General features: G+C 48.0%; 43 protein-coding genes. 17 read left to right on the top strand and 26 right to left on the bottom strand.

Translation table 11 applies throughout. The annotated features are described in order from the left end of the window. Nucleotides 1-284: 284 nt before the first annotated feature. From AC6ESP_RS27840 to AC6ESP_RS27810, 7 genes are all read right to left on the bottom strand, one after another. The gene (locus AC6ESP_RS27840) at nucleotides 285-845 is read right to left on the bottom strand and encodes a class I SAM-dependent methyltransferase (RefSeq protein ID WP_497100019.1); all 561 of its coding nucleotides are present in this window, start codon (nucleotides 843-845) and stop codon (nucleotides 285-287) included. A 44-nt stretch (nucleotides 846-889) separates the two neighbouring features. Further along, nucleotides 890-1,633, bottom strand: a complete 744-nt coding sequence (locus tag AC6ESP_RS27835; RefSeq protein WP_497100018.1) for a uracil-DNA glycosylase family protein — start codon at nucleotides 1,631-1,633, stop codon at nucleotides 890-892. A gap of 3 nt (nucleotides 1,634-1,636) precedes the next feature. Then, complete coding sequence (locus AC6ESP_RS27830) at nucleotides 1,637-1,972, bottom strand: MGMT family protein (RefSeq protein WP_497100017.1); 336 nt, start codon at nucleotides 1,970-1,972, stop codon at nucleotides 1,637-1,639. 177 nt (nucleotides 1,973-2,149) lie between these two features. Next, nucleotides 2,150-3,166 (bottom strand): NADP-dependent oxidoreductase, encoded by a 1,017-nt coding sequence (locus AC6ESP_RS27825; RefSeq protein WP_497100016.1) that lies wholly within the window; start codon nucleotides 3,164-3,166, stop codon nucleotides 2,150-2,152. 87 nt (nucleotides 3,167-3,253) lie between these two features. After that, on the bottom strand, nucleotides 3,254-3,796 hold the full coding sequence (locus AC6ESP_RS27820; protein ID WP_497100014.1) for a DUF402 domain-containing protein: 543 nt from the start codon (nucleotides 3,794-3,796) through the stop codon (nucleotides 3,254-3,256). Nucleotides 3,797-3,881: 85 nt separating this feature from the next. Next, nucleotides 3,882-4,718 carry a YitT family protein gene (locus tag AC6ESP_RS27815; protein WP_497100013.1) on the bottom strand — a complete coding sequence of 279 codons (837 nt, stop codon included), beginning with the start codon at nucleotides 4,716-4,718 and terminating at the stop codon, nucleotides 3,882-3,884. Nucleotides 4,719-4,805: 87 nt separating this feature from the next. Beyond that, nucleotides 4,806-5,123, bottom strand: a complete 318-nt coding sequence (locus AC6ESP_RS27810; protein WP_497100012.1) for an ArsR/SmtB family transcription factor — start codon at nucleotides 5,121-5,123, stop codon at nucleotides 4,806-4,808. 262 nt (nucleotides 5,124-5,385) lie between these two features. On the opposite strand from AC6ESP_RS27810, the gene AC6ESP_RS27805 reads away from it, so the two are divergent. Both AC6ESP_RS27805 and AC6ESP_RS27800 read left to right on the top strand, forming a co-directional pair. Beyond that, nucleotides 5,386-5,880 carry a glutathione peroxidase gene (locus AC6ESP_RS27805; RefSeq protein ID WP_497100011.1) on the top strand — a complete coding sequence of 165 codons (495 nt, stop codon included), beginning with the start codon at nucleotides 5,386-5,388 and terminating at the stop codon, nucleotides 5,878-5,880. A 62-nt stretch (nucleotides 5,881-5,942) separates the two neighbouring features. After that, nucleotides 5,943-6,347, top strand: a complete 405-nt coding sequence (locus AC6ESP_RS27800; protein WP_497100010.1) for a rhodanese-like domain-containing protein — start codon at nucleotides 5,943-5,945, stop codon at nucleotides 6,345-6,347. 424 nt (nucleotides 6,348-6,771) lie between these two features. Here the strand turns inward: AC6ESP_RS27800 and rlmN are convergent, their stop codons facing one another. Continuing rightward, nucleotides 6,772-7,869: a dual-specificity RNA methyltransferase RlmN gene (rlmN, locus tag AC6ESP_RS27795; protein ID WP_497100009.1), complete on the bottom strand. Its 1,098-nt coding sequence runs from the start codon at nucleotides 7,867-7,869 to the stop codon at nucleotides 6,772-6,774. Between the two features lie 275 nt (nucleotides 7,870-8,144). Beyond that, a complete protein-coding gene (locus tag AC6ESP_RS27790) occupies nucleotides 8,145-8,501 on the bottom strand; it encodes a nucleotide excision repair endonuclease (protein WP_497100008.1) in 357 nt (118 codons plus the stop codon). 320 nt (nucleotides 8,502-8,821) lie between these two features. On the opposite strand from AC6ESP_RS27790, the gene AC6ESP_RS27785 reads away from it, so the two are divergent. From AC6ESP_RS27785 to AC6ESP_RS27770, 4 genes are all read left to right on the top strand, one after another. After that, entirely contained in the window at nucleotides 8,822-9,244 is a 423-nt protein-coding gene (locus AC6ESP_RS27785; protein ID WP_497100007.1) for a hypothetical protein, read from the top strand. 117 nt (nucleotides 9,245-9,361) lie between these two features. Beyond that, entirely contained in the window at nucleotides 9,362-9,640 is a 279-nt protein-coding gene (locus AC6ESP_RS27780; protein ID WP_497100006.1) for a hypothetical protein, read from the top strand. A gap of 9 nt (nucleotides 9,641-9,649) precedes the next feature. Beyond that, on the top strand, nucleotides 9,650-10,201 hold the full coding sequence (locus AC6ESP_RS27775) for an extracellular solute-binding protein (protein WP_497100005.1): 552 nt from the start codon (nucleotides 9,650-9,652) through the stop codon (nucleotides 10,199-10,201). A 217-nt stretch (nucleotides 10,202-10,418) separates the two neighbouring features. Then, nucleotides 10,419-11,633, top strand: coding sequence for an MFS transporter (locus AC6ESP_RS27770; protein WP_497100021.1), 1,215 nt, complete (start codon nucleotides 10,419-10,421; stop codon nucleotides 11,631-11,633). 87 nt (nucleotides 11,634-11,720) lie between these two features. Here the strand turns inward: AC6ESP_RS27770 and AC6ESP_RS27765 are convergent, their stop codons facing one another. Further along, on the bottom strand, nucleotides 11,721-12,179 hold the full coding sequence (locus AC6ESP_RS27765; protein WP_497100004.1) for a 2-thiouracil desulfurase family protein: 459 nt from the start codon (nucleotides 12,177-12,179) through the stop codon (nucleotides 11,721-11,723). Nucleotides 12,180-12,274: 95 nt separating this feature from the next. After that, nucleotides 12,275-14,068, bottom strand: coding sequence for an adenine deaminase (gene ade / locus AC6ESP_RS27760; RefSeq protein ID WP_497100003.1), 1,794 nt, complete (start codon nucleotides 14,066-14,068; stop codon nucleotides 12,275-12,277). A 253-nt stretch (nucleotides 14,069-14,321) separates the two neighbouring features. On the opposite strand from ade (AC6ESP_RS27760), the gene AC6ESP_RS27755 reads away from it, so the two are divergent. Both AC6ESP_RS27755 and AC6ESP_RS27750 read left to right on the top strand, forming a co-directional pair. After that, on the top strand, nucleotides 14,322-15,314 hold the full coding sequence (locus AC6ESP_RS27755) for an iron-hydroxamate ABC transporter substrate-binding protein (RefSeq protein WP_497100002.1): 993 nt from the start codon (nucleotides 14,322-14,324) through the stop codon (nucleotides 15,312-15,314). Between the two features lie 228 nt (nucleotides 15,315-15,542). Next, complete coding sequence (locus tag AC6ESP_RS27750; protein WP_497100001.1) at nucleotides 15,543-16,487, top strand: sigma-70 family RNA polymerase sigma factor; 945 nt, start codon at nucleotides 15,543-15,545, stop codon at nucleotides 16,485-16,487. A 64-nt stretch (nucleotides 16,488-16,551) separates the two neighbouring features. Here AC6ESP_RS27750 and AC6ESP_RS27745 read toward each other — a convergent pair whose 3' ends face one another. Then, the gene (locus tag AC6ESP_RS27745; RefSeq protein WP_497100000.1) at nucleotides 16,552-18,111 is read right to left on the bottom strand and encodes a PTS sugar transporter; all 1,560 of its coding nucleotides are present in this window, start codon (nucleotides 18,109-18,111) and stop codon (nucleotides 16,552-16,554) included. Nucleotides 18,112-18,310: 199 nt separating this feature from the next. Here AC6ESP_RS27745 and AC6ESP_RS27740 point away from each other — a divergent pair, with 199 nt between their 5' ends. Further along, the gene (locus tag AC6ESP_RS27740) at nucleotides 18,311-19,174 is read left to right on the top strand and encodes a metallophosphoesterase (protein WP_497099999.1); all 864 of its coding nucleotides are present in this window, start codon (nucleotides 18,311-18,313) and stop codon (nucleotides 19,172-19,174) included. Between the two features lie 76 nt (nucleotides 19,175-19,250). Here AC6ESP_RS27740 and AC6ESP_RS27735 read toward each other — a convergent pair whose 3' ends face one another. From AC6ESP_RS27735 to AC6ESP_RS27715, 5 genes are all read right to left on the bottom strand, one after another. Next, entirely contained in the window at nucleotides 19,251-19,595 is a 345-nt protein-coding gene (locus tag AC6ESP_RS27735; RefSeq protein ID WP_497099998.1) for a zinc ribbon domain-containing protein YjdM, read from the bottom strand. An 87-nt stretch (nucleotides 19,596-19,682) separates the two neighbouring features. Further along, a complete protein-coding gene (locus AC6ESP_RS27730) occupies nucleotides 19,683-20,066 on the bottom strand; it encodes a MerR family transcriptional regulator (RefSeq protein WP_497099997.1) in 384 nt (127 codons plus the stop codon). A 19-nt stretch (nucleotides 20,067-20,085) separates the two neighbouring features. Further along, nucleotides 20,086-21,531, bottom strand: a complete 1,446-nt coding sequence (locus tag AC6ESP_RS27725; RefSeq protein WP_497099996.1) for an alpha/beta hydrolase family protein — start codon at nucleotides 21,529-21,531, stop codon at nucleotides 20,086-20,088. 952 nt (nucleotides 21,532-22,483) lie between these two features. Next, nucleotides 22,484-23,161, bottom strand: coding sequence for a TetR/AcrR family transcriptional regulator (locus tag AC6ESP_RS27720; protein WP_497099995.1), 678 nt, complete (start codon nucleotides 23,159-23,161; stop codon nucleotides 22,484-22,486). Between the two features lie 176 nt (nucleotides 23,162-23,337). Beyond that, the gene (locus tag AC6ESP_RS27715) at nucleotides 23,338-25,056 is read right to left on the bottom strand and encodes an adenine deaminase (protein ID WP_497100020.1); all 1,719 of its coding nucleotides are present in this window, start codon (nucleotides 25,054-25,056) and stop codon (nucleotides 23,338-23,340) included. A gap of 79 nt (nucleotides 25,057-25,135) precedes the next feature. Between AC6ESP_RS27715 and AC6ESP_RS27710 the strand changes: the two genes are divergently transcribed. Continuing rightward, complete coding sequence (locus AC6ESP_RS27710) at nucleotides 25,136-26,413, top strand: Zn-dependent hydrolase (protein WP_497099994.1); 1,278 nt, start codon at nucleotides 25,136-25,138, stop codon at nucleotides 26,411-26,413. A gap of 150 nt (nucleotides 26,414-26,563) precedes the next feature. Here AC6ESP_RS27710 and AC6ESP_RS27705 read toward each other — a convergent pair whose 3' ends face one another. The 5 genes from AC6ESP_RS27705 to ade (AC6ESP_RS27685) form a co-directional block, all read right to left on the bottom strand. Further along, nucleotides 26,564-27,298 (bottom strand): amino acid ABC transporter ATP-binding protein, encoded by a 735-nt coding sequence (locus AC6ESP_RS27705; RefSeq protein ID WP_497099993.1) that lies wholly within the window; start codon nucleotides 27,296-27,298, stop codon nucleotides 26,564-26,566. Nucleotides 27,299-27,335: 37 nt separating this feature from the next. Next, nucleotides 27,336-28,046 (bottom strand): amino acid ABC transporter permease, encoded by a 711-nt coding sequence (locus AC6ESP_RS27700; protein WP_497099992.1) that lies wholly within the window; start codon nucleotides 28,044-28,046, stop codon nucleotides 27,336-27,338. Nucleotides 28,047-28,082: 36 nt separating this feature from the next. Continuing rightward, entirely contained in the window at nucleotides 28,083-28,787 is a 705-nt protein-coding gene (locus AC6ESP_RS27695) for an amino acid ABC transporter permease (RefSeq protein ID WP_497099991.1), read from the bottom strand. Between the two features lie 11 nt (nucleotides 28,788-28,798). Then, the gene (locus AC6ESP_RS27690) at nucleotides 28,799-29,590 is read right to left on the bottom strand and encodes a transporter substrate-binding domain-containing protein (RefSeq protein WP_497099990.1); all 792 of its coding nucleotides are present in this window, start codon (nucleotides 29,588-29,590) and stop codon (nucleotides 28,799-28,801) included. Between the two features lie 63 nt (nucleotides 29,591-29,653). After that, nucleotides 29,654-31,426, bottom strand: a complete 1,773-nt coding sequence (ade, locus tag AC6ESP_RS27685) for an adenine deaminase (RefSeq protein WP_497099989.1) — start codon at nucleotides 31,424-31,426, stop codon at nucleotides 29,654-29,656. Nucleotides 31,427-31,959: 533 nt separating this feature from the next. On the opposite strand from ade (AC6ESP_RS27685), the gene AC6ESP_RS27680 reads away from it, so the two are divergent. Beyond that, complete coding sequence (locus AC6ESP_RS27680; RefSeq protein WP_497099988.1) at nucleotides 31,960-32,598, top strand: TetR/AcrR family transcriptional regulator; 639 nt, start codon at nucleotides 31,960-31,962, stop codon at nucleotides 32,596-32,598. A gap of 78 nt (nucleotides 32,599-32,676) precedes the next feature. Here the strand turns inward: AC6ESP_RS27680 and AC6ESP_RS27675 are convergent, their stop codons facing one another. Then, nucleotides 32,677-33,597, bottom strand: coding sequence for a LacI family DNA-binding transcriptional regulator (locus AC6ESP_RS27675; RefSeq protein ID WP_497099986.1), 921 nt, complete (start codon nucleotides 33,595-33,597; stop codon nucleotides 32,677-32,679). 174 nt (nucleotides 33,598-33,771) lie between these two features. On the opposite strand from AC6ESP_RS27675, the gene AC6ESP_RS27670 reads away from it, so the two are divergent. Genes AC6ESP_RS27670 through AC6ESP_RS27650 form a run of 5 tightly spaced genes read left to right on the top strand, consistent with a single transcriptional unit; the run spans nucleotide 33,772 to nucleotide 39,989 of the window. Then, on the top strand, nucleotides 33,772-35,124 hold the full coding sequence (locus tag AC6ESP_RS27670; protein ID WP_497099985.1) for an alpha/beta hydrolase: 1,353 nt from the start codon (nucleotides 33,772-33,774) through the stop codon (nucleotides 35,122-35,124). Next, a complete protein-coding gene (locus AC6ESP_RS27665) occupies nucleotides 35,121-36,452 on the top strand; it encodes an alpha/beta hydrolase (RefSeq protein ID WP_497099984.1) in 1,332 nt (443 codons plus the stop codon). The genes AC6ESP_RS27670 and AC6ESP_RS27665 overlap by 4 nt, the downstream gene beginning before the upstream one ends. A gap of 22 nt (nucleotides 36,453-36,474) precedes the next feature. Then, nucleotides 36,475-37,827 (top strand): sugar ABC transporter substrate-binding protein, encoded by a 1,353-nt coding sequence (locus AC6ESP_RS27660; RefSeq protein WP_497099983.1) that lies wholly within the window; start codon nucleotides 36,475-36,477, stop codon nucleotides 37,825-37,827. A 6-nt stretch (nucleotides 37,828-37,833) separates the two neighbouring features. Next, nucleotides 37,834-39,150, top strand: coding sequence for a carbohydrate ABC transporter permease (locus tag AC6ESP_RS27655; RefSeq protein ID WP_497099982.1), 1,317 nt, complete (start codon nucleotides 37,834-37,836; stop codon nucleotides 39,148-39,150). Further along, nucleotides 39,147-39,989, top strand: coding sequence for a sugar ABC transporter permease (locus AC6ESP_RS27650; RefSeq protein ID WP_497099981.1), 843 nt, complete (start codon nucleotides 39,147-39,149; stop codon nucleotides 39,987-39,989). Before AC6ESP_RS27655 ends, AC6ESP_RS27650 begins: the two co-directional genes overlap by 4 nt. Before the next feature lie 205 nt (nucleotides 39,990-40,194). Here the strand turns inward: AC6ESP_RS27650 and AC6ESP_RS27645 are convergent, their stop codons facing one another. The 3 genes from AC6ESP_RS27645 to pruA all read right to left on the bottom strand — a co-directional run bounded on the left by AC6ESP_RS27645 (nucleotide 40,195) and on the right by pruA (nucleotide 44,627). After that, nucleotides 40,195-41,292 (bottom strand): MBL fold metallo-hydrolase, encoded by a 1,098-nt coding sequence (locus AC6ESP_RS27645; protein ID WP_497099980.1) that lies wholly within the window; start codon nucleotides 41,290-41,292, stop codon nucleotides 40,195-40,197. Nucleotides 41,293-41,511: 219 nt separating this feature from the next. Then, nucleotides 41,512-42,915: an NAD-dependent malic enzyme gene (locus tag AC6ESP_RS27640; RefSeq protein WP_497099979.1), complete on the bottom strand. Its 1,404-nt coding sequence runs from the start codon at nucleotides 42,913-42,915 to the stop codon at nucleotides 41,512-41,514. 143 nt (nucleotides 42,916-43,058) lie between these two features. Continuing rightward, a complete protein-coding gene (gene pruA / locus AC6ESP_RS27635; protein ID WP_497099978.1) occupies nucleotides 43,059-44,627 on the bottom strand; it encodes an L-glutamate gamma-semialdehyde dehydrogenase in 1,569 nt (522 codons plus the stop codon). A 313-nt stretch (nucleotides 44,628-44,940) separates the two neighbouring features. On the opposite strand from pruA, the gene AC6ESP_RS27630 reads away from it, so the two are divergent. Beyond that, on the top strand, nucleotides 44,941-46,704 hold the full coding sequence (locus AC6ESP_RS27630; protein WP_497099977.1) for a sigma-54 interaction domain-containing protein: 1,764 nt from the start codon (nucleotides 44,941-44,943) through the stop codon (nucleotides 46,702-46,704). The last annotated feature ends 545 nt before the right edge of the window (nucleotides 46,705-47,249 follow it).

Here is a 47,249-nt window from a genome sequence, read left to right as displayed (position 1 = left end):
AAGCGAATTCACGGAACTTTAGGGTACGTATCGCCTGTTCAGTTTGAGTCCATGTATTACAAAAGGGGAAGCTAAATGATTGATGTTGTCCACTTTCTTGACAGAGGTCCAGAAATGCAGTCTGGAGGTGGTTATCCTGCTACATTCGCTCATTCTGCTGTACGAAATGCAGTGTTCCGTCACGCGCTATCAGCTAACTCATACTCAACTCATTTCTCAAAGATATCGCGCTAATGACCTCTCCTCAAAATATCTGGACAGATTGTCTCATCTATCTAGGCTAATTAAGCTGCCGAGCCAGCGTGATAGATATATATCTTGGTCCGATACATATCCTTGCAGGTGACCACACGCTCAGGCTCCCAGCCAGGCAGTGCGAAGCACACACTAATGACTCGCACTCCCGGCGCCAGCTGCTCTCTCAGAATAGGACTCAGCCGCTTCATGGCTCCTGGATAAAGATAGCAGACAACAGCATCGGCATGCTCGTATCGATACTGGTACAAATCACCGCGCAGGAAAACCGCTTTGCTCCTGCTCCCTTGGCTTGGGCTGAGCTTCCCTGCGGCTCGGGAGAACCATAGCGGCAGAGAGGCATTCTCGATTCCAATGATGCTCCAGCCTGCACAGTTTCTCGCAATTTGCAGCGCTAGCGTCCCCCAGCCTGAGCCCGCCTCGATCAGATTCCCAGCCTTCTGCGGCAGCCGACTAATCTCAGCTGTAACGGCTTGCCTTACAGGAGCAGATGAAGGCATTGGAGAAATCCCGTTCCTCCAGCTCCGATAGACAATGGTTAGCACAGCTAGCAGCACCATAGCTGCCAGCCCATTCAATAGTATAACCACGCATCTCTCCCCTTGCTGTTTCCCAATCTCGAGCTCTCTGCTTATTATTCAAAAGCCCGCTTCAGCAGCTGCGCCATGTTGGCATAGTTGTCGCTGAATTGCTTATGCCGATGCCCATTCGCCCCTGATGGATGAGGAAATCCCCATAAGCAGCGCTCACTATCCACTTGTCCTTCCTGTACCAGCAGGCGAAGAATACTCTCGACGGTTTTGCCCAGCGGAATGATGAACGGTTTGTCCAGCAATGTCAGCTCTTCTTGAATGAAAGACAACGCAGGCTCACGCAGCAGCGGGCTTGTGGATAATGCGGGCACCGTCCCCGTGTAGTTCTTCTTCGAGACGAATACAGGATAGCGCAGCAGCGAGGTCGTATGCAGCAATTGGCGCTGCTCATGAAACAGCTCGCTGCTAGAAGCTATGCCGAGATAATGATGCAGCTCCAGCTCCTGAAGCATCTGAATCAAATGACGCCTCATTGGACCTGCGAATCCAGCCGCTTCCTTCGTCATTCTGCAGACTTCCTCATCCGGCAGACCCTGCCGCAGCCCTTCTCGCGCGGTCTGGAATGCTTCTCGCATCTGCGTCCATCCCGGCGTGATGCCTACAATGACAACCTTCGCTGAGCGGTTCACATATTCATTATGCGGTGCATAATACATCTCAATCTTGTCATGCCGCTCCATCACAAAAGACTCCACCATCAAATCCGCTTTCTCTAGCGGCCGATCAATAGGGAGATTGAGCATCGCTGGCTTATATTTCATCCAATTGTCTGACAGCAGCTTCATCGTCTATCCGCCATCCTCATTAGTAGGCTCATATCGGTACGTCTCTAACTCAATTCGTCCGTTCCTATCCACTTCTACACCCTCATCCTCGAGATAAAGCGTCTGCTTCATGCGGGACTCATCACTCTGAATCGCAATCTCGCCCTTGGCGTTGACAACCCTATGCCACGGCAGTTGATGAATATGGCTGAGTGAATGCAGGATGCGTACAACCTGCCTCGCCCCTCTTGGGCTTCCGGCTAGTGCTGCTACTTGCCCATACGTCATCACATATCCCTCAGGAATACTCTTAATGATCGCTATTACTTTTTGCGTATAAGGCTTAAGCGTTTGATCCATTGCTGTTGGTCCTCCCCTCATAGCCGGGTCTACCCCATGCTGTAAGATTTCCTTTAGGATACCATAAGCAGCAGTCTTTCTATAAAAAAATGTCTGTTACCAGAGCAAGGGGGTTGTCCTAGCCGGTCATCTGACCTCCAGGAACAACCCCCTTTTCTCACATGTGAACCTTATGCCTTACGTCTCCGTAATCTTCACTAGCATCTTGCCCGTATTCTTCCCTTGGAACAAGGCAATGAAGGCGGCAGGAACCTGATCGAAGCCTTCAACAATCGTTTCCTCATATTTCAGCTTGCCCTCAGCCAGCCACTGCCGAAGCGCCTGCATGCCTTCGCCAAGACGAAAGTTATAATCGCTTAGCACGAAGCCTTTAATGAGAGAGCGCGTCTTGATCAGCTTCGTATGAATACGCGGGCCAATATCACCATCCGTGCTGTTATAGGAAGAAATCGCGCCGCAGAGCGGAATGCGGGCATAATCATTCAATAGCTCCATGACCGTATCCGAGATCGAGCCTCCCACATTGTCGAAGTAGACATCTACTCCATTCGGACAAGCCTGCTCAAGCGCTTCGCTTAGTGAAGCAGCTGTTTTATAATTAATCGCCGCATCGAACCCTAGCTCATCAGTCAGCAATTTCACTTTCTCGTCGGAACCTGCTAACCCTACAACACGTGCACCTTGGATCTTCGCGATCTGTCCTACCACCATGCCTACTGCGCCTGCTGCACCAGAGACGACAACGGTCTCGCCAGCCTTTGGCTGTCCAATATCAAGCAAGCCGAAATAAGCGGTAAGACCGGTTAAGCCCATAATGCTCAAATAGGCGGATAGAGGCACATTCGTATCATCGACTGCGCGAACCGCGGCAGCATCCACAACATTGTACAGCCTCCAGCCCAGCATGCCAGTCACCTTATCCCCAGCCTTGAAGGCATCGGATTTGGAGGCAACAATCTCACCCACGACACCGCCAGTGAGCGCTTCACCTAGCTGGAACGGAGGAATATACGATTTACTGTCATTCATTCTGCCTCGCATGTAAGGGTCGACTGACAGATACATCGTTCGAACGACAACTTGGCCTTCCGCCGGCTCTGCCACGGGCACTTCTCTACATTCAAAATTCGCTTCGGTCGGCATGCCTACCGGGCGTGATACCAATGCAATCTGCTTGTTCATTAGCTTATTCATAACTTGCCTCATTTCTAGTTGTTGGTACACTGTTCCTATTTGGCTATTTATAAACTATCCAGATCACCTGACAAACAGGCTCTTTCGTTATCTCTTCTGAACGATTGGCCATTGCTGCTTCACTGCCTCGACATAAGGATTCAGCTTGCCGTCGAACGGGAACTGCTGCTGCTCTACGATGCTGCGGAATCGTTCTAATTCCATTCTTGCCTGATGGATTAGCTGCTCCGGATAGTGATACCGGACGGCATTGACCTCGAACTCATCCTCATCAACGACTCGCCATATGCCTTCTTTATTCCGAATGTAATCCAGATCCAGATCAACGAAGGTCAGCTTGCCATCAACAAGCTGCGAAGGCTGGGCAATATTGCAATAATAGTCTTCAACCTCACCATCGACTAGGTTAATGCTAACGGTGAACCAGTCCTTCAAGGAGAAAAACTCGATGGATCGGTTATTAACCGTGAACACTTTCCCCTTTGTGTAATGATGCAATTGACGGCCGTATTCGCCTGTCACAATAATGTAGGAATCGGTCTGCTCCAGAAGTGTCGTCTCCCATTCATAATGGGGCACGCTGCCGTATTTCAAAGCCTGAATCTGAATGGTTCTGTTCGTGTTCATCATGAATCGCATTCCTCATTCCGTTATCTTAATAAGCCGAGCCTCCCTGCTCCACACCGGCAGGGCTGTGGAATAGGGAGGCTCCTATTTACTTCGAGATATCGATAAAGCCTTCCCCGAATACATCGCGCACGTCATGAATCGTTATGAAAGCATCTTTATCATGAGCCTTCACGATTTTTTTGAGCATACTAAGCTCTTGCTTGCTGATGACAATATACAGAATCTCCTGCGGTGTTTTCGTATAGTAGCCATGACCGTAATAGACGGTAACGCCTCTGTCCATCAGCACATTCACTTGCTCAGCGATTTTGCTCTGCTCCTTGGAGATGATCGTTACCGCCTTCTTCGGGTTGACCCCTTCAATAATGAAGTCCATTACTTTCGTTGCGACATACAGCATGATAATGGTCAGCATCAGCGCCTCAGACCCGATAATGAAATACGAAGAGAACGCAACGAGCAAGTCACAGAACAACAACGCGTAGCTGATGTTCCAGTCCCAATATTTGTTCATGAACTTAGCTATAATGGTCGAGCCTGCCGTCGTTCCACCAACTCGAATGATGAGTCCGATGCCTACACCGGCAAACACGCCGCCGAAGATTGCATTCACGAACAGCTCATCCGAAGCGATACGCCAGCTTTCCGTCAGATGCAGGAACAGCGAGTTGAATAGAACAGCAATGATCGTGTAGATAGTCGTATTCTTATCTAGAAACTTATAACCCACGATTAATAGGATCACATTAATAATTAAGTTAACCAGGCCGGGAGACCACTCCATTAAATAATACAAAATGATGGTGATTCCCGTTACGCCGCCTTCACCCAATTCATTGGGAATGACGAACAGATTGACAGCGAGCGCGAACAGCATCGCTCCTATCATGATTGTGAAGATATCCATTACTCTTTTTTTCATCATAGTGCCTTTCTTCAGCCAATGTTCTATGCCTATGTCTTCACCTAGCACGACGAAATATATTGTCTCACATGGCCAAAGAATTCGCTACATCAAAAGAAGCTGATCATCCGTCTCCATAATCATTCGAACGATACCGGGGAAGCAGCCCTCCAGATCATCCTTGCGAATGGAATAATAATGCTGCTTGCCTTCGATACGCAGACCAATAACGCCTGCTTCTCTTAAGATTTTGACATGATGGGATAACGTGGATTTGGCTATATCATATTCAAGCGCCGAGCAGTTCTTTTCTCCCGTTCTAGCTAAGCATACGGCAATTCTCAACCGGATTGGATCACTTATAGCATGCAGCACGGTAATGAGCCGCAGTTCGGATACAGCTGGTTGTTTATAGGTTCTCATGACGATAAGTGTACCACTTCAGCTTACAAGGATCAATGTTCGATATTTATCGAACTAATAATTGCTGCGAGAGCAACCTAGAGCAGGCACCTGTGGAGAAGACCTACTGAAAGCGTTGGATAGTCACAGCTGGTCAGGGGTTGTTTGCTTAGCTTAGAGGTACTTCAGCCGCATTGACAATAGCATGATTATTCGTTATATTTAGTTTTGTGAAATTAAATTGTATCAAATTAATTTAATGCTATTAAGGAGGCTAATAACAATGTCTGTATACAACTATAGTGTCGCAACAACGGATTCTGGTGAACAAGCAATGGCCGATTACAAAGGAAATGTGCTGCTGATCGTCAACACGGCAAGCGGCTGCGGTCTGACTCCGCAATACGAGGGTCTTCAGAGACTGTATGATACGTATAAAGAGGACGGATTTGTCGTATTAGGCTTCCCAAGCAATCAATTCGCTGGACAAGAGCCTGGAACAGATGAAGAAATCAAAAGCTTCTGTTCGCTTAATTACCAGGTGTCCTTCCCGATCTTCTCCAAAGGCGATGTGAAAGGCGAGAACGCCAGCCCGTTGTTCCAATATCTCGTTGAGAATGTTCCAGCTCCTTACTATACAGGGGATATTGAATGGAATTTCGTCAAATTCCTAGTGGATGGCGAAGGAAATGTCCTTAAGCAATACTCCGCACGTACCGAGCCAGCTGCGATAGAAGCCGATATCCAAGAGCTGCTAGGCAAAAAACAAAGCGTATAATAATGGGATAAACGATTACCATAATGATGGCAACAGCGATAGGGACAGGAGGCTACAACAGCATGGCTAGAACTTTTCAGGATATGGTAACAGAAGCACGCGAGCACGTACAAGGGGTCACTTCATTGGAAGCCCGGGAGCAAATCAATGCTAACCCGGATACGCTAGTTATCGACGTACAGGATGCAGTAGATGCCGGTGCATGTGGACTCATTCCTAGCAGCATCAATATCTCGCTGGGCATGCTGCCGATTCGGGCAGATCTGAACGTACCCGAGCAGCTGCGCGAACCAAGTCTCGCTGATCGCAGCCGTTCCGTCCTGATCACGTGCGGAGCTGGTGGACAAGCAGCCCTGGGCGCTTACATCCTGCACCAAATGGGCTTCGAGAACGTGGCTTATATCGATGGAGGCACGGCTGCCTGGAAAGAAGCCGGCTTCGAGGTTATAGAGCAGCCTTTGGATTAAGCAACAACTTCCCATACCCCGAGAGCCTTATGTCTCCACTTCATTAGAAGTGAGGATTCAAGGCTCTTATTCTTTCTTAGACAACGTTTAGTCCATTCCATCCAGCACCTATTTCTCTAGGGCTAACTCGTTAACGAAATTACTTTCGCTGCTGGTGAACCTCGCCTGCGCTATTGCCGACCTCACACTCGCTGCTTCAGCCAATAACGAAACCCTGTGCGTTACTCGCGAAGCTCCTTTCGCTAATAACGAAATTCGTTGCGCTATCTCCACTCATCCGCACGTTCACGGACCCAATAGCGAAATTACTTTCGCTACTGGTGAACCTCGCCTGCGCTATTGACCTTCTAATGCATGGTGCATCAGCAACAACCATAGAACATAAAAATAACGGAGCAGGGACTAACCCCGCTCCGCCTTTTATTTAACCAACTTCAAGACTATCCTGCTTCACTTTGCTTCCTTTGTCCGATTTAATCTGCTTGCTTCGCAGCTGGCCACAGGCTGCATCAATATCCGAGCCATGCTCCATACGGATACTGCAGCTGATGCCTTGCTTCTTAAGCGTATCGTAGAACGCACGAACAGATTCCTGCTCTGTACGCTGATACTGGCTGTGCTCATCGACCGGATTGTAAGGGATCAAGTTGACGTTCGCTAGCTGACGGCGGTCGCCGACAAGCTCAGCAAGCTCGAGTGCATGCTCCTTGCTGTCATTAACATCCTTCAGCAGAATATATTCGAGCGTGATTCTGCGATTCGTTTTGCTGAGATAATAATCGATCGACTCCATTAATTTCTCAATTGGAATGCCCCGATTGATCTTCATAATACGCGTACGCAGCTCATTGTTAGGCGCATGCAGAGAGACAGCCAGATTCACTTGCAGATCGGAATCGGCGAATTCTACGATTTTGTTAGCGATCCCGCTCGTCGATACGGTAATATGTCTAGCGCCTATCGCCAGCCCTTTATGATCCTTGACGACACGGATGAAGTCAGATATATTCGTATAATTATCGAATGGCTCACCAATTCCCATAACTACAATGTGGCTGACTCTCTCCTCTTTTCCTGCTGCATCGAGATGGAGCTGTACCTTCATAATCTGACCTACGATCTCGCCGCTGGTCAAATCACGGCTCTTCGCCAGCAGTCCGCTCGCGCAGAAGCTGCAGCCGATGTTGCAGCCCACTTGGGTCGTTACGCATACCGATAGACCGAACTTATGACGCATGAGTACCGTCTCGATCAGATTGCCATCCTCAAGCTTGAACAGGAACTTAACCGTACCATCAGCCGATTCCTGCTTCGTGTGCTCGGTTAGCGTCTGAATCGCATAATGCTCGGATAGAACCTGGATACAATCCTTGTTCACATCGACCATATCATCAAATTCCGTTACCCGTTTTCTATATAGATAGTCCCAGACTTGAGTCGCCCGGAATTTCTTGTGTCCATGCTCAGACAGCCAAGCTGTCAGTTGATCAAGCGTCAATCCATAGATGGATGGTTTATTCATACTGTTGTCCTCTTTTCGAAGCCCTCTTGCTCAGCCTATTAATCTGTTTATTATTGTCCCAAACCTTGTTCATTCAAACAAGCCAGCCTCAGCGCTCCACGTATTTCTGCTTCATCTAATATAAATCCTTTTAGAGGTGTAAGCAACCACTGGTTGCTGGTACTCCTCATTCACTTGAACCTGCATAATACTCTTATCCTGTACAGATGCCAAAAAGGAGCCATAAGCTCGTCCGAGTGGACGTATGCTTATGGCTCCTTTTCCCAGCCTGTTGTTTACTTGTACAGCACTTTTTCTACATTGTATTTGGCCTTCAGCTTATTCACAATATAGGTTTCGTAGATTTCTCTATCTACAGCATCCTCAACCAGACAGATCTCAATCTTGGTCACTTCATCTCTGTGGTCCTTAATAACAGATACGGTGTCTTCAAAATGCTTCTTGATTCTTGGTCTCAGTTTACGCGCTTTGCCCACGAACAACAGCTCGCCACTCTTATTGTAGAACATAAAAATGCCGCCCTTATCACGCGGAATCAAGATAAAATCCGTGAAGCCATAAATATGGCTCAGTACAGGGTTGCTCTGCTTCGTAATCGTCACATCTGGCTGTGGAATCGTTATATTTATCATCTAGCTCACTTCCTCATTCTATATAGGAATAAATACTATCACAGATTAGCATTTAAGACCATTCACATCCGAGCTTAACCATAATTCCTGTAACAAGCAAGTCCCATTCTACTCTCTCACAGGGTTGACAGCTGAATGAAAGCGCTATATATTATATTCTAAATTACATATCTGTATTAAATTAACAAGTGAGGAGCGTAATCGCATTCCTCATTTTAAATCTTCATTCTTGCAAGCGTTTGCAAAAATGAAAATTACACCGTTATGTTCGCTATGCAGGCACAGTGATACAAGACCGAATTAGAGGAGGAATAGTCTCCATGATTACACAAGCGAAATCCCGAACAATGATTATATTGGCCATAGTACTTGCTGTTTCTTTATTAGGCGCTTGTACGAAAGAAGACAATTCGGGTGAACTAGAAGGAACAATGGATGGCCCTTTGAAGGTGATGTATTGGCAGGACAGTGTTTTTTTCCAAAGATACGGCAATTTATTTATGAACAAATATCCAAATGTAGAGCTGGAGGTCGTTAGCACACAATGGCTGTTTAACCAGCCTAGAGCTAGTCGCAATCAAGCTTTCCAGCAATATATAGAGGAACGCAAGCCGGATGTCATTATTCTAGATGAGTTCAATTATGCAAGCGCGGTAGAGGAGGGGTTGTTATACCCTTTGGATTCCATCATCCAAAAAGATGAGTTCGATCTCGATGGAATAATGCCCTTCGTGACAGAGTGACTGAAAAAACAAGGGTCTGGAGGCTTCTATGCCTTGGCTCCAGCTTTTTATTGAAATGCCCTATATTATAATATTGATTTGTTCGAGAAATACAATATTGAATTGCCGCGAGATCGTATGACGTGGCCAGAGTTGCTTGCACTAGCCAAACAATTCCCTACGGAAGGCTCTGATAATGAACGTATGTACGGTCTTGCAGCCAGCTCCATCTTTACTTACACCAAACCAAGCGATGCCGTTGTTCGAATGATGCTTACTTATGCTGAAACATTAGGGCTCTCTTATATTGGTGCTGATGCGAATAGCGTTGCGATTGACTCTCCGAACTGGCGCAGTATCTATGAGGAAGTAGTCAGCGCCTACCAATCTAATGTCTTACATATTCCTACTAGCTGAGAGGATAATATGTTTCTTAGCGGCCGGGCTGCTCTTGCCTTGGAAAGCTCCTCCTACTTAACTATGATTGCGCAGTCAGAAGGAAACAGTAGCTCTCCTCTTAACTGGGGGATTGTGACTGCGCCTATTAACCCTCAGGATCCCGATGCTTCTACAAGTACGCATCTAACTGATATTTTCGGCGTATATACGGGTTCAGCTAACAAGAAGCTGGCTTGGGAATTTGTGAAATATGTAAATTCTGATGAAGTCGCCAAATCCTTATCACGTACTATTGATGGGACTCTCTCCGTTCGTCCTGCCTTTAAGGTTGAGAGCAATGGTACGCCGCTCAACGCATTCTACGAATTGTCCAATGGAATTAGCCTCTATAGTCGATATGAGAAAATGCCCGAAAACTTCAGTCTGTTATTCGAATCTATTGCAGCTAGAGAAACGGATGCCCTTCTTGCCAATGAGCAAACGATCGACGAAGCACTCCAGAATATTTATTCACAAGGCAACGAGCAGTTAAAGCTGGCGCATGAGCGAGAAGCACTGAAGAAGAAGGAAGAGAAGTAATTGCCGCACAAAAAGAGATCGTTTCTTACGCGAGTGCCTCGCGCTGGAACGATCTCTTCTCGTAACCCCGAACACCGCCACAGTCCGCTCACCACAATTTTTTTCCTTGCTTATCGAAGCCATACATTAAATAATAAGGAATAGGTCTTATGGATCGTACCCGGGAATCCGAGCGATTACGTTGAATATGCAAGTCAGAAAGGTTGAACGAAGCATCATGAATCATACGCAGAGCATCACCAGGAACAAGGCTGCCAAAGAGCCTTTTCCAATCGCTATCCTCTCTCTTACCGTTGGCGCCTTCGCCATAGGAATGACGGAGTTCGTTATTATGGGTCTCCTGCCCAACGTTGCAGAGGATCTGAATGTGAGCATTTCCTCAGCCGGACAGCTCATTACGATGTATGCCCTCGGGGTAGCTGTCGGCGCACCTATCCTAACACTCCTAACCCACAAGGTTCCGCAAAAAATGCTGCTATGCCTGCTAATGGTATTATTCATTCTCGGCAATGCACTTTCTGTATTCGCACCTACCTATGGTGTGCTGATGGCCGCGCGCGTCATTACGGCGTTAACTCACGGAACCTTCTTCGGTGTCGGAGCCGTTATTGCCTCTAATCTGGTAAGACCAGACAAGCGGGCTGGAGCTGTGTCCATTATGATGGCCGGCCTAACCATTGCCAATATTATTGGAGTGCCTCTTGGTACCTTCATCGGTCAAAACTTCGGCTGGCGAGCTTCGTTCGCTGCCATTGCGGTGATGGGAATCGCAGCATTGATCGGGGTATTTATTTTCATCCCTAGAATCATTCAAGATAAGCCAGCAAGCATTATGCAGCAGATCAGTGCTCTCATCCATCCTAAGCTCATGCTATTCCTGCTCATTGGAGCACTTGGGAACGCCGGACTATTCGCCGTATTCACGTATATTGCACCGCTGCTGCAGGACATAACCGGCTATACCGAGCATAGTGTCACTTGGATTCTTGTATTGTTCGGCTGTGGTGTAACAATCGGCAATATCGTCGGCGGTAAGCTGGCCGACTGGAAGCTCATGCCCTCTATATTGGGACTGTACTTCTTCATCTGTGTCATTCTTACCATCTTCACCTTTACGGTGCATAGCCCGATTGCATCTGTCATTACGATCTTCCTATGGGGCGCTGCATCGTTTGCCGTCATGCCGGGACTGCAAGTCCGAATTATGAGTCTCGCACAGGCCGCGCCGGCGCTTGCCTCTACTTCCTCGCATTCCGCCGGAAACCTCGGCAATGCGGTTGGAGCTTTCATCGGCGGATGGGTTATAACACATCTGACCTTGAATGCTCTGCCTTGGGTCGGCGCTATTCTGGTCGGACTAGCACTGCTCCTAGGAGCGGCTGCTTATATCACAGAACGCAAGAAGGCGGCAGCCCTTGTATTCAGTAAGTAAGCAGGCCATTAGATAACTACGTAAGTTCATACAACAAAGCCCCAGTCCCTGTCCTATGATGGCACAGTGGCTGGGGCTTGTTTATGGCTATAAGAATACATCATGTAGATTATTCTCAGAAATGACTGTGTATCCCTCTCGTCTCAACAGCGCGGTCGTGACACCTTCACCCGCCATGCGATGATTCCCGAAGCTGCCATCATAGATCATCTGACTGCCGCAGGAAGGGCTGTTTTCCTTCAGTACAATGGTAGTGGCGCCTACTTGTCTTGCTATCTCTAGCGTCTGATAGGCACCGCTTATATACATCTCTGTCACATCGTTACCCGACTTCTCGATCACACTCGCCTTGCCCGCTAGTACATCTTCCCCGTTGCCGCCAACAATCTCGGCTGGCTCGCGTGGAGTAGAGAATCCCCCGAGCAGCTCCGGGCATAGCATCATCGCTTGGCCTTCCTGCACAAGCTCACGAAGCTTGGCCTGCAAGCTATGTGTAGCATTATATCTGCAGGCTAAGCCCGCTAAGCATGAACTCACTATTATCATTCTATGACATCCTTTGTATACGGCGTAGACTATTGCTCCTTCCATCATATCGCCATGCTTGAATCCTGTCCAAGCATGGATGCAATGCTAAGAAGCTACTCTACTTCCACATCCAATAGCTTGAACGCCGTCACATCAACAAGTCCGCGATTGGATATCCGGATCTCTGGAATAACCGGCAGCGCAATTAAGGAGAACGTCATGAATGGCGCGTTCAATGGACAGCCAATCTGCCTCCACGCTTCCTCAAGCTGTGCAACCTCATCAACGACAGCAGCAAGTGACTTCTCAGACATAAGGCCTGCTATAGTCATCGGTACTTGCGCCAACACTTTGCCATTGTCAACGACGATCATTCCTCCGCCTATCCGGGCAAGCTCGTTGGCTGCGAATGCCATCTCCTCCTCATTAATCCCCATCACGAGCAGATTATGGCTGTCATGCGCCACCGTAGAAGCAACAGCCCCGCGCTTTAATTGGAAGCCCTTCGTGAAGGCTAATGAGATTTGGCCTGTTGCATGATGCCTTTCAATACAGGCTAGACGAATCACATCCTGCTTAGCATCTGGCTGAATGATGCCTTGCTCAACCGCAAGCTCAGCGGTCAGCTTCTCTGTTCTTGCGCTATTCTCGATAGCGCCAATGACGTTCACCTTCGTCTTCTCGCCGCCGCGTACGCTTGCCAGCTTGAAATCCGCCGCTGTCAGCTCCCGCTTCAGATGAATCGAATTCCGGATATGCTCCGGATAGACGAAGCTCGGGAATTGGACGACCAGCTCGCCTTGATTGAACACCACTTGTCCGTCTGTAATAACCGTAGAAGGCACGACCTGAGCCAGATCATCAATCAGCAGTAGATCTGCGCATTTGCCTGGTGCGATACTGCCGAGGTCCTGCTCCAGCTTGAAATAACGCGCCACATTAATCGTTGCCATCTGAATCGCTGTAACAGGATCAACGCCTTCTTCAATCGCACGGCGTACGACATGATTGAGATGTCCGAGCTCCACCAGCGTCTGGGGATTAACGTCATCCGTCACGAGTGAGATGTTGGAGGTATTCACCTTATCCTCTGTTACCACCTTGATGACTTCCTTCACATCATGCCAAGCTGAGCCCTCGCGTATCATCAGATGCATACCCAGCCGCACCTTCTCAAGCCCCTGCTCACGGGTTATCGTCTCATGGTCGGATGTCACACCAGACGCCAGATAAGCTTGCAGCATACGATTATCGTCACTCGGGAAATGTCCCGTAACGGTCTTGCCCCACTTGATCGTCTCCTCAATTTCTCCGCACATCTTCGGATCACCGAACACAACGCCAGGGAAGTTCATAACCTCGCCTAGTCCAACAACATGATCCCACTTCATACCTTCTCTTATATCATCTACCTCGAGACTAGCGCCCCCATCCTCCAACCCATCCGTTGCCGGCACACAGGAAGGGAATGTCGTGAATACTTTGAGCGGGAGCTGCTGTCCTTCCTCATGCATCAATCGTACGCCCTCCGTGCCGAATACATTCGCTATTTCATGAGGGTCCATGAATATGCCAGTCGTGCCCTTGGCAAGAGCTGCCTTCGCGAATTCAGTGACCGACAGCATCGTGCTCTCCACATGCATGTGACCGTCCAATAAACCTGGAGCTATGTATTTGCCGACCGCATCTATTACAACTGTGTCTGGTCCAATCGTATGCTCCGCGTTCCCTACATAAGCGATCCGACCAGCAGCAACAGCTACATCCATATGCTCAACCAGCTCCCCAGAATACACATTAACCAATGTGCCATTCTTAATAACTAGCTCTGCGTAAGCTTCTCCCATTGCAACCTTCGATAGTAATCTACTAACCTCAACTAACCTGTTTCTATTCGCAACCGTCATCTGTGTCGTACTCCTTCACCCATACCCAAATGGTTAAATTAACTTATCTACTAGGTATAGAATATCATTTTTTGATCAAATTAATTCGGGTGAATTGGTGCAGATCAGGTCTAGCAAGTCTTCATGGATATGACTCTTCGCTTGAGAATGAACGCTTTCCCCATAAATAGAGGTTGATAATGAAAATGATAATTGTTATCATGTTAAGGTCATCTAGACGCAGACGAAAAGTACATTATCCTTAGGGGGAACTATGGTGTTCGGAAATAAGAAATCTTTGATCGTGATGGCTAGTATGCTCGTAATCTCGACTTGCCTCGCCGCTTGTGGAAGCCATTCAAATAACGGAGCGTCCAATGCGCCGAGCCCTGCAAGCACAGAAGCTCCAGCAGCAGCAACAGAGGCTCCAACTGAACGTACACTAACAGATGGTTTGGGTCATGAGGTAACTATTCCTGCGAAACCACAGCGTATTATTGCTTCCTATCTTGAAGATCATCTGGTCGCTCTAGGCGTGAAGCCAGTAGCTCAGTGGTCCATTCCAAGCGGAGTGCAAGACTATCTGCAAGGCAGCCTGGAAGGCATTCCAACCAGCTCATGGGATTTGCCATTCGAGCAAGTGACAAGCTTCAGTCCCGATCTGATCATCGTGGATTCCGCAGATACGGTTAGCGGTGATAAATACGATCAGTATGCTAAGATTGCTCCTACCTATGCGATCGGCGATGCGCAGAACAATGACTGGAGACAGGAATTGCTGAAGATTGGAGAAATTCTAGGTAAGAGTGAAGAAGCCCAGACCGTGCTTGATACTTATGAAGCAAAGGCAGCTGACGCCAAGACGAAGCTAGCAGAATCTGTTGGCGAACAATCTGCAGCAGCGATCTGGCTCGTTCAGAAGCAATTCTTCATGGTAAGCCAAGATCTATCGACTGGCGCAGTCTTGTACAACGATCTGGGCCTACAGGCTCCAGAGGTCGTCAAAGAGATCTCCGTTTCAGGAGAGGGCAACTGGCTCCCTATCTCCTTAGAAAAGCTTGCTCAGCTTGATGCAGACCATATCTTCTTGATCAACAGCGATATTGATTCCGGCAGTGAGGCTCTTCAAGATGCAATATGGAATAATATACCTGCTGTGAAGAATGGTAATCTGTACGAATATCCTGCGAACACAAGCTGGCTGTACACAGGCACTATTGCTAATACACAAATGATCGACAATGTTCTGGAAAGTCTGGTTAAATAATAACGATACGATCAGGTTAAAACCCCTCTTGGCTATGTAGAACGATTACTCTACTGCTGCTAAGAGGGGTTTTTGCTATACTCGATCGGTCCCCACGAACAGATTCCATGGCTGGAAGACATTGTGCTACTATGAAGGGACAGAGCTATTAATCTTATTCCTGACACCGTATGATTTCTTCCCCCTTTAACGTCTTATAGAAGAAAAATTACAGTAGGAGGACACTGCATGTCTGAGCCGTTAGACCCCATTGTAACCGACACCCGAGCGCTTCAGCAGAAATTCGAAGAAATGATCGCACCCCATCGGCAATCTCTGTGGAAATACTGTACGTATTTGACCGGCTCCCCTTGGGACGGCGATGATTTGTTCCAAGATACGTTGTTAAAAGCTTTCGCGACGATGGCGCAATTATGGCACCCCCTCGCCATCAAATCCTATCTATTCCGGATTGCTACGAACACCCGCGTGGATCATCTTCGGAAGCAAAAGCTCCCGCTGCATACCTACACCCAGCAAGAATGGCAAGCACAGGATGAGCAGCAGGCTGATCCCTATCAGATTATAGAAGCGATCGATGTCTTGGTGCAGCACCTAGCACCTAGGCAAATCGCGATCCTCCTGCTCATGGAGGTGTTCGGCTTCACAGCATCCGAAGTGGCGGGTATGGTGCACATGACCGAAGGCTCCGTATATGCCGTACTGCACCGTTCGAGGGCATATATTCATAAGCTCCGCAGCGCACCGCTCGATCAAGTCCCAGCAGCAAGACATGAAGATCCTGATAATGCTCTGCTCCATCAGCTGCTGGAGGTCATCAGAAGCGGAGATGCAGATACGATGATTCATATGCTGGGAGATACGGTCTATAATAATGCCACACCGGGGTTTCAAGAATTCTCGAAGAAGCAGATGCTCGAGGGCTCGCTCAAGCACAGAGGCCCAGCTCTACAGGTCTCCCTACAGCCATTATGGGGGACGCTTGTATTCGTCGTGCTGGCTGAATCAGAGCAGGGGCAAGTCCTTCATGATATCCGCCTATTCGAATTCGACCAGGGACAGATCGTATACCACCGCGGCTACTACTTCTGCAAGGAGTTCCTGCTGGAGGCTGGGCAAAGCTTAGGCATCCCTGTTCAGCTGCAGAAGGACCCAGGGATTGATTGGCGATAACGCATAGCAAATAGACAAAAAGGGCTTTCGCCATTGCGAAAGCCCCCTACCTACTAGCCTATATTTATTGACTCTTCTTCTTAACTATCCTGTTCGCCACCAGCGTAATGATGAACGCAAGCAGCAAGGCGACCAGCATGGAGATGGAGAAGCCTACCCAGTTATTAGACAGGAACGGCCCCATAAAGGAAGGCACATAAGCGGTACCGCGAACGTTGAACAAGCCAACCAGTCCCCCACCTACACCAGAAGCAAGGATCGCACCTGCAAACACCATTTTGTTAGAGAACATGAACGGATATGATGCCTCAACAAAAGTGCCGAAGCCCATATTAATCAGAAAGCCTGGTGTAGCGACGGCAGCCTCGCCTTTATCCCTTGGAGCAATAATGTTCGCTAGAGTGATACCCGCAGATACCATAACCAGACCAACCATATCTACAGCTCCTAAGAAGCTGTTACCCGTTTTCTCCATTTCAAGCAATACAATGGGCAGAATAGCCGCATGATAGACACCGCCAAGAATGGCAGGCCAGATTAAGAGACCCGCAATAATACCAGCTACAATAGGATTGAATGCTATAGCTTCATTAATCAGATATTTAATGAACTCGCCTGCCTGAAGCGCAAACGGAGCAATCAAGTAGTACATGATGAGTCCGGAGATCAGACCAGCGAACCCGCCAGCCACAATATTGACGGTCGTCATGGGAAAACGCCACTGTACACATTTGACGAACAACAATTGCACAAGCAGTCCCGCTCCGATACCACCGATAATACCGCCGATGATTCCTCCCTCGATAGACAGCACACCAGCAATAACACCCGCTACAATCGATATTTCATCCATATCGGATACTTGCTTAGCCGCAATAACGGCTAGAACGACGGGCAAAGCCTTCAACATAACGTCGAATACTTCACTTAACCCCTTGAAAGCAGGAATCTGGCTGATCGCGAGCACGATTGCCATGGCGATGAAGCCAGGAAGTGAAGACTGCATGATACCCTTCAGATTAATTCTCTTCCACGGGCTGCTTGGTCCCGGCAGTTGAGTGGATTGGGAGTCCCCTAGAACAGGAAGATACTTAATCCCCCAATACTTGCATAGTGAAGCTATAAAAGATACGGCCCTTGTCCGGTTCGTCGTTCCCGTCGTCCCCGATGTAGCGATGACATTCGCTCCTTTGGAGCTTATAAGCGCCATAGAGGTTCCACCTGTCCCAACGACAGGAATGCCTTTCTCTGCGGCTGCCAGAATGGCAAGCTTATTGGCATGATTGGGGTCAGCGCTCATCACAATAAGACCATCGATATGACCCATCTTAATCTGATTAGAAATTTCCGCATCGGATTGTGCCGCCGCTTGGTTCGTGTCCTTCAGCGATCCCTCGAATGTTCTGGTGATATGCTGCTGCTCTGCATCCCATACATATAATGAGGCTGCCGTTGTCTCTTTGGCTGCATCCATCGATTCCGCTGCCGCAATGAATTGCAAGCTGCCAATTTCTACACCTGCACTGCTGCTCTGTCTAACGATTTCAGCAATGAGCTTATCGGGATCTTTCCCTCCCAGATTGAATAAGTTACCGCCGCTGCTGCCTAGAATTGCTATACGCATGATTTATTGCTCCTTATGTCGAAACTTCTGACTTTACTCCATTACCGCACTGCCCTATTATACGGATGAAAACGCATATGAACAAGCCTTGAAGTGCGATTTGGCTTACATTGTCATTTCGCTGTAACACATCGGCCCTATCATTCGTTTATAGTTATTGTATATACTCGCTATCATTCTAACCTTTACCGGAGGTCATATGTTACCTAATTCACCACCTATCAGCCGACGGAAGTTTTTGAAAAGAACGCTGCAATCTATCGTAGGAATCGCTGGTGCAGCCAGTCTATCCGGTGTCTATTCACGCTGGATTGAGCCTTACTGGATCGACGTCAACCATGTGCCTATTACACTCGCGAAGCTTCCTTCATCCTTCAACCAATTACGGATTGTTCATATAAGTGATTTGCACGTAGGCTTTCATACCAAGCAAGACTTACTAATCGAGTTCGTGGCACAGGTTCAGCAGGCACAGCCAGATGTGATTTGTTTTACAGGGGATTTGCTGGATCACTCCACAGCCTATATCTCAGATGCTGTCGATATATTGTCCAGGCTGCAGGCACCACTCGGGCGATACGCCGTTCTGGGCAACCATGATGCGTATGGCAATCACCGAGTCGTTACGGAGGGTTTAACAGAGGCAGGCTTCCAAGTTCTTCATAACAAGCATGCGGTGCTTAAAAAGGGGAATGCACGGCTCTATTTGGCCGGAGTAGATGATCCGTGGATTGGACAACCCGATATTGGACAAGCGCTGCAGGGTATCCCTGAGGATGCCTGTACCATTCTGCTGGCGCATGAGCCGGATTTCGCAGATGAATACAGCCAGCTGCCAGTAGACCTGCAACTATCAGGGCATACCCATGGCGGGCAGGTTCGAGTGCCTTTTATTGGAGCAGTGTATACGCCTCCCTACGGAGGCAAATATATAAGCGGCTTATATCGCGTTCCAGACAGCCAGCTGCAGGTGTATACAACACGCGGCATAGGGATGACCCGCTTGCCTATACGATTCAATTGCCGGCCAGAGCTGACCGTAATCACTTTGAACTCCCTATAACAGCAAGAGGGGAAGCCGCTGCTCACCCTAGCATCTGCTTCCCCTCAGCTTATGAAAGATCCCGTGCTGAATCCGGTTAGATCTTTTTCACAAATTCAGACTTGAGCTTCATCGCTCCGAAACCATCGATTTTGCAATCAATATCATGGTCTCCATCAACAAGACGGATGTTCTTCACCCGTGTGCCAATCTTGAGGACGGATGAGCTTCCTTTTACCTTCAAATCCTTGATCACCGTCACCGTGTCGCCATCGCTTAGAATATTCCCATTCGAATCCTTCACCATTCTCGTATCCTCGTTAGGCTCAGCGTCTGATTCCAAGCTCCATTCATGACTGCATTCCGGGCATACGAACAGATTCCCGTCTTCATAAGTATATTCGGAATGACATTCCGGGCAGTTAGGGTATGTAGAAGACATATGATATACTCCATTTCTTATAGCTTATTTCGAGCAGCCTACTAAGTATAGGGGATATGTCCTTTATTTTCAAAACAAACAGGCACTCTATGCTTGAAATGAATCTAGATAGCTGTTGATCTCCTCAGTAGGAGTCTCCAGCAAGCTCGTCAGCACGGCTTGGATGGCATGGAGCGACTGAACGCGTTCTTCAATCTCTGCAATCTTGTTCCGCACGAGCTCCTTGAGGCCCTCCGTCTCCATCTCCCGCCCGAGCAGATGCAGCACTTCTTGAATCTCCTTAAGCGAATAGCCCAGAGACTTGGCATCCTTGATGAACTTGATCTTGACCAAATAATCGTCCGTATAGATACGATATCCATTCGCCACCCGCTCAGGAGCAGGCAGAACGCCGCTATCCTCATAATAACGAATCGTCGCCATGCTAAGCCCCGTGCGCTTCGCCAGCTCCCCTCGCGTCATTCCTTCCATACCTGCCCCGCCTCTCTTCCTATCTCTTGATCGTATATTTCTCGTCGAACTTCACTTCCGGATAATCCACCGACGGACCATCCAATAGCTGCTGCGGCTCCCCTTCTAAATATTGATCGAAGAAAGCTCGAACGTACGATCTCGTAATATCAACATTATGCAGGGGGTCCAATTCTGCGGAGAATAGCTGCGGTGACAGCAGCGCGATCTCTGTGAAGCTCTGATGGATGAAATGATCGACAATCAAATAATACGTATCGCTCTTGCTTGCCATCATAGCAGAATCAAGATCAGGAGCAAATTCCTCATAGAATACCTTGTCCTTCTTCGTATTCAAGGGATCAAGGCTGGCGGCAGTACCAGCGGTCATCATATACATAAAAGGCTGCGTCAGGCCGGTATGGGCTACTTCTCCCCAGAACCCGCCTTCCAAGCTAACACCCGCGTTGAAGCGTTCGTCCAGCGCCATCGCCTCCGCCGTTGTCGCTCCTCCGTAGGAGTGTCCGAATATGCCGATATGCTCCAGATCGAATTTCCCTTCGAACATCCCATTAGGGTCTGCCTCATTCCCTGCTGTCAGAGTGTCGAGTACGAAGCTTGCATCTGCTGCGCGAACGCCGACGCCTTCGACGTTGTACTCATACAGCTCTGTCGAGGTGTCGAATGCAGGGTCTGGCCTATAGAAGATATCGCGGCCATCAGGGAACGTTACCTTAGCCGATGTATAAGGATGATCCATACCTACTACAATATAACCATGGCTTACAAGCTCTTCAATGGACGTCATGCTCTGAAACCGCGTCGAGCGAATGCCTGGCGAGAATAGCAGAACCGGATAGCTCTCTTCCGCCTTAGACAGCTCCGCTCCATCGACAACGTGAGTTGGAATCGTCGTCAAGTAGCTGAATAGCTGCTTAGGCAATCCGAATACCAGACTGATCGCTTCTCCAAGCTCCGATGGATAATGCTCCAGCTTCTTCCCTTCGGCCTCTTCCGGGTCAACGGGGTACCAGACATTAACCATAAGCTCCCGCTTGTCACTTGGATCATCGCTGAAGCTTTCCTCGCGGGATTCATCGGTGAGATGCTGGACGACAGTGCCGATGGCATAGCTGCCAGTCGGCTCAGGCACAATGAAGACCGGCAGCAGCTGACTAACATATACCGATACGCCAGAGACAGCCAGCACTACAATAGATAACAGACTTTTGCACAGCAGAGATTTGGAACGCAGCTTGGTGGATGGTCTAGCTAATCTCAGCGCGAATACGAGCATCAGTACAAGCGCCAATAGGTACGCCAGAGCCATCTGTATGCGGAATTGATCGATAATTCCGTGCAGGAGCAGAGCTAAGCCTAGAGACACCAACAGGGAAGCCTCCAGTCTCCGATCTCTTCGTGCGAAGAGTAGTCCTCCTGCAGCAGCTAGAATAACGACAATAACAATAACCTCTAATACTCTCATTATACAGTACCTCCATCTGATGATCGTCCTTCGCCTGAAGGACACTATTGCTTGTTGGATCAAGCATAAAGGTTGAAGTATACTTCAAGGTCAAGCTGTTTAACTGGAGCTGCATGCAAAAAAGCCATCCTCATCGGGATGGCTCAGAGTGTTCGAGAAAGTCCAAGGGACTTTTCGGCATTTTTTTTATTTGGTGATTCTCGTGTCATCGAAGAAAAATCGATCTAAAACGATCTGAGAGCTACATTTTAACGAAAAATTCGGGGAATTATGTGGTGGTATGTGATACAACCTAAGCAGAATTTTAGTGCCGTCCTCACTGATTTGATTGCACTAAATACAATGTAGCTACCACGCGCACAATTAATAGTCTATCTCGTGTGGTGCAGACTGTATTTCATACAACCTTATAGCGGTATATCAACAATAGCTTGCTATACACTGTACTCACTACAATTCACTTTCCTGAAATTTACTTTTATCCGTCAAAACAACGGATTTGGTTGTATGTAATGCAATCATAGTAGACTTCTAGTGCCGTTTCCACTGATTTGATTGCACTCAATACAATGTAGCTACAGCGCACGTAATTAACTAGTCTAACTCGCGTGATGCAGACTGAATTTCATACAACCTCATAGCGGTATATCGTCAATAGCTTGCCATACACTGTACTCATTACAATTCAGTTTCCTGAAATTTATTTATATGAGCCAAAACAACGGATTTGGTTGTATGTAATGCAACCTCAGAGTGTCGAGAAAGTCAAAGGTTTTCGGTACTTTTATTTTTATTTGGTAGTTCTCGTCTAATCGAAGAAAAATCGATCTAAAACGATCTGAGAGCTACATTTGAACGAATAAATTCGGGGAATTTAAGCCCTCATAAAAAACAGGGGGTTTCTCTACAGTCTGAACCATCCTCATCGGGATGGCCTCCTTCTTATGCTGTGCTATAACACATCACGGGTTATTTTCATTGCCATATACTCTACCTTGGCCTTCATAACCGAATCATCTACAAGATGAAGCTGCTCCGCTCGGAACAGCTGAAGCTTCATTAACTGATAATAATCCATAATAGCTTGGTTAAGCGTCATATGATGCAGCATTAAGAACTTAATGTCCAGCATCGCTCTTACCAGCACATGATCCTGCAGGAACAGGAGATTCTCATTGAAATCGTTGAAGACGCCTTTCTTCTTGCCTGCTTGATAAAAGGTCAGAACCCGTTGCTCCCGTTGCCCCATCGCATCTGTTAATCGTTCGCTCAGCTCTGGATAGATCGCCTGCAGCTCGTTCAAGAAACCATCAGAGATATAGGCAGTGAGGATGACCGATTGTTCGAATAGCTGCTGGAACGCTGTTCCGAACGACCCCATCGTATCATGAGATTCCAGCACTAATTCATCTATATAGCCGCTCAGGATATGGACTATACTCTCAATAACCTCTTCTTTGGAAGAAAAATATTTGTACATCGTTGCTTTGCTGACATCCATATATTTAGAAATTTCTTCCATCCGCAAGGATTGGAATCCATTCTTTCTTACGATTGGGATGACCTTGATTAGGAGCTTCGTTCTCATATCTTTAAGCGGATGACTATCGTTGTCCATCGTAGTACTCATGTATTAACGGCCTCCTTCATTCCCGTTTATTATACCTAATCGCTTGTATGAAATACACAGAATAAATGAATTGTACGATTTCAGTGTTTTTTGTTCGCAGCTGGCAGCAGCTCCAAGAGCCCGCATCCTGTCTTCCAGATGCGGGCTCCATATAGGCTCATTACGATGTGTATTTCCTATTCATCAGCGAAAATCGATACGATCTCTCTCTCATCTACCCGAATAAGGCCGAGGTCAGTAATCTTGAGTCCTGGACTTACCGGCAAGGAGTGCGTACTGAACGACATAATAGGTGTGTAATGCTTATAGCCCAAGCTGACCATCGCCTCGACTAAGCGCGCCGCTTCAGCAGCCACCTGCTGAAGTGGCTCCTCTGACAAGATCCCGCCGACAGGCAGACTCAGCATAGATAGAATCTGACCGTCCTCTACCACGCAATAGCCGCCTTGATGCTTGATCACTTCATTCGCAGCCAAGATCATATCCTCACGGTTCTTGCCGATGACAATCAGATTGTGGTTGTCATGCGAGTACGTCGTTGCTATCGCACCTCGGTGAATCGTATCGCCGCCGACCAGCCCAATCGCGTGGTTGCCGTTCTTGTTATATCGCTCATAGGTAGCGATGAGTGCATATGGCGTAGCTTCCCACTGCACCTCGGAGCCGCTGACTGCGAATACATCTGTCCTCTCCTCTGTGAAGAAGGTGCCATCGTTAACCGTCATCGTCCGGCAGCGGACACTACCCTCTTCGATTGGTGCCTTAATGACCAGCTCCTCAGCCTTAAGCGGCGCAAGCTTCACACTAGTGTAGAAATCATCCGGGAATTGTCGTGCTTGCGGCTTCTGCACATAGTCTTCCTCGCTGTCGTATACCTTCTGTCCACCTTTATACACCTCATCAATCTCGAACGCCTGAAGGTCTCCTAGAAGAACAAAATCAGCCAGCTTCCCTGGTGCGATGCTTCCCCGGTCATGCAGCTGCATTCTCCGTGCAGGAGTAAATGTACCCGCATAGATCGCCTGCTCAGGAGTAAGCCCCATCTCAATTGCTTTCTTGAGCAAATAATTCAGATGCCCCTTCTGCACGAAGGAATCCGGCATCACATCATCGGTTACGAAGCAGTAATGCTCGGATACCGATGCCGGAGCTGCAATAATATAATCCATAACCTCACGAGTCATCGAGATTTCTTGAACCTGTACGAACATACCCGCCTTGATCCGTTCATCCATACCGATAGCCGTCTGCTGCGTATGGTCAGAATCAACGCCTGTGAAGATAAATCGGCTGAGCTCTGTTCCTAGCAGACGGGGGCAATGACCCTCCACGATCAGCTTCGGATGATTCTCCCGAACATAATCAAGTATCTGATTCGTTTTGCAATCAGGATTGTGAACGACCTCAAGGTAATTCATAATTTCGCCAAGGCAGATGACCTTCTCGTCTTTCAGCAGCTCGGCAATATCCTCGATCTCTATACTGCCTCCGGAGGTCTCCAGAGCCGTTGCAGGCACGGAGCTTGGGATCGCATAGAAGATGTCTGCGACGGTGTCACTGCTTGCCTCAATCATCTCCGTTACGCCGCGTCTTCCGAACACATTGGCCATCTCATGCGGCTCAGTCACAATAGAGGTTACCCCATTGCGTATCAATCCGAAGGAGAAGGTGCTTGGCGTTACCATCGTGCTCTCGATATGCATATGAATATCGATCAGACCCGGAATCATGTATCTGCCCTCACCGTCAATAACGTGCTCCGCCGTGAATTCGTCAGCCCCGCTGTCACCGGCATAGAGGAACCTCCCATCGCGTATAGCCGCATGGCCCTTATAGAATTGCTTCATATAAGCGTTAAAGATATGGACGTTAGTTATGAGCGTATCAACTTTGATCATTGTCGTCTCCTCCTGATGCTTTCGCTGGTTTGTTATAGTAGAATAAAATAAAAACTGCGTTTAAAAGGTGGACATCATGGACTTATACGGAAGGTTGACTAGGGAATCCGATACTACAACGAATATGAATCGAATCGCACAGCGGCTTCATGCCCTCTCCGAGATTGGCTTAACGGCAGACTCCGGATCAGCGCGCATCGCCTATTCCGCAGAAGATCGTCAAGCGAAGGAATTGCTTAAACAATGGATGCAGGAAGCCGGTCTTGCTGTACGAGAAGACGCGGTTGGCAACGTATTCGGACGATTGCCCGGGGCAAACCCCGAGCTCCCGCTTGTGCTCTCCGGCTCCCATATCGATACCGTTCCGAACGGCGGACATTTCGATGGCATTCTAGGCGTCCTGTCTGCACTCGAGGTCGCTGAGGGATGGCATGAGCAAGGCTACATCCCTTCGAGAAGCCTTGAGGTTGTTGCTTTCGCCGATGAAGAAGGCTCACGCTTCCACGCCAGCCTGACTGGCAGTCACTTCATGATGGGAGAGCTAACACTGGACTTGGTTAAGCATTATCACGATGATAATGGCAGCAACTTCGAGCAAGTGCTGCGCAGTGACGGCCTCGATCCTGCTAAGCTCACTGAAGCTATTCGCCGGCCGGAAGACATTCATGCTTATGTGGAGCTGCATATTGAGCAAGGACAGGTCCTCGAGAAGCAAGGCCTCCCCATCGGCGTTGTGAACGGGATTGCCGGCCCTGCATGGCTGGAGATGAAGTGGCTGGGCAGAGCCTCCCACGCTGGAACGACCCCCATGGACATGCGCTTCGATGCTCTAGCTGGAGCAGGCGAATTCGTAGCCAAGCTTGAGAAGCTGCCTCCAGCTTTCAGCAGCACTGCTGTTGCTACAGTAGGCAAATTCGACGTCTATCCTAATGGCAGCAATGTCATACCCGGAGAAGTGCGTCTAGTCGTCGACGTTCGCGATATTGACCTTGCTGCAAGAGACCTTCTGCTCACAGCGATTATGGAAGAAGCAGCAGCTATTGCCAGCGAGCGAGGACTAGAGCTCAAGATGGAGGTTACGATCAAGATTGATCCCACTTCCATGTCCCAAGATTTAATGAACAAGATTGCAGCCGCTATTGAGCATGCCGGCTATCCTGCCTTCGAGCTCGTCAGCGGAGCTGGACATGATGCTATGGTCATCGGCAGACAAGTACCTACAGCAATGATCTTCATCCGCTGCCTGGAGGGCATCAGCCACAATCCGGCCGAGTGGGCCTCTTTATCCGATATCGCCATTGGTGTTCAAGTGTTGGACGCAACCTTGAAGCAGCTGGCTGAGAGCAATACCTAACGTCTGAGCTATATTCTTGCAGCCGCCTTCGGGACGGCTCAAGCTCTCCTCTATATGACAAAAGCACCCGTACCTCTGCCTATATACACGGCAAAAGTGCGGGTGCTTTTTCACTAACAGGATTGGCACGATATACCCTATTTAGCTGTCTTAATTTCTAATCCGTCCGAGGAACTGCTTCGTGCGTTCTTCTTTAGGATGATTGAAGAGGTCATTAGGATGACCTTCCTCGACAATAACGCCTTGGTCCATGAACACGACATGATTAGCAACTTCCTGAGCAAAGGCCATCTCATGAGTAACGATAATCATCGTGATGCCTTCCTCAGCGATTTTGCGCATAACGGCAAGCACCTCTCCGACTAGCTCTGGATCAAGCGCCGAGGTAGGCTCATCGAACAGAATCACATCTGGATTCAGCGCTAGTGCGCGTGCAATGCCAATCCGCTGCTGCTGTCCTCCGGAGAGTTGGCTCGGATAAGCATCATGCTTCGCAGCTAGTCCAATCTTGTCCAGCAGCTCGATGCTTTTCTTCCGCGCTTCTTCCTTCGGCATCTTCTGAGCGATGACTAGACCTTCCATCACGTTCTCAAGTGCAGTTTTGTTCTTGAACAGATTGTAATGCTGGAATACCATAGCCGTTCTTTGGCGCAGGCCATGAATATCCTTTTTCGTTGGGTTATCGCAGTTCACACTGAAGTCGCCGATTTTGATCTCGCCGCCATTTGGCTTCTCCAAATAATTGATGCAGCGCAATAGCGTCGTTTTACCGGAGCCGCTTGGCCCCAGAATAGCAACGACTTCTCCTTTTTTCACAGTCAGATCGATCCCTTTAAGCACTTCATTCTGACCGAACGCTTTTCTAATGCCTGTCAACTTAATCATTCTTCGTCACCCCGTTTGCTTTGCGTTTGTCTTGCGATTAAGAGGCAATCTTCGATCTGTAACGGCCGCTTCTTTTCTCGAGCCAGACAAACAGTCTTTCAAAGAGAATACACAGCACCCAATAGACGAGGGCAGCATCTACGTAAGCTTCCATATACCGATAACCATCAGCAGCCACAATCTTAGCATTGGAGAGCACCTCCAGCACCATAACGGTGAACGCAAGCGAGGTTCCTTTGATCAATCCCAAGAAAATATTGCCGAAGCTCGGAAGAGCAACGACGACAGCTTGTGGAATAATGATTCTGCGGAAGCTCTGCCAAGTCGTTAACCCTACAGAGTGAGCAGCCTCCAGCTGTCCAGGGTCCACTGCGCTCAGAGAAGAGCGAATAGTCTCAGACAGATAGGCGCCCGAATAGATGGTGAATGCCGTAAGTGCGAAGGCCAGAGGCGGCAGATCTGCCGATGATATATTCATCCCCAGCTTCATGCCTGCCCAATCGATAATCAAAGGAAGTGCGTAGTAGGTGACATAAATTTGAACCAGCAGCGGTGTCCCTCGAATGAAGGAAACATAAATAATAGCTAGTCTATTTAATACCGGCACCTTATACATGCGGCAGAGAGTAACCAGGAATCCAATTACTAAGCCCATGATAATGGAGAAGATCGCTATTAGCAGCGTCATCGGTATGCCAGCTATGATTTTCGGTAGTGACTGAATTGCAAATTCGATGTCAAAAACCATCCGTAACGATCCTTCCCATTGGCCATTTCTGATGTCTTATCCAACAAATTCTTTTTGGCCTTTTTTGAAAATTTTCTCCAGCACAGCGACAGCTTTCTCGATGCCGTAGCACATGACCCAATAGAGCAGCGCTATTGCGATGTATAACTCCAGCTGATTGACGCCATTCGATCTAATACTGATGACTTGTGCTCGTCCCATAATATCAATGACCCCAATTGTGAAGGCCAATGACGTTTCTTTCAAAAGAGATATAGCGGAGTTGCCAAGGTTAGGAAGAGCTACCGCGAATGCTTGCGGGAATATGATCCTCCTGAAAGCCTGCCAACCATTCATTCCTACACTATAGGCCGCTTCCTGCTGACCGCGATCGACTGCCAGGTAGGCAGAACGCATAATCTCGGACAGGAACGCCGCGCCATTCAATGAGAAGGTAATGATAGCGAACACTACCTTGTCCCAGCTGTTAATGTTAATGCCTATCATGTTCAACACTTGCGGCAAACCATAGAATATGAGGAAAAGCTGTACTAATGCCGGCGTACCCCTAACGAAGGAGATATACCAAGTAGCCAGAATACGAAGAACTCGGCTGCTCCCGAGTTTTGCCTTAGCAAGCAGCAAACCCAGAAGCGAACCGAATAACAGCGAGAGAGCTACAACCACAATTGTCATAGGCAGAGCCTTGAGCAAATTGGGAAGAATTTCGAGAATGTAACCTGGGTTAAAGGTAATATTCATCTTTCAGCCCTCTATTCTTTGAAAATATCTTCGCCCATCCATGTTTCAGAAATTTTCGACAGTGTACCGTCAGCTTTCAGCTCTTTCACTGCAGTGTCCATTTGAGTTTTGAGTTCTGTTTCGTTTTTGTTCAGAACGAAGAAGATTGGACTTGCTTCAATTGCGTCAGTCAATTTCAGATCCAAGTTCAGATCTTTTTGAGTATCATAATAAGTCATACCTGGTACGAGGAAAGCATCGTAACGACCGGATTCTACCCATTTCATAGCGTCCGCAGTTGTAATGTTATCAATCGTTTCCAGCTTGATTTGAGCATCAGGATGAGCATCGTTGTAGTCTTTGATCATGTTGTAGTGGCTTGTATTCGGCATAAGCGGAGCCAATTTCTTGCCCACTAGATCGTCAAGCGAGTTAATGTCCGTGTTGTCGCTCTTAACAGCCAAGTACATTACGATGCTGCCGTAGTTCTCATCAGGGAACAAGTATTTCTCTTCACGCTCAGGTGTCTTGAAAAAGCTGCCTGCGCCTAGAGCATTCTTGCCAGTATCTACACCTACGAAGACAGCGGATTGATCTACGCCTTCGTACTCGAATTCATAATCAGGAAGCTTCTCGTCGATCGCTTTCAATACGTCAACGTTGTAGCCCGCCAGCTCGTCCTTCTCGTCAATGAAACCGAAAGGCTTCCAAGTGTTGTTGATTGCCATTTTGACAACCTTCGCGGATGAATCTGAACCCTCAGTGTTGCTGTTCCCATTGGAGCAGCCTACTGCAACAACCATAACCCCTAATGCCAAAGCCATAACCTTCAAACCATTTTTCAACCTAATCATCTCCCTCTCACTCTTCTAGTTGTTATATTGGTGTTACTTTGTACCCATAATAAAAGGCATGAACTGCTGGCTTTCGACTTCAACCAAGCCAATGTCCGTTATTTTCGCTTTTGGAATAACGGGGAGCGTCACAGCGATCATCCGGTGAATCGGATTTTTGCCAGGCATGATCTCCTTGACCAGAATATCTACGAAGTCTTTCAGCTTAGGCACCAGCGTCTCTGCTGATTCCGAGCTCATTAGTCCCGCTAGTGGGAATGGAAGATGTGCGATGACTTCACCGTTCTTGACGGCTACGAAGCCACCTTGCGATTTGCGAAGCTCATTAGCCGCAATGACCATGTCTCGCGTGTTCACTCCAAGCACAGCCAAGTTGTGGCTATCATGGGCAACCGTCGTAGCGACCGCACCATCGATAATGCCATAGCCTGCAAGCAGTCCCAGATTGCGGTTCTCATTCAAGCCATGACGGTGGAATACAGCTACGCGGCACAAAGGACCCTTGTCTCCTTCATAAGCTTCAGGAACGAGACGGCCATCCTCCACCGGCAGCGTGACTTCGAGAAAATCAGTCGGAATACCAGGGGCAACATCATATTCGATTACGCGAACCTGCGCCTCCGTTGCTGAGTTGTCGTCGACGGATAGAACGAGATCAGCTTCCGTAATTTCTGGCAGCTTAACCGTCTGGAAGAAATCAGCAGGCGGCTCTACGTTCGGCTGAGGACGGGTAAGCTTCCCTTCGCTTACGACAAGCTTGCCTGATGTGAATACATCTACGACTTTCATCGTTTCTAATTGCTCGACTAATACAATATCGGCAATTCTTCCCGCAGCAATAGCACCGAGATCTTTGCGCTTCAGACGCTCTGCCGAATTAATCGTGGCGTAACGGATCGCATTCACCGGGTCAATGCCTTCTTCAATGGCCTTGCAAATGATATAGTTCATATGGCCTCTATCTGCTAAATCATGGGGTAATAGATCATCGGAGCAGAACGTAACATTAGGCAGGTAGCCCAAGTCCTTAATAAGCGGAGCGCAATCCGCAATACTGAGTGAGAAAGAGCCTTCACGAAGCTCGACGATCATGCCGGCCCGGATTTTCTCCAGCGCTTCTTCTCCTGTACGAGATTCGTGATCAGAGTTCGGTCCAGCGATCATGTATGCGGATAGATCCCGTCCCGACACTCGAGGAGCATGCCCTTGAACAAGCTTGCCCGCTCTCTCATTGGCTTCGAGAATGCCAGCCATTCTCTCATCGCCATGAATAACGCCATGGTAGTTCATCACTTCGCCAAGTCCGTAAATACCATCCCAAGCGAGCATACTCTCTACCACTTCAGGTGTGAAATCCGCTCCGGCTGTTTCAAGCCCTGGGGCAGCGGGTACACAAGAAGGCAGCATGTTAAGCATACGCAGGTCTAGGCCTTCAGCTGCATCAACCATGTATTTAACTCCACGCTCACCGAGTACATTCGCAATCTCGTGAGGGTCCGTCAGAACCGTAGTTGTCCCGTGAACAAGCGCAGCTTCGGCGAAGTGAGCCGGAGTCAGCATGCTAACTTCAATATGAATATGAGTATCAATAAGGCCAGGAATCGCGTACATTCCTTTGCCATCTATTCGTTGTTGTGCATCTAGAACGGTTACGCCAGGGGCAGTTACATGTACGATTCGATCCCCTGTAATCCCGATAGCAGCCAAATATATTTCTCCTGAGAACACATTAACAAGCTTCACATTCTCAATCACTAATTCGATAGGGGCATCGCCGCGAGCGGAGGCAACTAGTTTACGATTCAAATGATCCAAGCTCCTTTTTTGACTGATGTGATGTGGCGAGATGGAGGAAGACCATCTTACATGACTTTTTTCGTTATCATTCATGCCTATTGCACTATAATTAATTACATAAATATAATTAAGATTTAATCAACCGTCAACAATTATTACATGGATAGTTGTGTTACATTACGTGTTACATTACATAAATAACAGTATTTGTGATATTAATCATACCAAAAAAAGGGATGATCAGTAATTTGTAATTATTGTAATTATTCCTACTTATCTATTGCCGGCTTATCCTTCTGAATAAGAGAGGAATCCGTCTTGTCTAATGCGACCAGTATTGAAAATGTATACACATTGTTCTATGATATCTAATTAAATCAATAGATTTCAATAAAAAATAATACAGCAAGTGACGCCTATCCAACAAATTAGGTGCATCTGTTGGATATCTATTCTTATTTTCAGATGAAAACGGATGCAATTATGACGAAATTTATACAATATGGGCTGTCAGCTTATTTGTAAATCTACTTAAATGGCTCGTGGAGGTGATTCCCGTCCTGATAAGTCACTCAGATGATCAGGTCGATCGGCGTATAGTACGTACGCAGCAGCATATCCAAGCAGCCTTCTTGTCTTTGCTGCAGGAGAGGCCTTTCCACGCAATTGTCGTGAAGGATATTACAGAAAAATCCAATGTTAATCGTTCTACTTTCTATGCTCATTATAAAAACAAACAAGATTTAATGGAAAAAATAGTTGATTATAAGCTTGAACAGCTGCATAGACTAGCTTCACTTAAACCAGATTATTCCATAAATTACGAACCCAATAGCACCATTCCCGATCCCTACTTCGCTGCTCTATTCGACCATATAGGCAGCAACCAGCTTTTCTACCGCATTATCCTAGTAGAACTTCAAGCTTCCTCCCATTCCGATCGACTACAGGAGGTTATTCGGGACAGCTGCTTGATCCGGATGTCTAATCCGATTCTGGAGCAGAAGCCTTTGATTCCCCGTGACCTTATGCTCGATTACTGGGGCTCAGCGATTATGGGGCTGGTGACAGGATGGCTCGAGCAGCCTACAGCGGCCTATTCTCCCCATGATATGGCTCTTCAGCTTACTCGCCTCTCTATGAGCAGTTTCTATCAAGCGACAGAGCAATTCGATAAGTAGAATCTAACTGTCCTTGTTCACGCACGAAGAGAGGGCAATCCCTATCGGATGCCCTCTCTTCGTGCTGCTCCTATTCCATTATTGGCTCAGTCGCAGATTAATGCTCTGATTCTCGTAAGGCCCGAACGGGGACTGCAGCATCTCATGCAGCAAGTCGAACGAAACGTCCGCCTTAGATTGATTAAGTGTGAACTTCCTGACCCCGTGAGGCAGAAACTGTGGACACTCCGAGGTGCAGATAACAACGACAGACTCCAGAGATCGGTATTTCAGCACATGCAACGCCAGAAATTCGTTCATGACGACGAGGAGCTTGCCTTCCTGCATGCCAATAAAGTCCCGCAGCTTGTCCTCATCACTGGTTGCCGCGAATATACTGGAATCATCGAGCTTAGAGGCAGACTTGATTGTATCGTGGAATAGTCTATTCGAGGTTTGCTCATGTATGAGGGCGAAGGACCGCTCCCCTAATGCGTTCAGCTCTGCGAACATCCCCTCCAGATCAGGGTTCACACTGCGAAATAATGGATCATTAATTAAGCTATCAATAAGAACTAGAGGTGTTCCATAGGGAAGATGACTAGATATCGTGTGGAAGGATTGCTCTATGGCATCAATCAGGAAGACGCCGTCCAGCTTCCTCTCTACTATAATTTTGAAGCTTGGATCTACCGGATTAATCTGAGATACGAGTAAATGATAGCCTTGATCATGACATCTGCGCTCTAATCGGTCCAGATAAGCACCATAGCTTATTGGTTTCGAGATAAGAGAATTGGCAGGACTGACGAATAGTACGCCAATAACATTCGTTTTACCAAGCGATAGCGATTTGGCTGTCAGGTTCTGCACATAACGCAGCTTGCTTGCAGCATCGAATACACGCTGCTTCGTCTCCTCAGCGATCGTCTGATTGCTGACATTGTTAAGCACATAGCTGACTGTAGCAACGGAAACTCCAGCTTCTTTGGCAACGTCTCTTAATGTTGGCTTTCTCATGAATGGCTAACCACCTTACCTAGGATCAATAGCTTAGCTTATCATAATTCTTCCTTTAAAAAAATGTCAATTCAACTAGTTGACAGCATTTGGAGCATCCCCTATACTGAGGTTACTTAACCGGTTAAGTATAGTTCAGTCAAATTTAATTCCCGAATAGAAAGGACTTCCTACATGTCTAATTCCTTATCTTCAAGGCTGCTTGTATTGCCGAAAGTAAGCGCTTCCCACTTGGGTAACGAACGAAATGTTTGGGTGTATTTGCCCGCTGGCTACGATGATGCGCAGCCGCAGCGCTATCCCGTGCTCTACATGCATGTGGGCCAGCATGTATTCGAGCCTCAGAAGCACACGGGGGAATCGTGGGCCATGCACCGTATTGCGGATCGGTTAATAGCCGAAGGCCTGATCCAGCCGATCATCATTGTTGCGGTCGAGCATATCTATGAAGAAGGTACGAGCGAGTATTTCCATGACCTCTGCGCCTATCCGATCCGCTGTGTGGGCGATCTGTATGAGCATTTTCTGATCGAAGAGCTCAAGCCAATCATTGACGAGCGCTTCAGAACATTAACAGATGCAGAGAACACGGCTTTAATGGGCTCTTCAGCTGCCGGAATTGCTACTTATACGATTGGGCTTCGTAATCCGCAAGTGTTCGGCAGACTAGGCGTTTTATCCCCTTTTCTCAAGAAGGTAGATCCTTACACGCTGGAGGAAACACCGCAATATCGGCTCTATCCTTACAATGCCGGCCAGCGCATATGGCTGGACATCGGCGGAGCGGAAGGCTTCTTCATGGCTTCCCATGTGAAGCAGCTTGCAGACGATATGCTGAAGGCGGGCTGGAAGCATCAGGAGGAACTGTATTATCTGCATGATATGGAGGCCGCACATTCGGAATGGGATTGGAGCCGCCGTGCGCATATGCCATTGATTCATTTTTTTGGCCATCGAGGCACCCCAGTAAGCGCAGCGCTTGAAGGCCCAGTCGTCGTTGGTGTCACCGGCCCTGCTACCGTTATTAATGCAGTCGTCACTCTCGATACAGGCCTTCGCTTCAGTCACTTGGAAGGCAGCTATCGTTCAGAGCAGCCCGATATTCTAGAAGTATCCCAGGATGGCAGACTGCTGCCGAAACAGCCAGGATCGACGACGATTCACTTCGAGTATGAAGGTCTCACAGCAGCTCGTCAGTATGCCGTTGTGGAGCAGCTGTCCGAAACCGTAGAGATTGATCTCGAGATTCATGTGCCCGAGTCGACTCCTGAGGATGCTGAGCTCTATGCCACATTCCCTGTTCCCAAGCTGGCTGAGGGTCTGTATGGCATGAAGATTCAATTGCCCAGACATTTGATCTTCGATTTCTTGATTACACGCGGCTATGACAAAGAAGAGGTCGACTCCGAGTTCAACCAGCTGCCCTATCGCAGACTTGTGGCTGATCAAGATAAGAAAGTCAGCTATACGGTGAACAATTGGGCAGACTTTAAGCCGGAGTCACACAGAGAGGAGAGTTATGCATGATCCAGTCATCAAGAATGGAGACGATCACGAGCTTTCGATCAGATTGTCTGAATAACGAGAGGGATATATTCATCTACCTGCCCCCCGGCTACGACGAGCAGCTGGAGCGAACCTATCCTGTCTTATACGTTCATGACGGTCAGAATATTTTCTCTGCCGCTTATAATGGACAGTCTTGGAACCTGCACACGCTATGCGATCGATTAATTGCCGAGAAGCGTATCGAGGAGATTATTATCGTTGCCATCGCGAACAAGGGCGATCAGCGTAATAGTGAATTCGCTCATGACGGGCCATTCGCAGAGCGACTGGGCTATCCCTGCCTAGGCGAGCTGTATGAGCAATTTTTGGCCGAAGAGCTGAAGCCGCATATAGATCGGAGGTATCGAACGAAGCCAGAAAGCCAGCATACCGCGCTAATGGGCTCATCAAGAGGCGGACTTGTCACCTATCATATTGGATTCCGGCGCTCGGATATTTTCGGCAAGCTTGCGATGATATCCCCCTACTTCGCCCAATATGAGGAATCAGCGATGACGCATCAGCCTATGATACAGCCATTCACCGAGAAGCTTCCTCTACAGCTATGGGTCGACATGGGCGGCATGGAAGGGATGACCGTACAAGAAAGTCATGTAAGGAGCATGGTGAATCACTTCGTGGAGCTCGGCTATCAGTCAGGAGAAGACCTTATGTTCTGCTATGAACCCCTAGCGGAGCATAATGAAGCCGCATGGGAGAAGAGGGCCCACGCACCGCTGATTTTCTTCTTCGGGGACAAAGGGCCGCTAGCAGCATCCGAGCTCATTAGTGTTGGTGTAGCAGGAATCAACGGAGCTGACAGCTATATTTATCCCATTCATTATTATGGAAGCGGTATCTCTATCGTAGATGTGAATGCGCAGTTTATCGTTACGCCAAGTGATGCTGCCCACATCACACCGGGGGGACTGATCAAGGCTGTGAAAGCAGGCTATATCCGAGTCAAATATGTCCATTCTCTGTTCTCCATATCGAAATCTGTTGAGATCATACCTGAGCTGTCGCCAGCAATAGCGGTAGATCTAGAGGTAGTCGTTCCACCCAGCACACCAGCTAATGCTCGGATTTATGCTGGCGTAGAGCTAGAGGAAGTCGGGCCGCAGACTTACCGCAGGCAGTTCTATCTTCCAAGAGGCACGGGATTCTCCTTCCCCATCTGCGACAATACCGGCTTGAAAGAGGCGGATACGAGTGGATATGACGTCCCGAAACGCCGTTTCGTTGCGACTGAAGACTTAACACTCCGCTATGAAGTACAGAGCTGGGTACAGGGCCACACCATATAAGAACATGAACGGGGGAAACGAAATGCATACAAAGAAAACGAAGCTTGGCAAGATGACGCTCTCTCTCCTCATCACGCTATCATTCGTTATAATGACCGCATGCTCCAATACCGCGAACAAGCTTGAAAGCGTTGCCACAGAAAGTGAGTTCGATTTGAAATTCGAGAAGCTGGACACTGACCTTACACCGGAGCCCGGCGCAAGCCTATTGGTGTGGGAAAGCAAGGAAGCCCGTCCTTTTGTCGAAGCCATCATGAAAGAATTCACGAAAATATATGGTGTTGAGGTAAGGATGGAAGAGCTTGGAACGATGGATCAGATCGGGAAGTTCGAGCTGGATGGTCCAGCCGGACTCGCTGCTGACGTCATTACGACCTCTCAGGATCATCTCGGTAAAGCCGCGAGCGCCGGGCTTATTCTGCCTAACGATGAGTTTGGTGAGGTTACGAGCCAAGAGCATGAAAAGGTCGCGATCTCTGCTTCCACCTATCAAAATAAGCTATATGGATACCCGATTAAGGTCATGACTTATGCCATGTTCTACAATAAGGACTTAATCAGCGAGCCTCCCGCAACGATGGAGGAGGTTATCGAATACGCAAAAACCTTCAACGATCCGGATAACAACAAATATGCCTTTATGTTCGATGTACCTTTCTTCTATTTCAGCTACCCATTCTTGGGCTCCACTGGCGGTTATATCTTCGGCAGCAACGGTACGGATCCCACTGATATCGGATTAAACAACGAAGGTGCTGTAGAAGGAATGAAGGTATTCGCCGGGCTACGCGACGAGATTCTACCAATCTCCGCGGGTGATATTGCAAGTGATATCAAGACGACATTATTCAGCGAAGGCAGCGTAGCTATGAACATAACCGGGTCTTGGTTTATCGAGACATTCCGACAAGCAGGCGTCAACTTCGGAGTTGCCCCTATACCAGCCGTGGGGGGCCAAGATTCCGTTACATTGTCTCAAGTCAATTCTTGGTATGTTAGCGCTTACAGTAAGTATCCGAATGCAGCTAAGCTATTCGCCAGATTCGCTTCCAGCCAAGCGGCCCAACTGCTTAATTATGAGCTTACAGGCGCAGTGCCTACACATACTGAAGCAGCGCACAATTCCGTCATTCAAGCAGATGAGATTACGAGCGCATTCTACAAGCAATTCAGCAGCTCGCACCCAGCACCTTCCATACCAGAGGTCGGCAGCATATGGGTACCTATGGATGCCGCAATGGTAGAGATCTGGGACGGCAAGGACATCAAGGAAGTATTGGATCGCGCAGTCAAGCAGATTCGAGACGCCATAGCGCTTAATGTCCAGCAGGGTGATACACCAGCAGAACCAGATTCCTCGAAGGCTCCATTCTAAGCGACTATGAACACTAGACATCGGTTAGTTGCAGCTATTCTATCGGCAGGAGTTCCCGGCACAGGACAACTATATAACCGTCAATGGACGAAGGGCATACTCATTCTAGCCATCAGTATTGTCGCCCTTGCCTTCTTCTCATCCAACCTTGTTGATGCCATCTGGGGAATTACGACGCTCGGCGATACACCGTCCCAGCTTGTTGAGGTTGACGGCAAGTCCCAGCATGTTCCGGGGGACCATTCCATTAATTTAATGATTCAAAGCTTGATTGTGTTATTCCTGTTCGTCCTGTTCATTCTGGTCTATGTCAGCGCCATTAGAGATGCCCACCGGACGGGGAGACAACGAGATGCAGGCCGTCTGCCCAGCACCTTCAGACAGACGCTTACTTACCTGCATGACTTCAAGTTCGCCCAAACCTTGTTAATCTTGCCAGGTGCCGGCATTCTGTTCCTGACGATATTGCCTATTGTATTCATGATCCTGCTCGCTTTCACCAACTATGCGTCACCTCACCATATCCCTCCAGGCAATCTGGTCGATTGGGTAGGGTTCGATTCGTTCGCACAGCTCTTCCGGCTAAAAAGCTGGAGCAGCACCTTCCTCGGCGTATTAGGCTGGACGATTATTTGGGCGGTAATCGCAACGGTCACGACGTTCGCAACCGGGCTCATCGTTGCCTTAGTTCTGTCGCAGAAAGAAATCCGACTGAAAGGATTCTGGAGGACGATGATTATTATTCCATATGCGATCCCTCAGATGATTTCTCTGCTGGCGATGAAGATGATGTTCAACGGCAAGTTCGGCCCCATTAATCAGTATCTCTCTTATTTCGGTCTGGGCAACCTTCCCTGGCTCACCGATCCTTACTGGGCTAAGCTTACGGTCATTATCGTTAATGTCTGGATTGGTATGCCGCTCGCCTTCCTGCTCATAAGCGGTGTTCTGTCGACGATCTCGATGGAGCTCTACGAAGCAGCGAGAGTCGAAGGCGCGAGCCGCTGGCAGCAAGGACGATTAATTACGTTCCCGATTATCATGTTCGCGATTGCACCTATTCTCATTATTCAGCTTGCAGGCAATTTCAATAACTTTAACGTTATTTATTTGCTAACCAATGGCGGCCCAGCCAATCCGGAATACCAGTTCGCTGGGCATACGGATCTACTGATCACTTGGCTCTATAAGCTGACCTTAAACAATAATATTTACAACATTGCTTCTGCAATCGGAATTATTCTATTCATCATTATTGCCGGATTCTCCATATGGAACTATCGGCAGACCAAGTCGTTCAAGGATGAGGAGATGATCCAATGAGTGTTCGCACATCAACAAGAATACGGGTCATTGGCAGCTATCTCTTCCTTCTGCTGGTGGTAGGCTGGAGCTTGTATCCAGCAGCCTGGGTCGTCCTCTCTTCCTTCAAGCCGGGGAAATCCTTATATAGCGAGACCTTTATTCCGAAGAGCCTAACGCTAAGTCATTACGCAGAATTGTTCAATTCCGAGAGCCTAATGTTCACAACGTGGTATCTCAATACCTTCAAGGTAGCTGTATTCAGCATGCTGCTCAGCACGCTGCTGGTCACATTGTCAGCTTATGCCTTATCACGGTTCCGATTCCCTATGCGCAAAGCCTCTCTAACCTTGATGCTCATTCTCGGCATGTTTCCCGGATTCATGAGCATGGTAGCCGTCTATATTCTGCTCCTGCAGGTCGGGCTGCTTAACACGCATATGGCGCTTGTAATCGTCTACTCCTTCGGCTCCGTTATCTTCAATCTGTTCGTTGCCAAAGGATTCTTCGATACGCTGCCCAAAGCGATTGAGGAATCCGCGCGAATAGACGGTGCCAGCAACCTGAGGGTGTTCGCCAGCATTATGCTCCCCTTATCCAAGCCGATGCTTGTATTCGTGGCCTTGACTACCTTCACCGGGGCATGGATTGACTTCATATTCGCAAGCCTCGTGCTTCGTTCCAAAGAAAAATGGACAGTTGCCGTTGGGCTGTACGATATGGTCAATTCCTATCAGAATGCCTACTTCACCTTATTCGCCGCCGGAGCTGTTCTCATCGCCATTCCGATCACGCTGTTGTTCATGTATCTACAGCGTCACTTCGTCGACGGATTAACAGCTGGCGCTAATAAGGGCTAAGAGCCATAGGTAAGACCCCTTGCCGTTGCTCAAGGGGTCTATTTGTTGGATTAGGATTATTCCGTCGAGTTGCCCATTCACTCTAATATCAGCCTTTAAACAAAAACGCAAGTCATATGCAGCTCGTCTGGAGCAGCATACGACTTGCGTTTGTTATCGTTACCGGGAATATAAGTACAATAATAACCTGTAAATAATAATTTTCTTACTTCCACCACACAGATGAAGGATACTCTACCTTGCCTATTCGCACAGATTCTCCGATCTTCGGTGTTGAGATATTCACTCCAAGCTTCCGCGCCGCTTGAGTTACACGTTCTATCGGATCGTTCCAATCATGAAGCGCCAGTGTAAAAGCCGACCAGTGGATAGGAATCAGCACCTTACCCTTGACGTCAACATGAGCTCGTACCGTCTCCTCTGGCATCATATGAATAGCTGACCATCTTGCATCATATTGACCACACTCCATCAGAGTCAGATCGAATGGACCATATTTATCTCCTATCTGCTCGAAGTGGGCACCATAGCCGCTATCTCCACTGAAGAACACTCTTGTCTCGTCGGTGGCAATCACCCAGGAACACCATAGCGTTGATCCTCCGTTAAACAAGCCTCTGCCTGAGAAATGCTTGGCGGGTGTACAAGCCAGCTTGATCCCTTGATAGTCGAACTCATCCCACCAGTCATGCTCACTGATCTTGGCCCGATCAACACCCCAGCGCTCCAAATGACTGCTCACACCGAGAGGGACGATGAATCTAGCCACCTTATCCTTCAGCTTCATGATTGTGCCGTAATCCAAATGATCATAATGATCATGGGACAGAATAACAGCATCTATGGCTGGAAGCTCATCCACCTCGAAGGGCAAGTCCCGACTGTATCTTTTGTTACCGAAGATGGGGAATGGAGTCGGAGCCTTGCCGAACATCGGGTCAAGCAGCAGCCGATGGCCTCCTATCTGCAGCAGCATTGCAGAGTGCCCGAACCATGTTAGGGTTGGCTGTGCCTGTTTCTCTATATCATGCGGATTAAAAAGCTCCATTGGAACGCCACTCTTCGGCCTGATCTTAGGATTGCCTTTCATATAATCCCGCAGCAGAGACACGATATTGCGCCATGTAGGCTCAAATGTCTTCGACAGCAACGGATACATGAACTTATTGTTATGATAATTTGGAGATTGACGATACCGGTTAATCATTTCCTTGGAGGATTTGCCTCCGAATGCAGGATACAACTGCAAGACTAGCGTTGTTGCAGCAACTAATACAACAACAATACCTATGAATACGAGCATGAACAACAACCCCTCCTAACTTATATTCATTATACATAAACTATAACCAAAAATACAAAAAATATAGATTAAACGTTTTTAGGGTATTTAGTTTAGTTTAGATAGGCATGCTAGCTTGTGTGATCCCTTCACAGCAAAGCAAACAGCAAGACCGGAGGCAGCAACGCTGCTGCTCCGGTCTTGCTGTTCATTGTACCTATATCTGCCTATGACGCACCTTTACCTGAAGTCCGGTGGAATCCGTCCGGCTACTCCAGTTAGTATCGCAGCCTCTACGATGGCTTGGCGAACCTTCGGAACGACTTGATCATTAAAAATGCTCGGGATGATATATTGCTCATTCAGCTCATTGTCCGATACGACGGATGCGATCGCACGCGCTGCCGCCAGCTTCATCGGTTCGTTGATACGTTTGGCACGGCAATCAAGCGCTCCTCGGAATAACCCTGGGAATACGAGGACATTGTTAATCTGATTCGGATAATCACTCCGGCCAGTAGCGAACACGGCTACATGTGCAAGCGCCTCTTCAGGCTTGATCTCCGGCTCTGGATTGGCCATTGCGAATAGAATGGATTGCGCATTCATCTTCTGAACATCCTCCGCATTCAGGACGCCGCCGCGTGATACACCGATGAATACATCGGCGCCGCTAATAACCTCCTTCAACGTACCTGCTGTCCCCTCAACCTGAGGCTGATCAGCAAGCCATTGCCACATCGGATGATCATATTTGCCGCCGTAGACGATTGCGCCAGCTTTATCCACGGGCACGAGGCGCGATACGCCTGCATCGAGCAGCATTTTGCATATGGATACGCCTGCTGCACCAATGCCGTTAACGACGACACGCACCTGATTAATCCGTTTGCCAACCACCTTAAGCGCATTCAACAGCCCGGCGATTACAACCACTGCCGTACCGTGCTGATCGTCGTGGAATATCGGAATATCCAGCTCTTCCGCCAGCCTCTGCTCGATCTCGAAGCAGCGTGGGGAGCTGATATCCTCAAGATTGATGCCTCCAAAAATAGGGCTGACCGCTTTGATCGTACGGATAATCTCTTCCGTATCAGTGGTATCCAGGCACAGTGGGAAGGCATCCACGCCAGCCAGCTGCTTGAACAGCATGGCCTTCCCCTCCATGACGGGCGCTGCCGCATAAGGACCGATATCGCCTAGTCCAAGCACGGCCGTTCCATCCGTAATAACAGCGACGGTATTCCGCTTAATCGTCAAGGAATAAGCCTTTCTCGGGTTCTCATGAATAGCTGTACATATCTTGGCTACACCTGGTGTGTATACCTGTGACAAGTCCTCCCGATTTTTGATCGGAAGCGTTGGTTGAATCACGATCTTGCCGCCAAGATGTACGAGAAAAGTCCGGTCCGATACATTAATCAGCTTAATGCCGATTATTTTTTTCAACGAATCTACGATAAGGGCTTCGCCTTGATCCCCCGCTTCTACCGTAATGTCCCGTACCGATGATTCCTTCCCCGGCCGAATGACATCAATGGACGTAATATCTCCACCTGCTCTGCTAATTGCAGCAGCTACATCTCCGAAGCTCACTCGTTCATGATCCAATTCCAGCCTAACAATAATGCTCGTCTGTGCCATAGGTTATAACCCCCGCCATTTTCATTGCTTCAGTCAGCATAAGCATGTCCTCTTTCAGGGCTCAGCCCCACTCCTAATTCTAAAAAAAGGCTGAGTACCTTCGCCTAAAAGAGGAATAGGCGAAGGTCAGCCTTCTATCTCTGCTATTGCTTTCTAGATGTCAACTTAGCCTGTGTGAATAGCAGCAGATAGTCATAACCGCCAGCTTTGGAATCTGTACCGGACATGTTGAAGCCGCCGAATGGATGCGCGCCTACTAATGCGCCTGTACATTTGCGATTAATATATAGATTGCCGCAGTGGATCGTATCGAGCGCTTCTGCAATCCGGTCTTCACAGCTTGAGAAGAATGCGCCGGTCAAGCCGAATTCCGTGTCATTGTACATCTCAATAGCTTCCTTCCAATCCTTCGCTCTGCCAATGGCGAGGACAGGTCCGAAGATCTCCTCCTGCATAATACGCGCGTTGCCCGCGACATCAACGAATACAGTCGGTTGAATATAATAGCCGTTGCCTTCCGCTTTGCCGCCTCCAGCTAGCAGTCTGCCTTCTTGCTTACCGATCTCGATGTAATTCAAGATTTTCTCGTAGGAGCTCTGATCCACTACCGGACCAGCAGCGAAGTTATGCTCAGGCAAGCCCACTTCAAGTTGCCTCGTATACAGGGCTACCTTCTCCACAACCTCACCATAGACCGCATCGACGACGAAGGCTCTAGAGCCTGCAGAGCACTTCTGACCTTGGAATCCGAATGCCGAAGCTACTATCGCTTGGGCCGCTGCATCAAGATCAGCCGTTTCGTCTACCACAATACCATCTTTGCCACCCATCTCCGCAACCAAACGCTTAATCCAGATCTGTCCAGGAACCGTATCTGCAACCAGCTTGCTAATGCGAAGTCCAACTTCCTTGGAGCCCGTGAAGCTTACGAAGCGAGTTCTTGGATGCGTTGTCAGGTAGTCACCTACTTCTGCACCGTTACCCGGAATAAAGTTAAGAACGCCAGCTGGAAGACCTACCTCTTCCATTAAGGCAACAAATTTATGGGCAATGACAGGTGTTGTCGATGCTGGCTTCAGCAGTACGGTATTACCCGATACAATGGCAGCGGATGCCATACCTACACAGATTGCGAGTGGGAAGTTCCAGGGTGGGATAACGACACCGACACCAAGTGGAATATAAGTGAGCTTATTGTCCTCACCCGCAACCTTCGTTAACGGCATCGCAGTATTGATTTCACTAAGACGGATCATTTCACGCGCGTAGAAATCCATGAAGTCAATCGCTTCTGCAGTGTCAGCATCCGCTTCTGCATAGTTCTTACCCGCTTCCAGAATCATCGTAGCAGAGAACTCATGCTTGCGTTCTCTCATCAGCTCAGCAGCCTTGAACAAATACTCCGCACGCTCCCTAGCCGGAACCCTCTTCCAAGATTCGAAGGCTTGCAGTGCTTCTTGCATGGCTTGCTCTGCCAGAGCTTTATCCGCTTTGCTGACATAACCAATCACTTCATCTACATTGCCCGGATTAATGGATTTGATTTTATCCTCTGTTACGATTCGGCTCGCACCAATATGCAAAGGGTATTCCAGGCCCAGCTCTGCTCTTACTGCGGCAATAGCTGCCTCCATCGCTTTCTTGTTAGCGTCCAGCTTGAAATCAACAAATGCCTCGTTCGCGAAATGTTCTGCTCTTGTCGTTATGCTCATCATTAATGGCTCCTCTCAGTCGTTTACGCGGACCTTGAACGGCTTTTGCCAAAGGCTTGAAATATCCCTCATCAATGTGCCCACAATTCTTTTTTTATCCAATAATTAATGTATAACCAATATACACCATATTGTTCAATTGAACAATATGGTATTTGAAATATACATAATATCAGACGTTTTTTCCTGTAACATGTTCAATGTCGAACATGTTACGCATTGATTTGTTCTATAGGTAGAACAAACTCACATTGCTCTATCGCTGTTTTCATGTTAGATTTAGAAGTAAATTTAATCATAATAAGAGGTAATTATGTTCAACAATGAACGACTATTGATTAATCGAGATTTTATTCACATAACTCCTGAATTATCGGTCACCGAATTGTGTACCATCCTAGACAGCGGCAAGGTCGCACTCGTAAGTCAGAACAATACGCGTTACCTTTTTACAAATATGGATTTGAATCTGTTCAATTCTGTACATAGCAGTATTGGCGAGTATCTCCTTACGAACAACCAGCTAGCTTCGCCTGTGTTCCCCTACGAGAAGCTGCAGCAGCAATTAGATGCATGGATTATGGAGCTGCCAGCACATACACAGCGCCCTATCGTCTTCTATGATGCGAATAATCAACCCATTGGCTACTGTACGCTCATCCACATGCTGCAAACCGCATGGCAAGGGCAGCAGAAGATGGCTTCCTACTTCTCTACGCTGGCAGAAACGGTCAGCGATGCTGTTACCGTTGTCGATCAGAATGGCACAGTTATTAGCTGGAACTCTGTAGCAGAAGAAATATACGGCATCTCGAAGCAGAGTATTATCAATAGAACCATTGGCGAGCACTTTGATCCCGAGGCGTTAGTCGTTCTGAAAATTTTGGACGAGGGAAGACTGCTAAGGAACAATTACCACCGTCCGCGACCAGATACCCATGTACTAGTTAATGCTTCTCCGATCCTAGATGCTAATGGAAAAATTATTGGCGGTATCGCAACCGAGCAGGATATTACCCATCTGGTCAAGCTCAATGATGAGCTTGTAACGGCCCATTCCAGCCTATTATCAAATAAAAAGACGGATGTAGACCCTTTTTCCATCATCAATGGTCGTAGCGAGGCGATTGGCAAAGTGATTCGAATCGCAAAAAAAATGGCCGAGGCTGACTCATCTGTATTGTTCATAGGAGAGACTGGGGCAGGCAAAGAGCAGTTGGCCGAAGTGATTCATCAAGCCAGCGCTCGGTCAGAGCAGCCATTCCTGTCTCTGAATTGCGGAGCCATTCCGGCGGGGTTAATCGAGACGGAGCTCTTCGGGTTCCAGGGGGGAGCATTCTCTGGCAACGATTACGGGCAAGCGGGGAAGCTGGAAGCCGCTAGCGGAGGCACACTCTATCTGAATGAGATTGATCAGCTCTCCTTGGATATCCAAGACAAGCTCTATCAATCAATGAAACGCCACTCTATTGTCCGCTCTGGAGGCAGTGAGGAAATTCCCGTTCGAACACGTCTATTCGCGGCCTCGAATCAAGACTTGGAAGCACTCGTTAAGGCAGGGCTGTTCCGCGCTGATCTCTATTACGCACTTCATGTAGTGTCTATTAAGATACCGCCATTACGGGAAAGAAAAGAGGATCTGTCGATCATGGTGCAGATGTATCTGCGACAATTCTCTGCGCAGTATCAGAAGCCTATCCCTAATCTGCCGCCAGAAGTGCTGCTTGCCTTCACGAATTACCACTGGCCGGGCAATATTACAGAGCTAAGAGCTACGATAGAGCGTTGTGTCATTCTAAGCGAGAATGATCAGATTACACTGGAGCATCTGCCTGAGCATGTGCAGGAGAAGCAGCCTCAGCTTGAATCAGCAGTACCAAGCGGCAATGCCCCTGCCGAGCCCTTAGCGGGAGTACAGGAAAGAAAGCTGCGTCAGAAGATATCCATCGAAGAAGAGATCCTGCTGATGAAGGAAGCACTCGAGAAATGCTCAGGCAATAAGAGCAGCGCGGCTAAGCTGCTAGGTATTTCAAGGGGAACCCTGTACAACAAAATAAGGGAGTACCATCTCGAATAATACGGAAAGGGGCGCTCCTCTATGAAGCGCCCCTAGGCTGTAGAGAAACCCCCTGTTTTTTATGAGGGCTATAATTCCCCGTATTTTTCGTTGAAATGTAGCTCTCAGATCGTTTTAGATCGATTTTCTTCAACAACACGAGAACCACCAAATAAAAAAAGTGCCGAAAAATCCCTTGGACTTTCTCGACACTCTGAGGTTGCATTACATACAACCAAATCCGTTGTTTTGGCGCATAAAAGTAAATTTCAGGAAACTGAATTGTAGTGAGTACAGTGTATAGCAAGCTATTGACGATATACCGCCTTGAGGTTGTATGTAATACAGTCTGCATCACGCTAGATAGACTAGTTTATTGTGTGCGCTGGAGCTACATTGTATTTCGTGCAATCAAATCAGTGGAAACGCCACTAGAGGTCTGATAAGGTTGCATTATTGCAGCTAGAATAAAAAGTGGACACTCGTTAAGTGTATGAGGATAATGACAATAACGAGAAGGGGTGTCCTGTATGGAGAAACAACCACGTAATCAATATACAGAAGAG

It is taken from the genome of Paenibacillus xinjiangensis (genome assembly GCF_059686975.1).
The sequence above is the reverse complement of the archived record's forward strand: the minus strand, read 5'-3'. Positions and strand labels throughout refer to the sequence as shown.

What these genes read in the sequence shown, in the direction of transcription:
- AC6ESP_RS27805 (WP_497100011.1), top strand. Translation starts at nt 5,386, where the DNA reads ATGTCTGTATACAACTATAGTGTCGCAACAACGGATTCTGGTGAACAA.
- AC6ESP_RS27775 (WP_497100005.1), top strand. Translation starts at nt 9,650, where the DNA reads ATGTTTCTTAGCGGCCGGGCTGCTCTTGCCTTGGAAAGCTCCTCCTAC.
- AC6ESP_RS27650 (WP_497099981.1), top strand. Translation starts at nt 39,147, where the DNA reads ATGAGTGTTCGCACATCAACAAGAATACGGGTCATTGGCAGCTATCTC.
- AC6ESP_RS27740 (WP_497099999.1), top strand. Translation starts at nt 18,311, where the DNA reads ATGTTACCTAATTCACCACCTATCAGCCGACGGAAGTTTTTGAAAAGA.
- AC6ESP_RS27725 (WP_497099996.1), bottom strand. Translation starts at nt 21,531, where the DNA reads ATGAGAGTATTAGAGGTTATTGTTATTGTCGTTATTCTAGCTGCTGCA.
- AC6ESP_RS27645 (WP_497099980.1), bottom strand. Translation starts at nt 41,292, where the DNA reads ATGCTCGTATTCATAGGTATTGTTGTTGTATTAGTTGCTGCAACAACG.
- AC6ESP_RS27705 (WP_497099993.1), bottom strand. Translation starts at nt 27,298, where the DNA reads ATGATTAAGTTGACAGGCATTAGAAAAGCGTTCGGTCAGAATGAAGTG.
- AC6ESP_RS27745 (WP_497100000.1), bottom strand. Translation starts at nt 18,111, where the DNA reads ATGCGTATAGCAATTCTAGGCAGCAGCGGCGGTAACTTATTCAATCTG.
- AC6ESP_RS27835 (WP_497100018.1), bottom strand. Translation starts at nt 1,633, where the DNA reads ATGAAGCTGCTGTCAGACAATTGGATGAAATATAAGCCAGCGATGCTC.
- AC6ESP_RS27765 (WP_497100004.1), bottom strand. Translation starts at nt 12,179, where the DNA reads ATGATAATAGTGAGTTCATGCTTAGCGGGCTTAGCCTGCAGATATAAT.
- AC6ESP_RS27640 (WP_497099979.1), bottom strand. Translation starts at nt 42,915, where the DNA reads ATGGCACAGACGAGCATTATTGTTAGGCTGGAATTGGATCATGAACGA.
- AC6ESP_RS27720 (WP_497099995.1), bottom strand. Translation starts at nt 23,161, where the DNA reads ATGAGTACTACGATGGACAACGATAGTCATCCGCTTAAAGATATGAGA.
- AC6ESP_RS27820 (WP_497100014.1), bottom strand. Translation starts at nt 3,796, where the DNA reads ATGATGAACACGAACAGAACCATTCAGATTCAGGCTTTGAAATACGGC.
- rlmN (WP_497100009.1), bottom strand. Translation starts at nt 7,869, where the DNA reads ATGAATAAACCATCCATCTATGGATTGACGCTTGATCAACTGACAGCT.
- AC6ESP_RS27710 (WP_497099994.1), top strand. Translation starts at nt 25,136, where the DNA reads ATGGACTTATACGGAAGGTTGACTAGGGAATCCGATACTACAACGAAT.
- ade (WP_497100003.1), bottom strand. Translation starts at nt 14,068, where the DNA reads ATGACGGTTGCGAATAGAAACAGGTTAGTTGAGGTTAGTAGATTACTA.
- AC6ESP_RS27730 (WP_497099997.1), bottom strand. Translation starts at nt 20,066, where the DNA reads ATGGAAGGAATGACGCGAGGGGAGCTGGCGAAGCGCACGGGGCTTAGC.
- AC6ESP_RS27770 (WP_497100021.1), top strand. Translation starts at nt 10,419, where the DNA reads ATGAATCATACGCAGAGCATCACCAGGAACAAGGCTGCCAAAGAGCCT.
- AC6ESP_RS27630 (WP_497099977.1), top strand. Translation starts at nt 44,941, where the DNA reads ATGTTCAACAATGAACGACTATTGATTAATCGAGATTTTATTCACATA.
- AC6ESP_RS27800 (WP_497100010.1), top strand. Translation starts at nt 5,943, where the DNA reads ATGGCTAGAACTTTTCAGGATATGGTAACAGAAGCACGCGAGCACGTA.
- AC6ESP_RS27755 (WP_497100002.1), top strand. Translation starts at nt 14,322, where the DNA reads ATGGTGTTCGGAAATAAGAAATCTTTGATCGTGATGGCTAGTATGCTC.
- AC6ESP_RS27690 (WP_497099990.1), bottom strand. Translation starts at nt 29,590, where the DNA reads ATGGCTTTGGCATTAGGGGTTATGGTTGTTGCAGTAGGCTGCTCCAAT.
- AC6ESP_RS27665 (WP_497099984.1), top strand. Translation starts at nt 35,121, where the DNA reads ATGATCCAGTCATCAAGAATGGAGACGATCACGAGCTTTCGATCAGAT.
- AC6ESP_RS27815 (WP_497100013.1), bottom strand. Translation starts at nt 4,718, where the DNA reads ATGAAAAAAAGAGTAATGGATATCTTCACAATCATGATAGGAGCGATG.
- AC6ESP_RS27780 (WP_497100006.1), top strand. Translation starts at nt 9,362, where the DNA reads ATGACGTGGCCAGAGTTGCTTGCACTAGCCAAACAATTCCCTACGGAA.
- AC6ESP_RS27700 (WP_497099992.1), bottom strand. Translation starts at nt 28,046, where the DNA reads ATGGTTTTTGACATCGAATTTGCAATTCAGTCACTACCGAAAATCATA.
- pruA (WP_497099978.1), bottom strand. Translation starts at nt 44,627, where the DNA reads ATGAGCATAACGACAAGAGCAGAACATTTCGCGAACGAGGCATTTGTT.
- AC6ESP_RS27675 (WP_497099986.1), bottom strand. Translation starts at nt 33,597, where the DNA reads ATGAGAAAGCCAACATTAAGAGACGTTGCCAAAGAAGCTGGAGTTTCC.
- AC6ESP_RS27750 (WP_497100001.1), top strand. Translation starts at nt 15,543, where the DNA reads ATGTCTGAGCCGTTAGACCCCATTGTAACCGACACCCGAGCGCTTCAG.
- AC6ESP_RS27660 (WP_497099983.1), top strand. Translation starts at nt 36,475, where the DNA reads ATGCATACAAAGAAAACGAAGCTTGGCAAGATGACGCTCTCTCTCCTC.
- AC6ESP_RS27670 (WP_497099985.1), top strand. Translation starts at nt 33,772, where the DNA reads ATGTCTAATTCCTTATCTTCAAGGCTGCTTGTATTGCCGAAAGTAAGC.
- AC6ESP_RS27695 (WP_497099991.1), bottom strand. Translation starts at nt 28,787, where the DNA reads ATGAATATTACCTTTAACCCAGGTTACATTCTCGAAATTCTTCCCAAT.
- AC6ESP_RS27830 (WP_497100017.1), bottom strand. Translation starts at nt 1,972, where the DNA reads ATGGATCAAACGCTTAAGCCTTATACGCAAAAAGTAATAGCGATCATT.
- AC6ESP_RS27735 (WP_497099998.1), bottom strand. Translation starts at nt 19,595, where the DNA reads ATGTCTTCTACATACCCTAACTGCCCGGAATGTCATTCCGAATATACT.
- AC6ESP_RS27825 (WP_497100016.1), bottom strand. Translation starts at nt 3,166, where the DNA reads ATGAATAAGCTAATGAACAAGCAGATTGCATTGGTATCACGCCCGGTA.
- AC6ESP_RS27655 (WP_497099982.1), top strand. Translation starts at nt 37,834, where the DNA reads ATGAACACTAGACATCGGTTAGTTGCAGCTATTCTATCGGCAGGAGTT.
- AC6ESP_RS27785 (WP_497100007.1), top strand. Translation starts at nt 8,822, where the DNA reads ATGATTACACAAGCGAAATCCCGAACAATGATTATATTGGCCATAGTA.
- AC6ESP_RS27810 (WP_497100012.1), bottom strand. Translation starts at nt 5,123, where the DNA reads ATGAGAACCTATAAACAACCAGCTGTATCCGAACTGCGGCTCATTACC.
- AC6ESP_RS27790 (WP_497100008.1), bottom strand. Translation starts at nt 8,501, where the DNA reads ATGATAAATATAACGATTCCACAGCCAGATGTGACGATTACGAAGCAG.